Annotated in this window: 44 protein-coding genes and 1 tRNA gene (1 of these 45 running past the window's edge); 24 read left to right on the top strand and 21 right to left on the bottom strand. The window is 64.6% G+C overall.

Features of this window, described 5'->3' with window-relative positions; genetic code table 11:
- Positions 1 to 344: 344 nt before the first annotated feature.
- Genes cmk through aroA form a run of 4 tightly spaced genes read right to left on the bottom strand, consistent with a single transcriptional unit; the run spans position 345 to position 3521 of the window.
- Positions 345 to 986: a (d)CMP kinase gene (gene cmk / locus QUV11_RS02170; protein ID WP_300880324.1), complete on the bottom strand. Its 642-nt coding sequence runs from the start codon at positions 984 to 986 to the stop codon at positions 345 to 347.
- Positions 983 to 1921: a subclass B3 metallo-beta-lactamase gene (gene bla / locus QUV11_RS02175; protein WP_300880325.1), complete on the bottom strand. Its 939-nt coding sequence runs from the start codon at positions 1919 to 1921 to the stop codon at positions 983 to 985. The genes cmk and bla (QUV11_RS02175) overlap by 4 nt, the downstream gene beginning before the upstream one ends.
- Positions 1918 to 2181 (bottom strand): hypothetical protein, encoded by a 264-nt coding sequence (locus QUV11_RS02180; protein WP_300880326.1) that lies wholly within the window; start codon positions 2179 to 2181, stop codon positions 1918 to 1920. Before QUV11_RS02180 ends, bla (QUV11_RS02175) begins: the two co-directional genes overlap by 4 nt.
- Positions 2178 to 3521 (bottom strand): 3-phosphoshikimate 1-carboxyvinyltransferase, encoded by a 1344-nt coding sequence (aroA, locus tag QUV11_RS02185; RefSeq protein WP_300880327.1) that lies wholly within the window; start codon positions 3519 to 3521, stop codon positions 2178 to 2180. Before aroA ends, QUV11_RS02180 begins: the two co-directional genes overlap by 4 nt.
- Before the next feature lie 185 nt (positions 3522 to 3706).
- On the opposite strand from aroA, the gene QUV11_RS02190 reads away from it, so the two are divergent.
- A complete protein-coding gene (locus tag QUV11_RS02190; RefSeq protein WP_300880328.1) occupies positions 3707 to 4021 on the top strand; it encodes a TIGR02300 family protein in 315 nt (104 codons plus the stop codon).
- A gap of 121 nt (positions 4022 to 4142) precedes the next feature.
- A tRNA-Ala gene (locus QUV11_RS02195) sits at positions 4143 to 4218 on the top strand.
- A 382-nt stretch (positions 4219 to 4600) separates the two neighbouring features.
- Here the strand turns inward: QUV11_RS02195 and QUV11_RS02200 are convergent.
- From QUV11_RS02200 to bla (QUV11_RS02210), 3 genes are all read right to left on the bottom strand, one after another.
- Positions 4601 to 5305 carry a CPBP family intramembrane glutamic endopeptidase gene (locus tag QUV11_RS02200; RefSeq protein WP_300880498.1) on the bottom strand — a complete coding sequence of 235 codons (705 nt, stop codon included), beginning with the start codon at positions 5303 to 5305 and terminating at the stop codon, positions 4601 to 4603.
- Between the two features lie 91 nt (positions 5306 to 5396).
- Complete coding sequence (locus QUV11_RS02205) at positions 5397 to 6494, bottom strand: AraC family transcriptional regulator (RefSeq protein ID WP_300880329.1); 1098 nt, start codon at positions 6492 to 6494, stop codon at positions 5397 to 5399.
- A 257-nt stretch (positions 6495 to 6751) separates the two neighbouring features.
- Positions 6752 to 7645, bottom strand: a complete 894-nt coding sequence (gene bla, locus QUV11_RS02210) for a subclass B3 metallo-beta-lactamase (protein WP_300880330.1) — start codon at positions 7643 to 7645, stop codon at positions 6752 to 6754.
- Between the two features lie 133 nt (positions 7646 to 7778).
- Between bla (QUV11_RS02210) and QUV11_RS02215 the strand changes: the two genes are divergently transcribed.
- The 6 genes from QUV11_RS02215 (at position 7779) to QUV11_RS02240 (ending at position 15349) form a co-directional block, all read left to right on the top strand.
- A complete protein-coding gene (locus QUV11_RS02215; protein ID WP_300880331.1) occupies positions 7779 to 8666 on the top strand; it encodes a LysR family transcriptional regulator in 888 nt (295 codons plus the stop codon).
- Between the two features lie 331 nt (positions 8667 to 8997).
- Positions 8998 to 10689, top strand: coding sequence for a serine hydrolase (locus tag QUV11_RS02220; protein ID WP_300880332.1), 1692 nt, complete (start codon positions 8998 to 9000; stop codon positions 10687 to 10689).
- Between the two features lie 440 nt (positions 10690 to 11129).
- Positions 11130 to 12263 carry a fumarylacetoacetate hydrolase family protein gene (locus tag QUV11_RS02225; protein WP_300880333.1) on the top strand — a complete coding sequence of 378 codons (1134 nt, stop codon included), beginning with the start codon at positions 11130 to 11132 and terminating at the stop codon, positions 12261 to 12263.
- Complete coding sequence (locus QUV11_RS02230; protein WP_300880334.1) at positions 12260 to 13036, top strand: SDR family NAD(P)-dependent oxidoreductase; 777 nt, start codon at positions 12260 to 12262, stop codon at positions 13034 to 13036. Before QUV11_RS02225 ends, QUV11_RS02230 begins: the two co-directional genes overlap by 4 nt.
- Positions 13005 to 13898, top strand: a complete 894-nt coding sequence (locus tag QUV11_RS02235; RefSeq protein ID WP_300880335.1) for an SMP-30/gluconolactonase/LRE family protein — start codon at positions 13005 to 13007, stop codon at positions 13896 to 13898. The genes QUV11_RS02230 and QUV11_RS02235 overlap by 32 nt, the downstream gene beginning before the upstream one ends.
- Positions 13899 to 13936: 38 nt before the next feature.
- Entirely contained in the window at positions 13937 to 15349 is a 1413-nt protein-coding gene (locus QUV11_RS02240) for a sugar porter family MFS transporter (protein WP_300880499.1), read from the top strand.
- A gap of 11 nt (positions 15350 to 15360) precedes the next feature.
- Here QUV11_RS02240 and QUV11_RS02245 read toward each other — a convergent pair whose 3' ends face one another.
- Complete coding sequence (locus QUV11_RS02245; RefSeq protein ID WP_300880336.1) at positions 15361 to 16434, bottom strand: LacI family DNA-binding transcriptional regulator; 1074 nt, start codon at positions 16432 to 16434, stop codon at positions 15361 to 15363.
- A gap of 83 nt (positions 16435 to 16517) precedes the next feature.
- Between QUV11_RS02245 and QUV11_RS02250 the strand changes: the two genes are divergently transcribed.
- Entirely contained in the window at positions 16518 to 17324 is an 807-nt protein-coding gene (locus tag QUV11_RS02250) for a ThuA domain-containing protein (protein WP_300880337.1), read from the top strand.
- Positions 17325 to 17328: 4 nt separating this feature from the next.
- Here the strand turns inward: QUV11_RS02250 and QUV11_RS02255 are convergent, their stop codons facing one another.
- The gene (locus QUV11_RS02255) at positions 17329 to 19422 is read right to left on the bottom strand and encodes an alpha-glucuronidase family glycosyl hydrolase (protein ID WP_300880338.1); all 2094 of its coding nucleotides are present in this window, start codon (positions 19420 to 19422) and stop codon (positions 17329 to 17331) included.
- 141 nt (positions 19423 to 19563) lie between these two features.
- Here QUV11_RS02255 and QUV11_RS02260 point away from each other — a divergent pair, with 141 nt between their 5' ends.
- From QUV11_RS02260 to QUV11_RS02290, 7 genes are read left to right on the top strand one after another with little or no spacing between them, the layout of a single operon-like run.
- Complete coding sequence (locus QUV11_RS02260) at positions 19564 to 21972, top strand: glycoside hydrolase family 3 N-terminal domain-containing protein (protein ID WP_300880339.1); 2409 nt, start codon at positions 19564 to 19566, stop codon at positions 21970 to 21972.
- A gap of 8 nt (positions 21973 to 21980) precedes the next feature.
- Positions 21981 to 23192, top strand: coding sequence for a D-mannonate dehydratase ManD (gene manD / locus QUV11_RS02265; protein ID WP_300880340.1), 1212 nt, complete (start codon positions 21981 to 21983; stop codon positions 23190 to 23192).
- A 14-nt stretch (positions 23193 to 23206) separates the two neighbouring features.
- A complete protein-coding gene (locus QUV11_RS02270) occupies positions 23207 to 24520 on the top strand; it encodes an MFS transporter (protein WP_300880500.1) in 1314 nt (437 codons plus the stop codon).
- Complete coding sequence (gene uxaC, locus QUV11_RS02275; RefSeq protein ID WP_300880341.1) at positions 24517 to 25929, top strand: glucuronate isomerase; 1413 nt, start codon at positions 24517 to 24519, stop codon at positions 25927 to 25929. Before QUV11_RS02270 ends, uxaC begins: the two co-directional genes overlap by 4 nt.
- Positions 25926 to 27362 carry a mannitol dehydrogenase family protein gene (locus QUV11_RS02280; RefSeq protein ID WP_300880342.1) on the top strand — a complete coding sequence of 479 codons (1437 nt, stop codon included), beginning with the start codon at positions 25926 to 25928 and terminating at the stop codon, positions 27360 to 27362. The genes uxaC and QUV11_RS02280 overlap by 4 nt, the downstream gene beginning before the upstream one ends.
- Positions 27359 to 29002, top strand: coding sequence for a DUF5597 domain-containing protein (locus QUV11_RS02285; RefSeq protein WP_300880343.1), 1644 nt, complete (start codon positions 27359 to 27361; stop codon positions 29000 to 29002). Before QUV11_RS02280 ends, QUV11_RS02285 begins: the two co-directional genes overlap by 4 nt.
- 42 nt (positions 29003 to 29044) lie before the next feature.
- Positions 29045 to 30292 carry an SGNH/GDSL hydrolase family protein gene (locus tag QUV11_RS02290; RefSeq protein WP_300880344.1) on the top strand — a complete coding sequence of 416 codons (1248 nt, stop codon included), beginning with the start codon at positions 29045 to 29047 and terminating at the stop codon, positions 30290 to 30292.
- 163 nt (positions 30293 to 30455) lie between these two features.
- On the opposite strand, the gene QUV11_RS02295 is transcribed toward QUV11_RS02290, so the two are convergent.
- Together QUV11_RS02295 and QUV11_RS02300 are read right to left on the bottom strand one after the other, a co-directional pair.
- A complete protein-coding gene (locus QUV11_RS02295; protein WP_300880345.1) occupies positions 30456 to 33521 on the bottom strand; it encodes a TonB-dependent receptor in 3066 nt (1021 codons plus the stop codon).
- A 168-nt stretch (positions 33522 to 33689) separates the two neighbouring features.
- Entirely contained in the window at positions 33690 to 34970 is a 1281-nt protein-coding gene (locus tag QUV11_RS02300) for a sugar MFS transporter (RefSeq protein WP_300880346.1), read from the bottom strand.
- Positions 34971 to 35089: 119 nt separating this feature from the next.
- Between QUV11_RS02300 and QUV11_RS02305 the strand changes: the two genes are divergently transcribed.
- Entirely contained in the window at positions 35090 to 36232 is a 1143-nt protein-coding gene (locus tag QUV11_RS02305) for an aldose epimerase family protein (RefSeq protein ID WP_300880347.1), read from the top strand.
- 39 nt (positions 36233 to 36271) lie between these two features.
- The gene (locus tag QUV11_RS02310; protein WP_300880348.1) at positions 36272 to 38068 is read left to right on the top strand and encodes an IlvD/Edd family dehydratase; all 1797 of its coding nucleotides are present in this window, start codon (positions 36272 to 36274) and stop codon (positions 38066 to 38068) included.
- A gap of 22 nt (positions 38069 to 38090) precedes the next feature.
- Here the strand turns inward: QUV11_RS02310 and QUV11_RS02315 are convergent, their stop codons facing one another.
- The 7 genes from QUV11_RS02315 to QUV11_RS02345 form a co-directional block, all read right to left on the bottom strand.
- Positions 38091 to 38801, bottom strand: coding sequence for a FadR/GntR family transcriptional regulator (locus QUV11_RS02315; RefSeq protein ID WP_300880349.1), 711 nt, complete (start codon positions 38799 to 38801; stop codon positions 38091 to 38093).
- 17 nt (positions 38802 to 38818) lie between these two features.
- Positions 38819 to 39739: a Gfo/Idh/MocA family oxidoreductase gene (locus QUV11_RS02320; protein WP_300880350.1), complete on the bottom strand. Its 921-nt coding sequence runs from the start codon at positions 39737 to 39739 to the stop codon at positions 38819 to 38821.
- Complete coding sequence (gene araD1, locus QUV11_RS02325; protein WP_300880351.1) at positions 39736 to 40707, bottom strand: AraD1 family protein; 972 nt, start codon at positions 40705 to 40707, stop codon at positions 39736 to 39738. Before araD1 ends, QUV11_RS02320 begins: the two co-directional genes overlap by 4 nt.
- Positions 40704 to 42284, bottom strand: a complete 1581-nt coding sequence (locus tag QUV11_RS02330; protein WP_300880352.1) for an aldehyde dehydrogenase (NADP(+)) — start codon at positions 42282 to 42284, stop codon at positions 40704 to 40706. The genes araD1 and QUV11_RS02330 overlap by 4 nt, the downstream gene beginning before the upstream one ends.
- A gap of 95 nt (positions 42285 to 42379) precedes the next feature.
- A complete protein-coding gene (gene xylA / locus QUV11_RS02335; protein WP_300880353.1) occupies positions 42380 to 43687 on the bottom strand; it encodes a xylose isomerase in 1308 nt (435 codons plus the stop codon).
- Between the two features lie 40 nt (positions 43688 to 43727).
- Positions 43728 to 45176, bottom strand: coding sequence for a xylulokinase (gene xylB, locus QUV11_RS02340; protein ID WP_300880354.1), 1449 nt, complete (start codon positions 45174 to 45176; stop codon positions 43728 to 43730).
- A 5-nt stretch (positions 45177 to 45181) separates the two neighbouring features.
- Entirely contained in the window at positions 45182 to 46297 is a 1116-nt protein-coding gene (locus QUV11_RS02345; RefSeq protein WP_300880355.1) for a glycoside hydrolase family 43 protein, read from the bottom strand.
- Positions 46298 to 46618: 321 nt separating this feature from the next.
- Here QUV11_RS02345 and QUV11_RS02350 point away from each other — a divergent pair, with 321 nt between their 5' ends.
- The 4 genes from QUV11_RS02350 to QUV11_RS02365 all read left to right on the top strand — a co-directional run bounded on the left by QUV11_RS02350 (position 46619) and on the right by QUV11_RS02365 (position 53174).
- Positions 46619 to 49216, top strand: coding sequence for a glycosyl hydrolase 115 family protein (locus QUV11_RS02350; protein WP_300880356.1), 2598 nt, complete (start codon positions 46619 to 46621; stop codon positions 49214 to 49216).
- A gap of 61 nt (positions 49217 to 49277) precedes the next feature.
- Positions 49278 to 50939 (top strand): glycoside hydrolase family 43 protein, encoded by a 1662-nt coding sequence (locus QUV11_RS02355; protein ID WP_300880357.1) that lies wholly within the window; start codon positions 49278 to 49280, stop codon positions 50937 to 50939.
- A complete protein-coding gene (locus tag QUV11_RS02360) occupies positions 50939 to 52885 on the top strand; it encodes a sialate O-acetylesterase (protein WP_300880358.1) in 1947 nt (648 codons plus the stop codon). The genes QUV11_RS02355 and QUV11_RS02360 overlap by 1 nt, the downstream gene beginning before the upstream one ends.
- A gap of 136 nt (positions 52886 to 53021) precedes the next feature.
- A complete protein-coding gene (locus tag QUV11_RS02365; protein ID WP_300880359.1) occupies positions 53022 to 53174 on the top strand; it encodes a hypothetical protein in 153 nt (50 codons plus the stop codon).
- Positions 53175 to 53354: 180 nt separating this feature from the next.
- On the opposite strand, the gene QUV11_RS02370 is transcribed toward QUV11_RS02365, so the two are convergent.
- The gene (locus QUV11_RS02370) at positions 53355 to 54482 is read right to left on the bottom strand and encodes an alpha/beta hydrolase-fold protein (RefSeq protein WP_300880360.1); all 1128 of its coding nucleotides are present in this window, start codon (positions 54480 to 54482) and stop codon (positions 53355 to 53357) included.
- 24 nt (positions 54483 to 54506) lie between these two features.
- Entirely contained in the window at positions 54507 to 55844 is a 1338-nt protein-coding gene (locus QUV11_RS02375) for a DUF418 domain-containing protein (RefSeq protein ID WP_300880361.1), read from the bottom strand.
- A 385-nt stretch (positions 55845 to 56229) separates the two neighbouring features.
- On the opposite strand from QUV11_RS02375, the gene QUV11_RS02380 reads away from it, so the two are divergent.
- Together QUV11_RS02380 and QUV11_RS02385 are read left to right on the top strand one after the other, a co-directional pair.
- Entirely contained in the window at positions 56230 to 56685 is a 456-nt protein-coding gene (locus QUV11_RS02380) for a hypothetical protein (RefSeq protein ID WP_300880362.1), read from the top strand.
- 71 nt (positions 56686 to 56756) lie between these two features.
- Positions 56757 to 57389, top strand: coding sequence for an NAD(P)H-binding protein (locus tag QUV11_RS02385; protein ID WP_300880363.1), 633 nt, complete (start codon positions 56757 to 56759; stop codon positions 57387 to 57389).
- 1 nt (position 57390) lies between these two features.
- Here QUV11_RS02385 and QUV11_RS02390 read toward each other — a convergent pair whose 3' ends face one another.
- A protein-coding gene (locus QUV11_RS02390; RefSeq protein ID WP_300880364.1) for a M20/M25/M40 family metallo-hydrolase crosses the window boundary here: on the bottom strand, positions 57391 to 57671 show its final stretch. Its footprint extends 1387 nt past the window's final position; the window shows 281 of its 1668 coding nt (coding positions 1388–1668); its start codon lies beyond the right edge, outside the window — the gene reads right to left on this strand; it ends in the stop codon at positions 57391 to 57393.

The raw sequence follows: 57671 nt of genomic DNA on the forward strand, positions 1-57671 counted from the left end.
TGACCGCCTTGTCGTTTTCGATCGCGGTAACCGTGCCCTTGACGACGCGGCCTTCGAATCCGCCATCCGAAGCGGCTCCGCCACCAAGCGATTCGTCGAGAAGTGCTGCGAAATCATCGCGGCTGGGAAATGCCGTTGAGGCCATAAATCCTGTATTCCTTAAAACGTTTTGTCCGGCCAGCCGGTTGTCCCCGGCGGTCTTGGCCTAACCTGCCCCCCGGGCCGAATGCGCCGGAAAGCGCCCAAAAAGCTAGGATTCGGCGGCGGCAGCTGGATATGCGAAAAGCGCGAACCATCGCGCGGGCCGTCATCGGCGCGGGCGATGTTCACGATGATCGAAACATCTAAGACTGGGGCGTTTGTCCGCCTTGCGTCCTGCCGTTCACCAGCTCTATGGCCCTTTGAACGGCCTGCCCTATAGTCAAATCGCTGGTATCTAGCAAGAGCGCGTCGTCGGCGGGCCTAAGCGGTGCAACAGCCCGCTGCGAATCGCGCGCATCGCGTGCAGCGAGATCCGCGATGATCTCTTCCAGCGTCACATCCTCACCGCGTCCGCGCATCTCGGCGCAGCGCCGCCCGGCGCGCGCAGCGACGCTCGCGGTGACGAACAGCTTGGCCTCGGCCTCCGGCGCGATCACCGTACCGATGTCGCGCCCGTCGAGCACAGCGCCTCCCGGCTGACACGCAAAACTGCGCTGCCGCTCGAGCAAGGCTGCCCGCACCTCGGGATGGCGCGAAGCACGGCTGGCAAGCCCGCCCGCGGTCTCCGAACGCAGGTGCTCGTCGAGCAGCAGCGCAGCATCGAACGCGCAGCCCGCCAGCGCTTCGTCGGCATTGTCGGGGTCACCGCCCAAGCGCACCGCATTCACGCCAACGGCCCGGTACAGCAGTCCGGTATCGAGATGCGGCAGCCCGAAATGCGCCGCCAGCGCCTTGGCGATCGTCCCTTTGCCGCTGGCGGTGGGTCCGTCGACGGCAATGATCATCGCTTCGCCGCCTGCTGCTCGGCCAGCGCTTCCTGGAAGCCCTGCTCCATCTCCGTATTGAACCGCTGCAGCTCCAAAGCATCGACGAAGGCATCGCGGTCGCCCGCCAGCTGCCGCGCGCGTTTGGCGTGCAGATCGAAGAAGATGTCATGATTGGCGAGGAAAACGTCGGCCTGCATGCCGCGGACCTTCGCGAAGGTCGCACGATAATTGGCGATCATGCCGGGATAGGCTTCGGGCACCAGAGATTGGCCGCCCAGCGAGGCGCTGCAATGCAGGAATACGCTGCGCGGCAAACCTTTCGAGTCCTTCGCAGCCATCGACCACGAGGTACAGCCGGGCGAATGACCTGGCGTCAGATGCGCAGTCAGCATCGCGCCGCCCAGCGCCACCGTATCGCCATCTCCCACCACGCGGTCGACGCGAACCGGCGGGAACATCGCATCCTGGGTCGGCCCATGATCGATCCGGCCAGCCTCGAGATAGGGTTTGTCCGCCGCACTGGCGATCATCACCGCACCGCTCGCGCGCTGCAGCCCGGCCAGGCCCGCCGCGTGGTCGTAATGCGCGTGGGTGTTGAGCAGATACTTGATGTCGCTGGGGTCGAAGCCCAGCGCGCGGATGTTGTCCAGGATCTGCGGCACCGATTGCGCCAGCGCGCCGTCGATCAGGACATGTCCGTCCGGCGTTGTGATCAGGAAGACGCCCAGCCCATGGGTGCCGACAAAATGGACGTTGTCGATGATCGTGAACGGGGCGAGCCGCTCGTTCCAGCGCATGGCGATCGCGGTTTCGTCGACGACCGGCGCGGATTGCGCGGTTTCGATCTGGGCGTCGCTGGCGAGCCGCGGACCGGGCGCGGCGGTCTGCGTGCAGCCGGACAGCACCAGCGCGGCGGCCAATCCACTCGCCAAGAAGCGAAGTCTCGTATTCATTGGCCTGCAGCTCCCGTCCTGCGCTCACGGATCGCTTTGGCAAGGCCAAACAGCGCGATTACCGCCCATGCGCTCTCGAGGATGAAGGCGGCGAGGTTGAAGTGCACCCACAACGATATCAGCAGCAGGATCGCGCCCACCAGATTGACCGCGTTGAACAGCAATTTGTCGATCTTCTCGACCCTGTTGGCATAGGCAAAGGCGCTGATGAACAGCACGCTGCCCATCACGCCGATGATGTTGGCGAGCAACGGGGTCATGCCGCCCCCGTGCTGGTTGCGAGCAGGTGCAGGAAGTCGGGGAAGCTGGTGGCGATCGGGCGCGTGTCGTCCACCTCCACGCCATCCCTGCTCACCAACCCCGCGATTGCAAAGCTCATTGCGATGCGGTGGTCGAGCAGGGTCGCCACCGGTCCGCCGCCACGCAACGCGCCGCCGCCGCTGCCGGTGATCACCAGCCCATCCTCGCGCTCCTCGACCCCAACGCCGATCGCCTCGAGCCCGCGCGCCATTGTCGCCAGCCGGTCCGATTCCTTGACCCGCAGCTCGTCGAGCCCGCTGGTGGTCGTCGTGCCGCTGGCCATCGCCGCGGCGATAAAGAACACCGGAAACTCGTCGACCATGCTCGGGACGATGGTGGGATCGACGGTGATCCCGGTGAGCGCGCTCGCCCGCACGCGCAGGTCGGCAACCGGCTCGCCGCCGACGGTGCGTTCGTTCAATCGCTCGATCCGCCCGCCCATCTGCTCGAGCACGGTGATGATCCCGGTGCGGGTGACGTTCATTCCGACATTCTCGATGGTGAGGTCAGACCCCGGCACGATCAGCGCGGCGACGATGAAGAACGCGGCAGATGACGGATCGCCCGGCACCTCGATATCCTGCGGCTGCAGGTCGCATGGCCCGGTGACCGCAATGTGCCGCACGCCGTCGGCATCGGTCTCTACCGTCAGATCGGCGCCGAAGCCCTTGAGCATCTTCTCGCTATGGTCGCGCGTCGCCACCGGCTCGATCACCGTGGTGGTCCCCGGCGTGTTGAGCGCGGCCAGCAGGATTGCGGATTTCACCTGCGCCGACGCCACCGGCAACCGGTAGCTGATCGGGATCGCAGGACTGATCCCGCGCACCATCAGCGGGAGCGTGCCGCCGGGGCTGGCGTTGAACTCCGCCCCCATTTCGCCCAGCGGATCGGTGACGCGCGCCATCGGGCGGCGGCTCAAGGACGCATCGCCGGTGAACATCGCGGTGATCGGGTGGCTCGCCACCAGCCCCATCAGCAGCCGGGTCGAGGTACCGCTGTTGCCCATGTCGAGCGCAGTTGCCGGCTGCATCAGCCCGCCGACGCCGACGCCATGCACCGTCCAGATGCCGTCATCACCCCGCACGATATCCGCGCCCATCGCGCGCATCGCAGCGGCCGTGGCGAGCACATCCTCGCCTTCGAGTAGCCCCGATATCCGGCTTTTGCCCACGCACAGCGCCGACAGCATCAGCGCGCGGTGCGAGATCGACTTGTCGCCCGGAACACGGATGGTGCCGGTCAACGGCCCGGATGCGGCAAAGCGGCGCGCTGCCGGAGCCTGGTCTGCAAGGTGGGCCATGGGTGCAACAATTTCAGGTTGGGCAGCCAGCTGCCGGGATCAAATGCGACGCAGCTTTTGACAGCGGCATAAAGCTATGGCAAGGCGCACGCCGATTTTCCTGTTGCGGCGCACCCGCGCTGCCGACTGGAAATATGCAAACTTCTCCTTACATCTTTGATGTTATTGAACCTGAGGCATTATTCATGATCAAGCCTGAATGGGGCGCCAAGCACAGCTGCCCGAAATGCGGCACCCGCTTTTATGACCTGGGCAAGGACGATCCGGTCGCCTGCATCAACTGCGGCAACAGCTGGACCCCCGAGCCGGTGCTCAAGTCCAAGCAGCCGCTGCCCTTCGAAGAAGAAAAGAAGAAAGTCGTCGAGAAGGAGGACGTCGATCTGGCGGACGAGGATCTGGACATCGACGAGGACGGCGATTCGCCCGACAACGATGTCGATCTGGGTGGCGACGACGACCTCGGCGTGGCCGCAGCCGACGACAAGGACGAAGAAAGCTGAGGCTTTCACGTCCAACGACCTAATGGTGGCGGGGGCTGCGATTTGCCCCTTGCCACCGCCGGGCAGCTCGACTAAAGGGCTGTCCTTCTCAGCGCCGGAGTGACTTTTCCCCGGCGCATATGGGGCCTTAGCTCAGCTGGGAGAGCGCTACACTGGCAGTGTAGAGGTCAGCGGTTCGATCCCGCTAGGCTCCACCATTCAAATGAAAAAGCGGCGCAAACGCGCTCTTTTCGACATCTCACCCAGTCCGGTCCCACGCTCTAGTTCCCGTCTTTGGGCGCTTCCGCAAGAAGCAATGCGAGACCGGCTGTGTTTCGAGAAGCCGTTTGTCAGTTTCCAAACACTCTGCGAGACCCGGTCGTTCATTTCGGCATCTATAGGCGCGGAAATAGACCGGCTATTTCAACCCAGACGCAGGCGTTCCCGTCAGCATCCGTGAACGTCTGCTTCTGACAGACGCTGCCGATTAAATGCTCCGAATCGGACATTCAGTTTTGCGCCCCAAATTCGGTCAATAAGGCCAGTGATCGTCTGACCTGAAAACAGACATCGGAGCTGCGCGAAAAGCCGCGCTCGACGCTAAATGAGGAATGAAAAGGAGTTGCCGAAATTGTGAAGCAGAATGGGGAGCAGCAGGCTTCCTGTCCGCAGGCGCAGCCATACGGCAATGAAGGATGGAATGCCGGTGAGTGCCATGATGACGGGATCGAAAGAGAAGCTACCGTCGGAATAGCCGAAGGCATGTGCCATGCCGAACAAAAAGCACGACAGCACCGCGCCCCAGCCCCAGTCGACACCCAGGAGCCGCTGCCTGCCCCGAAACGCCTGATCGAGCGCGAAAAGCAGGATGCCGCGATAGAACGGCTCCTCCTCCACGCCCGGCATCGTCAACTGGAACGCGACATCTTCCGCGCTGGCCTGTCCTGACGGGAAAAGAATGGCGATCATCACGAAGAAGCCGCAATAGGCACTCGCTACCGGCAGCGCTGCCTGCAGGCTGCCGGGTTCCTGGGCCCAAGTGAAGCCGGATCGACGCAGACCAAAAACCGGCACTGCTGCAATGGCGAGCGTGGCGGCAAGCGCGGCAAGCTTGCCCTGCCAGTTCCATTCCCCTCCGATCACGTCGGGCAGCAGGCCGTAGCACCGGGTGAGCAAGGCGTCATTGATCGCGACAAGCAGCGCGGCCGTCAGCAGCCACCGGGGAGAAAAATTTCGGCGATCGGCGATGCCCAGAGCTGTTCCTAGCAGGAGCAGAAGCACGAGTGTTCCTGCCAGGCCGATCATTCCGTTCACGCGCGTGCCTTTCGTTAAGTGTGCGCGCTCTGCCTAGCTGCCGATGGCCTATCTGGCTCATCAGAAAGCGGTTTTTCGCTCCTCAAAACCCGGCTTTCGCAGCGCGCTGGGCCCGTGCGATGGGCTGGTGGGCCGCGGCCCGGTATGCACTCGGCGTGCATCCCCGGATAGCCCGGAAAGAGCGGTTGAAGCTGGCGAGCGATGCAAAGCCGCTATCCAGCGCAATAGTGATAAGTTTGGCCTCGCTATCGCGGTCTTCCAACAGACGACACGCCTCCACGACCCGATGGTGATTCAGAAACGCGCGGAAATGATCATAACCCATTTGCTGATTGACCAGCGTCCGGACGTTGCGCTCCGGCGCTCCCATAAGAACAACGAACTGGGCGAAGGTCAGCTCGGGATCGAGATGCACGCGGTCCTTCCCGATCAGCACGGACAATCGGCGGTGCAGGGCATCATCGTGTTGACGGTTACCAGGCGCGTCCGCCGAGCCCGGCCTCGCCGCGCCAGCGGCAACACCGAACGTCAGCACGTCGGCCCGAACGGTCAGCAATCGGCTTGCAAGCCAAAGGCCGAAGACGAGGATCATGGCGTTCTGTGTCATTGAGAAAGCGAGGGGCCGCCAGTCGAAACCAAACAGCACGTCTGCGGCCAAGTCGATAAGCAACATCCCGCCAAGCAGCACGGCAACCAGGACGCGCGCGTCGTGGCGCTGCTGGATTAGGTCGCCCTGGCGCTCGTCCAGAAGCCGCCAGATAAGATGGCCCACGATAGCAAAGCCCAGCAGCACGAGCCCATGCGACAGCCCGGCGTTGGCGAACGCGTCGCCGAGCGGGCCGCGATCAGTCGCGGCAATGGCAGCCCAGGCCAGCCCCACGACCAGGACACCGCCCCTCAACCGGAAGCGGCTATCGAAGCACGACAGCGAGAACCACCACAGGAAAATGACGGTGAAGCCGCTGACGGCATGGGCGAAATTGCCCAGCAGTCCCATCGGCCGGAATGACGAGAGCGGCGTATTGCCGATGACGAACCCGGCGACGCACAATGCAAGAGGTGCAAACAGATGGCTGGGCAACCCAAGCTGCCGTCGATGGCTGAGCATGAGCCATGCAAGCAGGAGAAAAATGCTTCCAGCGCCCAAACGTATTGCGGTGTCGAATTCAGCGATGGTCATGGTGATCGGATAGCTGCAAATTGCATAGCCGACAGTACAAAAAGCGTATCGCCTACCCTCCACGCGCCGATGGCCATACCAGCGCATCGCCTTGCTTTCACGACCGGCCAAGCCGCTATCGGGCCAATGGTCCAGCGCGCAATTTCCAAAACGGCGTCAAATCGGCCCAACGACGCAATGACGGGCAACATTGTGTTGCCCCGTCGCCCATCTGGCCTGCCGCTGGAAGCGCGCGTAAAGCCAAGAGCAGATCGCGCCTACTTCGCTGTCCCGTTGCGTTCAGCCTCAAGCCGGTTCGCAAGCAGTCCGCGGGACCGCGCGACGTATGTGCGGCATGCGCCTGGTCTGTCGTTGTATCGTCCTTCGCCTGCATTATCGGGGTGCGCGGAGATAAGGATGTCGCATGGCAGTCCATCCATAAGACTGTGGCTCGCCGTGAAGCCTCTGAGGATCGGCTCGCTTGACGGTGCGGTGTAGCGATAGCCGTCGGCGGATGCAGGGTTGAGGCTGGACGCGAAGACAATCGCCTTGCACACCTGAACCTCGCATGCCCGCCAGCTCCAGCTCATGCTGCCCATGGTGTGCCCCGGCGTTGCGTGCGCGGTTATCGCCGTGTGCCCAAGCTGTATCACTTCGCCGTCCTCGACCACCCGGATCTGGGTCACGCGCGGCCAGACGCCGCCATAAGCGAACTGCGGGTCATCTTCCAGCAGCGCTCCAGCCCGCAAGCCGTCAGCACCCCGGGCGCTCGCAATCACCGTCGCGCCGGTGTCACGGGCCAGCGCCGCAAGGCCACCGCTATGGTCATAATGCGGCTCGGTGCTCAGAATAAATTTGATGTCTTTGGGGTCGAACCCCAAGCTGCGGACATTGTCCAGGATGGCTGGCGCCGCTTGCGGCAGCGCGCCGTCAATCAGTACCAGCCCCGCACCCGTATCGATCAGCGCGACGCTCAGACCGGCGAACCCCACGAGATAACTGCCACCGAAAATTTTCTCGGGCGGCAAAGGCGCCAGCCATCTCTGCGCTCTTTTCAGCTCCATCGGTCTTGTCAGAGGGTCGTCTTCTGCATGCGGCGCCGCGTTTAGAGCCGCGCCCACGACCACCGGCGCCCGCGCTTCGTGCGCATTGCACCCTGCCATGCCGCTCATGCCCGCGAGCCAAGCCGCGACTGTCATTAGTTTGATCATCCTTTTTCCTTTCGCCCCCGGAATGCCGATCGGCCGAGCGCGGGACAAAGCATGATTTCTCGACAAAGCCATGAGAACATTTGATGGGTAGGTGATGGACCGCGCCCAACTCCCACTCAACGCCCTGCGTGCCTTCGAGGCGGCGGCACGCCATCTCAATTTCACCCGCGCTGCGATCGAGCTTTGCGTCAGTCAGGGCGCCGTGAGTCATCAGGTCGCGCAGTTGGAACGCCGCCTGGGCGCTCGCCTCTTCCACCGACTGCCGCGTGGACTCGCGCTCACTGACGAAGGTCATGTGCTTGTTCCCGTACTCGCCGAGATGTTTGATCGTGTGGCCGCGACGCTCGACCAGTACGGCGAAGGCCGCTTCCGGGAACCCCTGAAGGTCGGCGTTGTGGGGACCTTTGCAACCGGCTGGTTGCTCCCGAGGCTCGACAGCTTCGCCCGTGCCCATCCGTCGATTGATCTGCGTATCTCGACCAACAACAACCGCGTCGACCTGGTCGCCGAAGCGCTGGATTTTGCGATCCGTTTCGGCGACGGTGCGTGGCACGGCACCCATGCCGAACCTATGCTCAGGGCGCCGATGACTCCGGTCTGCGCTCCAGCCATTGCAGCACGGCTCAAATCTCCCGCCGATCTCGTCCACGAGCAGCTGTTGCGCTCCTACCGCCCTGATGAATGGGCGTTGTGGTTCGACGCCGCCGGCGTACCCGCCCCGAATCTCCGCGGTCCCATCTTCGACAGTTCGGCGCTGATGGGATCCGCCGCCGCCGCCGGTCTCGGCATCGCGCTGGTTCCGACGGCGATGTTCACCCGCGAACTGGCGTCAGAACTGCTTGTCCAACCCTTCCCGTTTGAGGTCGACGTGGGCTCCTACTGGCTCACTCGCCTGATATCGCGTCCCGAAAATTCAGCCATGCGGCACTTTCGCGATTGGCTGATGGAAGAGACGGGCCGTGCCTCCGTCCAATCCTCATAAGGCCCGCTAACCTCCCATCTCCAGTCACGCCGGGCCTAGCACTGGTTGCGACCGGCGAAGCAGCGGGGTCGGCTACCCAACGGCCTGACCGCTCAACACGGATGTGAACTCATTGACACATCAGCTGCCATAAACGCGCTATGCCTCATGGTCGCGCGACGCTACCTAGGCATTCGGAAACAGGATCGACCACGGGGAGACGATCATGACCGGGCATATCAGGGCTGCTGTGTTCGCAGTCTGCGGCCTTACTATGGCTTGTGCGCCTGCGCTGGCTCAGCCTTCACCTTCCGCAGCACCTTCGGGCCCCGTAATCTGGCAAGGTGTATGGGTGGCCGAAAAGCGCTTCGGCCACGCCGTTTCCGGTCCGGTCACCTTGTCACGCACCCCCCACAGCTGGGTTGCCTTGATCGAGGGGGACACCGTGCCGGTTGAGCGCAGCGAAGCGGCCGACGGATCGGTGGAGTGGACTTTCAACTTTTTCGACCAGGGACGGTTTGTCGGCCATCAGGCGAACGCCCGCTCACGGATCCGCGGCCACTGGATTCAGCCGCCGGGGCCCGTCCAGAACCATTCTTATGCCACTCCGCTCGACTTCGCGGCTTTTGATGATGGCGCGGGCTATCGCGGCACCATCGTGCCTTATGTGCAGGAGGTGACGCTCAACATCCCGCTTATTGCCGAGACGGGTGATATCGCTGGGGTCGACCAGCGCTACCGCACCTTCCTGCGCGAACGCGAGCGCAACCTGGGCATGTGGTTCCGCATCGAGACAGTCGATGTTGTCGGAAAAGACCTGCGCTTCCGCAACGCCGATGGCGAACTGCTGGCCACCGGACGGAGCGCCGAACGCGGCGAACGCTTCTCGATGGTGTTTCCGCGCTTCGGCGAAACGCTCGACTTCACACGACGCGGGCGCGATGCTGCGCCGACCTTCTATCCCCGCCGATCCGCGACCCCCGTAACAAAGCTCTACCGGCCGGCCGACGTGGCCGATGGCTGGCAGACCGCAGAGCCGGACAGCACGGGGCTCAATGCCGATCTACTGACCGAACTGGTTGCCTCGATCGCGGCGAGCGATCCGGGGGGCCTGCGCGAGCCCTATATTCACGCGCTGTTGATCGCGCATCGCGGCAGGCTTGTAATGGAGGAGTATTTCCACGGGTATGATCGCAATCAGCCCCATGATTCCCGCTCGGCGGGCAAAACGATCGGCTCTGCCTTGCTGGGCATTGCCTTGCACAAAGGCATTTTCCAGAGCCTCGATACGCCGGTCTATCCGCTGTTCGGGGGCGTTGAGCGCTTCGCCAATCCCGATCCGCGCAAACGCCTGATAACGCTGCGACACCTCGTTTCCATGTCGTCGGGGCTCGACTGCCGAGACGACAATCCTGACAGTCCGGGCAACGAGGATACCATGCAGTCGCAGGACGCCCAGCCCGACTGGTACCGCTATGCGCTGGACCTGCCGATGGTCAGCGCCCCGGGAGACAGCAGCTTTTATTGCACCGCCGGAATCAATCTGATCGGCGGCGCGCTTCAACGAACAACGGGCGTCAGCCTGCTGCGGTTCTTTCAGGAGAATTTCGCCGATCCGCTCGAAATCCCCTATTACCAGATGAACCTCTCGCCCACGCAGGACGCCTATATGGGCGGCGGCATTCGGCTGCGCCCTCGCGACTTCCTCAAGCTGGGACAGGTTTATCTCGATGGCGGCGTGTGGAAGGGCAGACGGCTGGTTTCTCAAGAGTGGGTACGCCAGTCAGCCGCCGCGCATTCCGCGATGAACCAGCCAGGCGATTATGGATATGGCTGGTGGCGGCAGACATTCGACGTCGATGGGCGGTCGATTGATACCTATTTCGCCAGTGGCAACGGCGGTCAGATGCTGTTCGTCGTCCCCGATCTGGACATGACGGTGATGATCCAGGCAGGAAATTACAGCGATGGCCGAACGCGCAACGCGTTCCGCGACCGGATCATGGGCTCGTTCATCCTCCCAGCCGCAATCGCACGCAACTAAGGGCGCTGTGCGACCATAGCTGCACAGACGGTATGGCGGCATCGGATAGCGCCGTCCGCTCCCGACCCAAGGCCGATCATTCAGCTCAGTTACCGCGAACGTCTGCTCCCGACCGAAGCCACCAATCCATCGCCTTGGTAGCAAGGCCCCCGATTTTCGGGCGTTCGGCACGAACTTGTTCGCTTACAAAAGAGGGCCATTTAGGACGCCGGTCAACGATAGCAGGGGCTACAGGTTCGAATCCCTCAAGTTATCTCCCGTCTCGATGCCTTGGCTTCGGCTTTCTTGAACGGGTACAGGTATCGGCAGAGCCCCGAGGGCTGCCATTGGGGCTTACCGATGTTCCCAAAGGCTAGCATCCTGGCATCGCACCTTCCGCGCTTGACAAGACCATCAAAACCGTGATGGTAGCGCTATCAGAAAACAAGAAGGTTTGATACATGGAGGGGGTTTCCCAAGACATTCGGTCGGCATTGCCCGACGACTGGACGACAGGCGTGTTCGTGGGGCGGATGCTCACCGATGCCGGTCCAAGCCCCATCCTCATCGTGCGCGGCGAACTGTACGACATGGCGCAAGCGGCACCCACCTGTGCCGCACTTGTCGAACGCGGTGACTTCAGCGGCGCAGGCGGCGAGCATCTCGGGCCGTATCAGCCAGACAGCATTACCCTGCTCAGCCCGGTCGATCTACAATGCGTCAAGGCGTGCGGCGTCACCTTTGCGGTCTCGGCCATCGAGCGCGTGATCGAAGAACGCGCCCGCGGCGACTGGAGCGCCGCTTCGGCCATTCGCGAGCGCCTCGAATCCCGCGTCGGCGGCTCGATCCGGTCGGTGGTTCCGGGGTCTCCCGAAGCTGCAGCTCTCAAGACCGCGCTCATCGACGACGGATTGTGGTCGCAATATCTCGAGGTCGCGATCGGTCCCGATGCCGAGGTGTTCACCAAGGCGCCGGTGCTGGCATCGATGGGCGGCGACGCCGAGATCGGCATCCGCTCCGATTCGCACTGGAACAACCCCGAACCCGAAATTGCCCTGCTGGTGAACAGCGCGGGCGATGCTGTCGGCGCGATGCTGGGCAACGACGTCAACCTTCGCGATTTCGAAGGCCGCTCTGCGCTGCTGCTGGGCAAGGCCAAGGACAACAATGCCTCGTGCGCGCTCGGGCCGCTGGTGCGGCTGTTCGACGAGACCTTTTCGATCGACGATGTCCGCGAGGCCGATGTCCGCCTGACGATCACCGGCGCCGATGGCTATGAGCTCAAGGGGGAGAGCAACATGCGCGAGATCAGCCGCGATCCGCTCGATCTGGTGCGCCAGACGCTGAGCGAGCATCAGTATCCCGATGGCTTTGCGCTGTTCCTGGGCACCTTGTTTGCACCGGTGCAGGACCGCGACGATGCAGGCCGGGGCTTTACCCACAAGGTCGGTGATATTGTGACGATCGAGAACGACAAGCTTGGCCGCCTGGTCAACCGCGTGGTCACCTCCAGGGATGCTGCGCCCTGGCAGATGGGGATCGGCGCATTGATGACCAATTTGGCGGGCCGCGGCCTGTTGCGAGGTGCGGCATGACCCAGATGGCAGCCATCGACGCGCGCGGCGACACCGCGATCTACCCCAGCCTTGCCGGCAAGCGCGTGCTGATCACCGGTGGTGCCAGCGGAATCGGCGCGGCCTTGGTCGAACGGTTCGCGCAGCAGGGCGCACATATCGCGTTCCTTGATGTCGACGATGCCGCCGGTGAGACGCTGGCAGCGCGCCTGCCCGGAACCCGCTATCATCACTGCGATCTGCGCGATCTCGAGACGCTGAAAGCCTGTATGGCGACGATGCAGGCCGAACTTGGCGGGATCGATGTCCTGATCAACAACGCCGCCAATGACGATCGCCACAGCATCACCGACGTCACCCCGGAGTACTGGGACGATCGGATGGCCACCAACCTGCGCCACCTGTTCTTCGCCGCGCAGGCGGTGGTTCCGGCGATGCGCACGGCAGGCGGCGGTGTGATCATCAACTTCGGATCGATCAGCTGGCATCTGGGACTCGCCGATCTGGTGCTGTACCAGACCGCCAAGGCCGCGATCGAGGGCATGACGCGGGGCCTCGCGCGCGATCTTGGCCGCGACAACATCCGCGTCACGACGATCGTCCCGGGCAACGTCCAGACCCCGCGGCAGCAGAAATGGTACACCCCCGAGGGCGAAGCCGAAATCGTCGCGTCGCAATGCCTGAGCGAACGGATCCAGCCGGTGGACGTCGCCGCGCTCGCGCTGTTCCTCGCCTCGGACGATGCGCGGATGTGCACCGGCCATGAGTATTTCGTCGATGCCGGGTGGCGCTGACATGACCGTCGCCTCGGTCCTCTCGGTCGCCGCAATGCTGGGCGAAGGGCCGGTGTGGACCGATAACAGGCTCTGGTTCGTCGATATCAAGAGCAGGAAGCTGCACTGCTTCGACCCGTCCGATGCGAGCAGCCGCGACTGGAACGCGCCCGACCAAGTCGGCTGGGTGCTGCCTTCCAAGCGCGGCGACATGATCGCCGGGGTGAAGACCGGGTTGCACCGGTTCGATCCGGCGACCGGGCAGTTCGCGCTGCTGCATGATCCCGAGCCGGGCCAACCCGGCAACCGGCTCAACGACGCCGCAACCGACAGCACGGGCCGCCTGTGGCTCGGCAGCATGGACGATGGCGAGGCGCAGAAGACCGGCCGGTTGTATCGTTGCGATGCAGGCGCGTGCCGCGACACCGGACTGCCGCCGGTGGCGATCACCAATGGCCCGGCGATCAGCGCCGATGCACGGACGCTGTATCACACCGATACGCTGGGCAAGACCATCTGGCGGGCCGCAATCGACTCCGACGGCACGCTCGGCACACCCGAGCGCCATATCGTTATCGAAGAGGGTGCAGGCTACCCTGACGGATCGGTGATCGATGCCGAAGGCTGCCTGTGGGTCGCGCTCTACGACGGCTGGGGCGTGCGGCGTTATGACCCATTGGGTGCACTGATGCGCTTCGTGCGCTTTCCCGTGGCCAATGTGACCAAAATCGCATTTGGCGGCGGCGACCTTGGCACTGCTTATGCCACGACCGCGCGCAAAGGGCTTGATCAAGCCGCGCTTGAAGCGCAGCCGCTCGCGGGCAATCTGTTTTCGTTCGACCCCGGCGTTGCCGGCCTGCCGGTGGTACCGGCCAAAATATAACGACAAAAGCATATCAAGGAGCAGGTAGAATGGCGACTGTGGCGCAGCCGAACGAGGGGCAGGTCAACATAGGGTTTATCATCGCTATCGTTGCCGTGGCGACGATCGGCGGGTTCATGTTCGGCTATGATTCGGGTGTGATCAACGGCACCCAGAAGGGGCTCGAGAGCGCGTTCGATCTGGGCAAGTTCGGCATCGGCGTCAATGTCGGTGCGATTCTGGTCGGTTCTGCGATCGGCGCGTTCGGCGCAGGCCGGATGGCGGACCGCATCGGACGCCGCGGTGTCATGATACTGTCTGCGGTGCTTTTCCTGGTCAGCGCTTTGATGGCGGGCGCGGCGTCCTCGTCGATCATCTTCATCATCGCACGGATCATCGGCGGCCTCGGCGTCGGCGCGGCCAGCGTCATCTCACCGGTCTATATCTCCGAAGTGACCCCCGCCAATATCCGCGGCCGGCTGTCGAGCGTGCAGCAGGTGATGATCATCACCGGCCTCACCGGTGCGTTCGTCGCCAACTTTGCGCTGGCCCGCTATGCCGGTGGATCGACTGCGGAATTCTGGATGGGCTATCCCGCCTGGCGCTGGATGTTCTGGCTGCAGGCGATCCCCGCGGCGATCTATGGCCTTGCGCTGCTGGTGATCCCCGAAAGCCCGCGCTATCTGGTCGCGCGCGGCCGTGAGGCAGATGCGCATGTGGTGCTGTCGCGGCTGTTCGGCACCGCAGAGGCCGACCGCAAGGTCGTCGAGATCCGCAACAGCCTTGCAGTCGATCATCACCGCGCGCGGCTTTCTGATCTCATCGACAAGACATCGGGCAAGGTTCGCCCGATTGTCTGGACCGGGATCGGCCTTGCGATCTTCCAGCAGTTCGTCGGCATCAACGTCGTCTTCTATTACGGCGCAGCCTTGTGGGAAGCGGTTGGCTTTTCCGAAGACTATGCACTGCAGACCAACATCCTGTCGGGCGTGCTGTCGATCGGCGCGTGCCTTGCGACCATCCTGCTGGTCGACCGGGTCGGCCGCAAGCCGTTGCTGCTGCTGGGTTCGGCAGGCATGGCGGTCACATTGTCGGTCGTCGCCTATGCGTTCTCGACCGCGGTCACCGGCGCCGACGGCGGCGTGTCGCTGCCCGGCAACAATGGCGTGATCGCGCTGATCGCGGCGAACCTCTATGTGATCTTCTTCAACCTCAGCTGGGGTCCGATCATGTGGGTGATGCTGGGCGAAATGTTCCCCAACCAGATCCGCGGCTCGGGTCTTGCCGTCGCCGGGTTTGCGCAATGGATCGCCAATGCCGCGATTTCGGTGAGCTTCCCGACGCTGGCCGCTTCACCCGGACTTGCCTTCACCTATATGGGCTATGCCTTCTTCGCGGCGGTTTCGTTCTTCTTCGTCAGCAAGATGGTGGTCGAGACCCGCGGAGTCGAGCTGGAAGATATGAAGGGCTGATGCCCATCCGGTCAGCGCGGCTTGCGCGTCGTCGGGCGACGGCGCGGGGCCGCGTCGGACTGCCTGCGGATCAGCTCGTAGTCGGCGAGCACGTGCTCGCAATCCGCGCTGGCCCCCTTGCCGCCCCGGATGGTGCGGACCAGCAGCTCGACCGCCTGGCGCGACATCTCGATCACCGGCTGGCGGATCGTGGTCAGTTCGGGCCAGATTGTGGTAGCAAGCGCGGTGTCATCGAACCCGCACACCGTCAGGTCGCCCGGCACGTCCAGCCCCTTGCGATGCGCGATGGCCACCGTCGCGGCGGCCATGTCATCGTTCGCGGCAAAGATCGCAGTCGGTGGATCGGCGCGCTCGAGCAGCTGTTCTGCGGCATCGAGGCCCGAGCGATAGGTGAACAGGCCGTCGGCGACCAGATCCGCAGCAACGCTCAATCCCGCCTCCTTCAGCGCCGCGCGATAGCCCTCCAGCCGCTCTGCGCTCGCGGTCTGGTTGGGGTTTCCGGTGATGAAGCCGATGCGCGCATGGCCCAGTTGGACCAGATGCCGGGTCATGTCATACGCCGCCTGCCGGTCGTCGATGCTCACCGAGAGCGCCCAGTCGGGCGCGCGGCCTGTCGCCACCGCCACCACCGGGATGCCGCGCTCCTTGAGCGCCGACAGGATCGGCAGCGAATCGCTGAGCGGCGGCGGCAACACCACGCCATCGATGCGGCCACGCAGCAAGTGATCGATCGCTGCCGCCTCGCCGCCATCCTCGTCGCATTTCTCGACCACCAGATGGACGTTGCTGCGGCTGGCCTGGTCGAGGCTGCCGACCAGAAACTCGCTGAGATAGGCGAACGAGGGGTTCGAGTGGAGCAGGCCGATGCGGAGATCGTCGCCACCGGCCAGCGTCCGCGCTGCGGCGTTGGGGGCATAATTCAGCGCGGCGATCGCCTCCTCCACCCGCCGCCGGGTTTCGTCGCGCACATTGGTTTCGGCGTTGATCACCCGGCTGACGGTCATCGGCGAAACACCTGCATGCGCCGCCACATCGCTGATCGTCGGAACATTGCGCTGACGCCGGGTGCCGCGAGGTTCTTTCATGCGCATTCTTTCGGAAACGAAGGGACTTTCGGGCCAAAGCCCAGGCTGCGCCCAATAAACTGAGATGAACGGAAAGGCGAGATATGATCGAAATCCTGATAGCCATGGCCCTGCAACAGGCGCCCTATGTCAAGAACCCCAAATACTGGCCGACGCCGGTGATGGACGAGGCCGCCCCGCCGGTGCCGCCGCTCAAGCGCGGCGCGGTGCTGGTGCTGTCCAAGACCAACGGATTTCGCGATGACGAGCAGATCGTCGCGGCGACCAGGGCGGTGCAGGAGATCGCCAAGGACGGCGGGCGCGACGTCTTCGCCACCGAGAACGCCGCGATCATGAACCCGCGCGATCTGGCCAAATTCCGCGTTGTCGTCCTCAATTCGAACAGCGGCAACATTTTCACCGACGACCAGCGCAAAGCGTTCCGGCAATGGGTGGAAACAGGCGGCGGCGTCGTGCTGCTGCATGGCGCGGGCGGCGACCACACTTATGACTGGGCGTGGTACCGCGATGCGCTGCTGGGCGTGCATTTCAACGGGCACACCTCGAAGCCCGACCAGTTCCAGCAGGGCGACATCCACGTCACCCAGCCCAGCCACAGGGTGATGCGCGGAATCCCGGTCAAATGGACCCGCACCGAAGAGTGGTACACGTTCGACCGGGTGCCGACCGGCGAGGGCACGCGCATTCTGGCGACACTCGACGAGGCCAGCTATCGCCCCGTGCCCGAGCAGCGCATGGGCGCGGTGCACCCGATCGTCTGGACCCGCTGCGTCGCAAAGGGCCGGTCGGTGTTCTCCGCACTCGGCCATCAGGCGCAAAGCTATGCCGAGCCGCTGCATCGCACGCTGATCGGCAACGCGATCGACTGGGCGGCCGGCAAAAGCTGCTGAGCCGTTACTGCGGGTTGCCGGGGGGGTACGCGAAGCGCACCTGCTTGTAGTGCTCGAGGCTGTGCTGCGGCGCCGCCGATCCCGCCGGCAGCTTCAGTCCGTTGAGCGACATCCAATAGGCCAGGCTTGCATCGCGCCACCACAGCGCCTCGCGCTGCTGCACGCCCAGAAAGACATCGGTCTTGGTCCAGCGCTCGGCATCGATCTTGGGCTTGAGCGTCGCCCATTGCGCGCGCATCGCGGCGACCTCGGCCACGCCGCGATCATAGCGCCGCACCAGCTCTTCCCACAAAGTGTTACCGCCGGGCATCTTGTAGTCCCAAGGCAGATGATGGAACCACAAAAGCTCCTCGGGCGGGGTGGTCTTCGGGTCGGCGTAACGCTTGGCGATCGAAGGCGCGTATTGCGCGACCGCGTTGCTGCCGGTGCGGGTGCGATCGAAGCCGATGCCGTTTTTGTCAGCGCGGTGGTAATAGACCGGGTTCCATTCGGGACGCCCAAGATCGGACACCCAGGGCCCCGGCCCGTAATGGTGACCCGAGGCGAACAGGTGTGCGAGCCCCAGCGGGCCGGTATAATCGACCACCGCCTCGCGTGAGCGCATCATCATCTTGACCACGGTATCGATGATCACGGGATCGTTGCCATAGGTCTGCGCCGCCCATTCGCGGGCAATCTCTTCCGAAGACAGAGTCGGATCCCAGGCCAGACGCCCGAAAACATACCAGTTGGCCTGATTGAACGTGCCCCCCGACCAGTCGCGATCCCGCCCGATATTGGCGACACCGGCCATGCCGCTGAGCGTGTGACGATCGGCCTTGCCGGTCACCACCGACGCCACGGTCTCGCCGCGGCGCACGCCCGTTTGCGCGTCGAGCACCTCCTCGAACATCGGACCGAGATAGGCCAGATGAGTCGCGAAACCGAGATACTCCTTGGTAATCTGGAACTCGGCGATCAGCGGGGTCTTGGGCATCGCGCCGAACAGCGGATGGAAAGGCTCGCGCGGCTGGAAGTCGATTGCACCGTTCTTGACCTGCACCAGGACATTGTCCGCGAAGGTGCCGTCAAGCGGCTTGAACTCGGTATAGGCCTGCTTGGCGCGGTCGTCGGGATCGGTATCGGCATAGACGAACGCGCGCCACATCACGATGCCGCCATGCGGCTTGACCGCGGCGGCGAGCATGTTGGCGCCATCGCCGTGGCTGGCACCGTAGTCGCGCGGCCCGGGCTGGCCCTCGCTGTTGGCCTTGACCAGAAAGCCGCCGAAATCGGGAATCGCGCGGTAGATTTCATCGGCCTTGGCTTTCCACCACGCCGCGACCGCAGGATCACGCGGATCGGCGGTCTTGAGCCCGCCGAGCTCAATCGGCGCGGAGAAACGCGCGGACAGATAGACCTTGATGCCATAGGGGCGGAACACATCCGCCAGCGCCGCCGCCTTGGCGATATAGGGCGCGGTCAGGCTGTCGGACTTGGCGTTGACGTTGTTGAGCACGGTGCCGTTGATGCCCAGCGATGCGTTGGCGCGGGCATAATCCGCATAGCGCGGATCCTTGAAGTCGGGCAGCACCCACCAGTCCCACAGCGATTGTCCCGAATAGCCGCGTTCGACCACGCCATCGAGATTGTCCCAATGGTTGAGGATGCGCAGCTTGGTCTCGGGTGCGGACGCGAGCTCGATCTTGGCCGGATCGCCGCCGCTGTTCAGGTGGCGCAGCAGCGCGAAGGCGCCGTAGAGGATCGCGGTATCGGTAGCCCCCGTGACCAGCGTCACCGCCTTGCCGCCGATCGTCGCGGACTGCACGCGATAGCCTTCCGTACCCAGCGCACGCGTATCGATGGGCAATCCCGCCAGCGCGGGATCGCTGGCGCGCGCGAGCATGACCGGCCGGTCGAGCGTGGGAAGATTGCGGCGCAATTCGTCGGCAGCGATCTGCAGCGTGGGCGAATCGCCTGCGAGTTCGACCGTGGCAGATGCCGCCTCGCCCCGGGGTTCGCCCAGCCACAAATGGTATCCGTCATTGGCGAAAGCGGGCGTCGAAAGCGCCAGCGCTGCGCAGGCCCAAAGCGGGCTCCGGCGGTTGAACAGCTTCATCTCTTCTCTCCCTTATCGCCGCGCGTGTCGCGCTGACGGGTTGCAACGGCATTGACAAGCCTTTGTTCTGCCGTGCATGGTAGCGGTATCACGGCGACAACATCAATAAAAATGTTGCACCTTTCGGGACGGGAGAGACAGATGACGCGGCCAATGGCAAACGGGGGCAAAGTCAGCCGCCGCGACGTTTTTTTCTGGAGCGCATCGGTCTCGCTGCTGGCGATGATGCCTGCAGCCGCCCGCGCCGCGACCCCGATCTATCGCGACCCCGCTGCCCCGATCGACCTGCGCGTCGATGACCTGCTGTCGCGGATGACGCTCGATGAAAAGGTCGCGCAGCTGATCACGTTGTCGCGCACCAAGCGCGATGTCATGGATGACGCGCTGGCGTTCGATCCCGGCAAGGCGTCGGCCGCCTACCCGCACGGCATCGGCCAGATCGCAAGGCCTTCCGACCGCGGCGGGGCTGCCACCGCCAACAACAATCCCGCCAACGACGTTCCGGTCGCCTCGACCGGCCGCTGGCGCGCGCCTGCCGACACCATCGGCTTCGTCAACGCCGCCCAGAAGTGGGCGAAGTCGACGCGGCTGGGCATTCCGGTGCTGTTTCACGAGGAATGCTTGCACGGCTATATGGCGCCGACCGCGACCAGCTTTCCGCAAGCGATCGCGCTGGCGGGCACCTTCGATCGCGATCTGATGGAGAAGGTCAGCGCGGTGATCGGCCGCGAGATGCGCGCGCATGGCGGGATTCTGGCGCTGTCACCGGTGGTTGATATCGCCCGGGACCCGCGCTGGGGCCGGATCGAGGAAACCTTTGGCGAGGACCCGTATCTGTGCGGCGAAATGGGCATTGCTGCGGTGCTGGGGCTGCAGGGGCGCAGCAAGATTCTCGCCCCCGGCAAGGTGTTCGCGACGCTCAAGCACATGACCGGGCACGGCCAGCCCGAAAGCGGCGAAAACGTCGCCCCTGCCCCGCTCGCCGAACGCGAACTGCGCGAGCGCTTCTTCCCGCCGTTCCGCAAGATCGTGAAAGAGACCGGCATCGCCGCGGTGATGCCCTCGTACAACGAGATCGACGGGGTGCCGAGCCACGCCAACCGCTGGCTGCTGGGCGACGTGCTGCGCGGCGAATGGGGCTTTGATGGCGCGATCGTCAGCGATTATGCGGCGATCGGCGAGCTTGCCTCGCTGCACCATGTCGCCCCCGATATGGCAGCAGCAGCACGGCTGGCGCTGATTGCGGGCGTGGACAGCGATCTGCCCGATGGCGAGGCGTTCCGCTCGCTGGGCGATCAGGTGCGCGCAGGAAAAGTGCCGATGGCACTGGTCGATCTGGCCTGCCGCCGGATGCTGACCCTCAAGTTCCGCGCCGGGCTGTTCGAGGCTGCGCCGGTCGACGCGCGCGCAGCAGCCAGGCTCACCGCAAACGCCGAAGCCCTGGCCCTCGCGCGCACCTCCGCCGAAAAGGCGATCACGCTGCTGACCAACGATGGCACGCTGCCGCTCAAGCCCGGCGCGCACAAGCGCGTCGCGGTGATCGGCCCCAACGCCGCGATCGCGCGGCTGGGCGGCTATTCGTCGCTGCCGACCAACCCCGTCTCATTGCTCGAAGGCGTCAAGGCCCGGCTCAAGGATCAGGCGGAGGTGGTGTTTGCGCAGGGCGTGTTCATCACCCAGAGCGAGGACCGCTCGGCGAACGAGATCCTGCTCGCCGATCCTGCCAAGAACCGGCAGCTGATCGCCGAGGCCGCCGAGGTCGCCAAGACGTGCGATGTCATCCTGCTGGCGATCGGCGACACCGAGCAGACCAGCCGCGAGGGCTTTGCCAAGAACCATCTGGGCGACCGCACGAGCCTCGATCTGGTCGGAGAGCAGAACGACCTGTTCGAGGCGATGAAGGCGACCGGCAAGCCCGTCGTCGTCGTCGCGATCAACGGGCGTCCGCCCTCCTGGCCGACCGTAGCCGAGCAAGCGAACGCATTGCTCGAATGCTGGTATATGGGCCAGCAGGGCGGCCATGCGATGGCGGCGGCCTTGTTCGGCGATGTAAACCCCGGCGGCAAGCTGCCGGTGACGGTCGCGCGGCATGTCGGCCAGCTCCCGGTGTTCTACGACGCCAAGCCCTCGGCGCGGCGCGGCTATCTGTTCGACACCACCGATCCCTTGTTCCCGTTCGGCCATGGGTTGAGCTACACCCGGTTCGAGCTGAGTGCGCCGCGGCTGTCAGCGGGCCAGATCGGCCCGGGCGCCGGGGTTACGGTGTCGGTCGATGTCGCCAATGTCGGCGACCGCGCGGGCGACGAGATCGTCCAGCTCTACATCCGCGACCAGGTCGCCTCGGTCACCCAGCCGATCAAGGTGCTCAAGGGCTTCCAGCGCGTCTCCCTCAACCCCGGCGAGCGCAAGACCGTTTCGATCGAGCTCGATCCCGACACCTTCACGATCTGGAACGACCAGATGAACGAGGTCGTCGAGCCCGGGCTGTTCGACATCATGACCGGTGCCGACAGCGCCAACCTTCAAACCGTTACCCTCGAAATCGCCTAAGGATCATTATGCCCAAAATCGTCGATGCCCGCGTCATCATCACCTGCCCGGGTCGCAACTTCGTTACGCTCAAGATCATCTGTGACGACGGCACCACAGGCGTCGGCGATGCGACGCTCAACGGCCGCGAACTGTCGGTCGCAAGCTACCTCACCGACCATGTCATCCCCTGTCTGATCGGCCGCGATGCGCACCGCATCGAGGATATCTGGCAGTATCTCTACAAGGGGGCCTATTGGCGCCGCGGGCCGGTGACGATGAGCGCGATCGCTGCAGTCGACACCGCCTTGTGGGACATCAAGGGCAAGATCGCGGGGCTTCCGGTCTATCAATTGCTCGGCGGCGCGAGCCGCGAGAGCGTGATGGTTTATGGCCATGCCAACGGCACCACGATCGAGGACACGATCGCGGTCGCGCTCGACTACCAGCGCCAGGGCTACAAGGCGATCCGGCTGCAGTGCGGCGTTCCCGGAATGGCATCGACCTACGGCGTCAGCAAGGACCGCTATTTCTACGAGCCCGCCGATGCGGACCTGCCCACCGAGAACGTCTGGAACACAAGCAAGTATCTGCGCGTGGTGCCCGAGCTGTTCAAGGCAGCGCGCGAGGCTTTGGGCTGGGACGTGCACCTGCTCCACGACATCCACCACCGGCTGACCCCGATCGAGGCGGGACGGCTGGGCAAGGATCTGGAACCGTATCGTCCGTTCTGGCTCGAGGATGCGACCCCTGCCGAGAACCAGGAAGCGTTCAAGCTGATCCGCCAGCACACCACCGCGCCGCTCGCGGTCGGCGAAATCTTCAACTCGATCCATGACTGCCGCGAGCTGATCCAGAACCAGTTGATCGACTATATCCGCGCGACCGTAGTGCATGCCGGCGGGATCACCCATCTGCGCCGCATCGCCTCGCTGGCGGACCTGTACCAGGTGCGCACCGGCTGCCATGGCGCGACCGATCTGTCGCCGGTGTGCATGGCCGCCGCGCTCCACTTCGACCTGTCGGTGCCCAATTTCGGCGTGCAGGAATATATGCGCCACACGCCCGAGACCGACGCGGTCTTCCCGCACGCCTACACCTTCGCCGATGGCGCGATGCACCCCGGTGACGAACCGGGTCTTGGCGTCGATATCGACGAGGAACTTGCCGCCGGTTACGAATACAGCCGCGCCTTCCTGCCGGTGAACCGGCTCGAAGACGGCACGATGTACAACTGGTGACCCCGGTGAACGACATCGCCGATGCGGCAGCAGCAGCCCCCGACACCGCCGCGCGCGAGGTCCCCAAACCGCGCGGCCGCATCCGCTGGGTCATCTGCGCGCTGCTGTTCGCCGCGGTGGTGCTGTCCTATGTCGACCGGCTGGTGCTGGGCGTGCTCAAGCCGCAGCTCGAGACGCTCTATGGCTGGACCAACTCGGGCTATGGCGACATCTCGGGCTATTTCCAGGTCTGCTATGGCATCGGCTTTCTGGCGTTCGGCTGGCTGATCGACCGGATCGGCCCGCGCGCGGGCTATCTGCTGGCGATGGGGCTGTGGACCGTCGGCCATTTCGCGCAGGTTTTTGTCACCAGCACCACCGGGTTCGTCATCGCGCGCATTCCGCTGGCGCTGGGCGAGGCAGGCACGTTCCCCTCGGCGCTCGCCGCGGTGTCGCAATGGTTTCCGAAGAAGGAACGCGCGCTCGCGATCGGCATCTTCAACGCCGGTGCCAATGTCGGCGCGATCATCACGCCGTTGCTGGTCTCGTTCATCGTCGTCGGGCTCGCGTTCGACTGGCGCTGGGCGTTCATCGTCACCGGGGTGTTCAACGTCGTCTGGCTGTTCTTCTGGTGGAAGTTCTATCGCAACCCCGCGCAGCACCCCAAGGTCACCACCGAAGAGCGCGCCTGGATCGAGGCGGAACCCTCCGAGGACAGCGGGCGCACCGGCTTTCTCAACGTGCTGCGCCACCGCGAGGCCTGGGCCTATATGGCGGGGCGCTTCCTGATCGATCCGGTGTGGTGGACCTTCCTGTTCTGGCTGCCCGACTTCTTCAACAAGCAGTACGGCTATGACCTCAAGAACTTCGGCCCGCCTTTGGTCGCGATCTATATCCTCGCCGATGTCGGCGCGATCGCCGGCGGCTGGTACAGCTCGCATCTGCTCAAAAAGGGCGTTGCGACCGGACGCGCTCGCAAGCAGGCGATGTTCGTCTGCGCGCTGTTCGCGCTGCCGGTGATGTTCGCGATCGAGGCCGACAACATCTGGGTCGCGGTGTTCTGCATTGGCCTCGCCTGCGCGGCGCACCAGGGCTTTTCGACCAACCTGTTCGCATTGCCGGGCGACCAGTTCCCCAGGTTCGCGCAAGGCACGCTGATCGGCTTGGGCGGGTTCGCGGGCGCATGCGGCGGCTTTATCGCATCCAAATCGCTCGGCGTGCTGCTCGACCGGGTCGGTAGCTACGAGCCGTTCTTTATCGCCTGCGGGATGGCGTATCTGGTGGCGCTTGGCGTATTCCACCTGCTCAACCCCAAATACAAGCAAGTGAAAGTAGCCAGCAGCCGATGACCCGCCCGCTCACCCTCCACCCCGATCGCCTGTTTCCCGCTGACCCCGCCACCCGCGCGATCGCCCGATCGCTTTATGCCGGGGTCAAGGATCTCCCGATCCTGAGCCCGCACGGCCATACCGACCCCGAATGGTTCGCCACCGACGCGCCGTTCACCGATCCGGCCAGCCTGCTGATCGTGCCCGATCACTATGTGTTCCGGATGCTCTATTCGCAGGGCGTGCCGCTCGATGCGCTGGGCATTCCGACGATCGACGGCAGCGCCACCGAGCAGGATCCGCGCGCGATCTGGCAGCTGTTCGCGCAGAATTATCACCTCTTGCGCGGCACGCCTTCGCGGATGTGGCTCGACTGGGTGTTTGCTGAGGTGTTCGGGCTCGACGTGATCCTCGAACCCGCCACCGCGCAGCTCTATTACGACACCATCGACGCCGCGCTCAAGACCGAGGCGTTCCGCCCCCGCGCGCTGTTCGAGCGCTTTGGGATCGAGGTGATCGCCACCACCGAAAGCCCGCTTGATCCGCTCGATCATCACCGCACGATCCGGCAGAGCGGCTGGTCGGGCCGGGTCGTCACCGCCTATCGCCCCGATCCCGTGGTCGATCCCGAAGCCGAAGGTTTCGCCCCCAACGTCCAGGCATTCTGCGCGTCGGCGGGCGAGGATGTGGGCAGCTGGCAGGGCTATCTTGCCGCGCACCGCTTCCACCGTGCCCGTTTCCGCGAGGCGGGCGCGACCTCGACCGATCATGGCCACCCTTCGGCCGCCACCGCCAATCTGGCACCCGATGAAGCCGCTGCGCTCTATGCCCGGGTGATGGCGGGCGCCGATGCCGCCACGGCCGAGCTGTTCCGCGCGCAGATGCTCACCGAAATGGCGCGGATGAGCCTCGACGATGGCATGGTGATGCAGCTCCACCCCGGCGTGCACCGCAGCCACAACCCCACGGTGCTCGCCCGGTTCGGGCGCGACAAGGGCGCGGACATCCCGCTGCCCGGCGAGTTCGTCCGCGCGCTTGCACCGCTGCTCGAGGCGTTCGGCAACGATCCCCGGCTGACGCTGATCCTGTTCACGCTCGACGAGGATGTCTATTCGCGCGAACTTGCGCCGCTGGCAGGGCATTATCCGGCGCTCAAGCTCGGCCCGCCCTGGTGGTTCCACGACAGCCCCGAAGGCATGCGCCGCTTCCGCGAGCGCACCACCGAAACCGCCGGCTTCTACAACACCGTCGGCTTCAACGACGATACGCGGGCTTTCCTCTCGATCCCCGCACGCCACGACGTCGCCCGCCGGATGGACTGCGCGTGGCTGGCGCAACTGGTCGCCGAGCATCGCCTGCCCGAAGACGAAGCGCACGAGGTCGCGCGTGCGCTGGCCTATGATCTTGCCAAGGCGGCGTACCGGCTGTGAGGCTGTCTTCGCATACGCTCGGCCAGTTGCCGTCCGATGTCGCGCTGCCCGCTTATGACCGGACGGCGGTAAAGCGCGGCGTCGTGCATCTGGGAATCGGCGCATTCCACCGCGCGCATCAGGCGGCGGTTTTCAATGCCGCGCTGGCGTCCGGTGATCCGCGCTGGGGGGTAACCGGTGTCTCGCTGCGCTCCGCCGGCGTACGCGATCAGCTCGAGCTGCAGGATGGTCTGTATACGCTGCTGGTGCGCAGTGGAGCAGGCTCGCAGGCACGCGTGATCGGGTCGGTGCTCGACGTCCTGGTCGCGCCCGAAGACCCCCGACGCGTGGTCGATGCGATCGCTGCGGCCGACACCCATCTGGTGACGCTGACGATCACCGAAAAGGGTTACAAGCTCGATCGCGCGACCGGCGGTCTGCTCGCCGACGATGCCGATATCGCGCACGATATGGCCTCGCTCGAGGCGCCGCGCACCGCGCCGGGGCTGATCGTCGCCGGGCTCAAGTTGCGCCGCACCGTGGGCCTGCCCGCGCTCACCATCATGTCGTGCGACAACCTGCCGCACAACGGCGCGTTGCTGCGCGATGCGGTGATCGCAATGGCGCGCGCGCATGATGCAGGACTTGCCGACTGGATCGCAGCCGAGGCGGCATTCCCCTCGACCATGGTCGACCGCATCGTGCCTGCGACCACTGACGACGACATCGCCGCACGCCGCGAACTGACCGGCATCGAGGACCTGGCGATGGTCAAGACCGAGCCGTTCACGCAATGGGTGATCGAGGACTGGTTCTGCGGCCCGCGCCCCGATTTTGCAGCGCTCGGCGTCCAGCTGACCGACAAGGTCGCGCCGTGGGAAGATGCCAAGCTGCGCCTGCTCAACGGCGCGCATTCGGCGATCGCCTATCTCGGCGGGCTAGGGGGCGACGAGTTCGTCCACCAGTTCGTCGCCCGCGACGCTGGCCGCGCGATGATCGAAACGCTGTGGGACGAGGCGCAGACCACGCTCGATCCGCCCGCAGGGCTCGACATTCCCGCCTATCGCGCAGCATTGCTCGAGCGTTTCGCCAACCCCGCGCTGCAGCACCGCACCCGCCAGATCGCGATGGACGGCTCGCAAAAGCTGCCGCAACGGCTGATCGCGCCGCTCGCCGAGCGCGCTGCGGCTGGCCAGCAAAGCCCCGCGCTGGTGCTGGCGGTCGCAGCCTGGATGCGCTGGCAGGCGGGCCGGACCGACGATGGCACCGCGTTCGAGATCGACGACCCCGCCGCCGCGCGGTTGGCCGATGCATCGGGCGTGGACGGCTATCTGGCGGTGCTGGGCGCCGAGCTCGATGCGCGGACCTACGCCGCCATCGCCGCGCAGCTTACCCGACTTGAACAATCGGGCGCGCTCGCTGCGCTCGAACACACCCACGGAGACCACCCATGATCCGCAAGCTTGCCCTGTATTCGGCCGCTGCTGCCACCTGCTGCCTGTCCGCGCCGTTGCTCGCCGATGCACCGAGCCTGCGCAAGCAGGGCGATGCGACGCAGCTGATCGTCAACGGCAAGCCGCACCTCATCATCGGCGGCGAGCTCAGCAATTCGGCGGCTTCGAGCGCGGAATACATGGCCCCGCACTGGGCACGGCTAAGAGCGATGAACGTCGATACCGTGCTGGCGCCGGTGGCATGGGAGCTGATCGAGCCGTTCGAAGGCCGCTATGACTGGTCGTCGTTCGATGCCATGCTCAAGGCGGCGCGGGCGAACGACCTCAAGCTGGTGATCCTGTGGTTCGGCGCGTGGAAGAACAGCATGTCCACCTACGTCCCCAGCTGGGTGAAGCGCGATCAGGCCCGCTTCCCGCGCGCCGCCACCGCCAACGGACAGGGTGTCGAGATCCTGTCGACCTTCGGCGATGAGACGCTCAAGGCCGACAGCCGCGCCTTTGCCGCGCTGATGGCGCATATCAAGGCGGTCGACGACGTTGAGAACACCGTGGTCATGACCCAGGTCGAAAACGAGATCGGCATGCTTCCGGTGGCGCGCGATTACAGCCCCGCCGCGTCGGCAGCCTTTGCCCAGCCGGTGCCTGCCGCGCTGGTCGAGTATCTGGTGCGCAACCGCGACAGCCTGGTCCCCGAGATGAAGGCGATGTGGCTCGATCGCGGTGCCAAGACCCAAGGCAGCTGGGAAGAGCTGTTCGGCCCGGGCGATGCCGGGGCCGAGGTGTTCACAGCCTGGCACTATGCGCGCTTTGCCGAGGAACTGACCCAGGCCGGCAAGGCCAGCTACAACATGCCGATGTACGTCAACGTCGCGCTCAACCGCCCCGGCCGGGCGCCCGGCGAATATCCCAGCGGCGGCCCCCTGCCCCATCTGATCGATGTGTGGAAAGCGGGCGCGCCGACGATCGATTTCCTCGCACCCGATATCTATTTCCCCAACTTCACGCAGATCGTCGCGCGCTACCACCGCGCCGACAACCCGCTGTTCATCCCCGAGGCGCACAACGCGGACAACCCGCCCGTCCCGGCCAACGCGTTCTATTCCATCGCCGAGCACGACGCGATCGGGTTCAGCCCGTTTTCGATCGATTCGATCGACGAGGATCCCGGCGCGATCAAAAGCGCTTATGGCGTGCTGCAGCAGCTCAAGCCGTACATCCTGCAAGCCCAGGGCACCGACAGGATCGCCGGGTTCAAGCCGCATCAGGCCTATGATGAATCGCTCGATTATGCGCCGCAGCAGCGCGTGATCGGCGATTACCGTTTCACGGTGTCGTTCACCATGGACATCCAGAAGCCGGTGATGACCCCCGAGACCGCGGGCTATGGCGGGATGATCATCCAGATCGGACCCGAGGAGTATCTCGTCGCCGGACAGGGGATCACCGTCACGTTCAAACCGGTGGCGGGCGACCAGCCGCTTGCCGGAATCGATGTCGCGCATGAAGGGGTCTTCGATGCTGCGGGCCAGTGGAAACCCGGCCGCCTGCTCAACGGCGACCAGACGCACCAGGGCAGGCATATTCGCCTGTTCCCGGACAATTGGCAGATTCAGCGGGTCAAGCTCTACCGCTACCGGTAGGTTTTCAGCGCCGTCAGTCGGCGCGGTCAGAAGGACGTTTCCATGCGATCAGCAGTATCGGTTTTCGCGCTTGCCCTGGCGATGGCTCCGGTGGCGTCTCAGGCACAGTCGGAACCCGGCGCTGCACCCGACGCAACCGCGCAAACCTGTCCCTGGAAGGCTGCGTGGGCATCCTCGCAAATGCTGCCCGATACCGCCAACGCGCTGCCTGACGGCGCGCTCGACGATGCGACGTTGCGGCAGATCGTCCGTCCGTCGATCAGTGGCGCCCAGCTTCGGGTGCGGCTGTCCAACGTCTTCGGCAAGACGCCGCTGCGCATCGGCGGTGTCACCGTGGCGCGCTCGGCCGACAATGCGAGCGCGAGCATCGTGCCCGCCTCGCTGCGTCGCCTGTCGTTTGCAGACAAGCCAAGTGCGGTGATCCCGCCGGGCGGCGAATGGCTGAGCGATCCGATCGCTTGGGACGCGGCGGCGTTCGAAGATCTCGCGATCAGCATCCATGTGCTCGCCGAGCCCGAGGGGCAGACCTCGCATCCCGGGTCGCGCGCGACGTCCTATGTCGTTGCCGGTGATCGCACGGGCGACCCGGCACTTCCCCAGGCCACCGGCGTCGACCACTGGTATCTGCTGTCGGGCATCGAGGTAACGAGTTGCACCGCGCGCGATGGCGTCGTGGTGCTGGGGGATTCGATCACGGACGGGCGCGGATCGACCACCAACGGCAACGATCGCTGGACCGACTTTCTGGCACAGCGACTGGCTGGACGCGCTGCGGTGATCAACCAAGGCATCGGCGGCAACCGGGTGCTGCTCGATGGGCTGGGGCCGAATGCGATCGCGCGGCTCGACCGCGACGTGCTGTCGCAGCCCGGCGTGGGCCACCTGATCCTGCTCGAGGGGATCAACGATATCGGCACGCTCGCGCGCGAGACGCCCGCGTCTGCCGAGGCGCATGCGTTCCTGGTGGCGCAGGTTACCGGCGCCTATGCGCAGATCATCGCGCGCGCACATGCCCTCGGCATCAAGGTCCATGGCGCGACAATCCTGCCGTTCATGAGCAACGAATATTACCACCCCGATGCGGCGTCCGAAGCCGATCGGCAGGCGATCAACGCCTGGATCCGCACCTCCGGAGCCTTCGACAGCGTGATCGATCTGGATAAGGTGATGCGCGATCCGTCTCGCCCCGCCTATCTGAACCCGGCTTACGACACCGGCGATGGCCTGCACCCCAACCCGGCGGGCTTCCGCGCCATGGCCGAGGCGGTTCCGCTCTCACTCTTCGACTAGGTCGTTACCCTCAGCTGCCGCCATTCCGCACGCCAGCACACTTCGTGCGGGGCCGCAGGCTTGCGCTCGCTGCGACCCGCGCCCGCGCTCCCGCCACAAAAAAAGGACCGGTCGATTGCTCGACCGGTCCAACTGGGAGGGAAGTCTCCTGCAGGCGAAGCGGTCAGAAACGACCTCGGATGCCGACAAGAATGGTGCGACCCGGATTGTATTCGTTGAACGTCGCGTTGGGGAACTGGAAGAAGCTGCTCTGCGCTTCCTTGGTGATGTTGATCGCGTTGATCACCAGGGTCGGCAGGTAGTCGTTCCCAAAGATCTCCGCCAGATCGACGTTGCCCGAGAAATCGAGCTGGCTGTAGCTGCGCCCGAAGATCGCGGCGTTGGGGATGCCGTTCTGGTTGGGGTTCGATGCCTGCGACCCTTCGTTGTAGACATAGGTCAGACGCGCCGAGATGCCGTTCTTGTCGTAATAGCCGGTCGCGGTGTAGGTGGTCGGCGCGACGCCGATCGCGACGGCAGGGGCACCCGTGCCCTCGCCCTTCTGGTCAATCAGCGTCAGGTTGCCCTGAAAGCCGAAACCGGTCACCCCGATATACTGGGTGATGAAGTCCAGCGGCTGGGTGATCTGGAATTCGAGGCCGTTGACCTTCAGCTTGCCGTTGGCGTTGACCTGCTGCTGCACAACCACGGCAACATCGCGCAGTGCCTGGCCCGGCTGAGCGCGGGCGGCCAGCGATTCACGCTGTGCCTGGGTCAGCGAGTCCACATTGATTCCGAACTGCTCAAAGAACGAGAACGGCACATTGGTCAGGCCGTTGACGGTAAAGCCGGTGATCGATTTGCGGAAGGCCGCAAAGGCGATCACACCTTCCCCGCCGGTGTAAAGTTCGAAGCCCAGATCGATATTGTCCGAGATGAACGGGTCGAGCGCATTGTTGCCCACCGTGCCGATATCGGCCGAGGGCTGGACAAAGCTGGCCCCCGGAAGCAGCGCGTTGGGATCGGGCCGGGTCAGTGTCCGCGAGATCGAGGCGCGCGCCACCGCCTTGCCGCCAAAGTCGTATGCGGCACTCAGCGACGGCAGGAAGTTCGAATAGCGGGTGTTCGAAGTCGGGAAGACGACCGTGTTGGGGAAGCGGCCACCATCGGCGACCGGCGGTGCACCTGCGGGATTGTTGCGCGGGTCGGGAATGGAGACGCGTCCACCGACGATCTGTTCGGTCCGGACATAGCGCACGCCGCCATTCAGGCGCAGCGTGTTGTCGCCCATCTCGAAGATGCCGTTGCCCTCGATGAAGGTACCGGTCACCTTTTCGCGGATCAGACCGCCATTGGCACCACTGCTGCCCGATCCAGTCTCGGTCGCGCCTGCCAGCAGAGCGTCGTAGTTGGTGTCGCGCCGCACCTTGTCCCAATCGACGGTGACATAGCCATTGTCGCCGGGAAGCAGATAGCTCGGCACCGCCGCGGTCGGGATCAGCGATCCCGCATAGGTGATCGGTGCGCCGCCTGCGGTGAAATTGGTGCCATAGCCGGGGAAGGTCGGGAAACCAGCAGGCGTCGCGGTACCTGGCTGGTTGAGCCCGGTGCACGGCGTTGTCGCGCTGTTGGGTGCCAGCAAGGTTATGTTGGGGCCGTTGCCGCAAATCGCGTTCTGCCACAAAGCGGTGTTGTCGAAAGGCGTGATACGGCGCTTGGTATCATCATAGGCCGCGCCGACGCGCACGCTGAACCGGGTTTCATCGCCGAACAACAGGCTGCCGCGAATGCCCTTGGTTTCGGTGGCGCGCTCTTCACCGTTCAGATTGACACGGCCGCCGCCCTCCCAGCCGAAATTGTTCGGGTTATTGAGGTCAGCGCTCGATTCGATCAGCGGAATTCCGCCATCGTTCTGGAAGTTCACGGTCAGACCGCTGTTCGGCGGCGTGATCACCAGGAATGTCGGGCTTTCGCGGCGAAAATTGCTCTTGGTGTAATTCGCTTGCAAATCGCCCCGGATCCAGTCGTTCAGCTTGAACTCGATCCCGGGGTTGATGCCATAATAATCCTGCGTGTCCTTGTAGGGGCGATATTCCAGGAAGAACTGCGAGTTGGCATAAGTGCCGCCAGTGACGGTGCAGCCGGCCGAGCAATCGGCTTTATCGTAAGTGGTGTTGATCGGGATCACCGCGCCGTTGCGGCCGACCCAGTTCATCGCCGTGCGGGTAAACTCGGTGTCGCGCTGCGCATACATGCCATCGACATAGAAATTGAAATTCTCGCTCGGCCGCCATTCGAGCGACACCAGCCCGTTATAGCGCTGGCGGAAGCCGTTCTCGCTGCGCGGACGGCCCAGGCGCGGCAGCAACCCGTTGTCGATCTGATCGATCGTCGCGCCAGGGTTGTTGCGCAACAGGAACGCCTCGTCGATCACGGCACCCGGAGTGAGGCCATTGCCGGCGAGCGAAGGGACGGTGGCGGGAATGGTGAAGTTGCCGCCACCGGTGGCATTGCGCGTACCGGTCGTACGCTGTGTTGCGGTGAGATTGGGGTTGGTGAAACCGATCGTTTCATAGCCCTCTACGTTGAAGTTGTTGCGAACAGCTGCGCCACCGACAAGAATGCCGAAATCGCCGAAGGTCGCGCTGGCGACGAGATGACCACGATAGCCCCATTTGTCCGCGCCGCTGACCTTGGAGCCCTGCAGGCCATAGCTGATATAGGGCTTGGGGTTGTCGAACGGACGCGCCGCGCGCAGGTTGACGGTACCTGCAGCGCCGCCTTCGAGCAGGCTCGCGGTCGGCGACTTGCTGACGGTGAGCTGGGTGAACAGTTCGGTCGGGATCAGATCGAGATCGACCTCGCGGTTGGTGCTCTGTGCGTCAAACCGCACCGATGCGATCGCAACCGGGGTGCCGTTGAGCAGCACGCGGGTGAAGTTGGTGCCCAGACCGCGGATCGCGACCGACGAACCTTCGCCGGTGACTTCGCGGCCGATGGTGATACCCGGAATACGGTTCAGCGATTCGGCGATGTTGGTGTCGGGGAACTTGCCGATGTCTTCGGCAAAGATCGTGTCGGTGAAGCCGATCGAGTTGCGCTTGGCGATCGTCTGGCTTTCCAGCGATGCGCGGAAGCCCGTGACCACGATCTCGCTGGCGCCTTCGCTATCGGCAACCGCAGTGTCACTGGAGGGAGAAGGGACGGCAGGCTCGTCTGCAGGAACCGGCACCCCTTGGGCGAAGGCCACGCCGGGAATCACGAGCGCTGATAGGGCCGCTGCGCTCAAAAGCCCGCGACGCACTGAATCGATCCGAGATACCATGTAATCCTCCCCTTGTTCGGCCATGGCTTCGTGCCACGGTCCACGCTATGGTAGCGCTATCAACACTATGGGTAATACTCTGAGTTATTGCTGTCAATAGGCTGTCGCATCTTCTGGCAGACGGCTGCCCCAAAGCGCGTAAAACAGGATGAAAAGCTCGCACGCGGCAGTTAGCAGGAAAGACGCCTGCAAACCGTAAAGGTCGGCAAGCCAACCCTGCACGACGACCAGCGCTCCCCCTGCTATCGCCATGATCAGCAGGCCGGACCCCTCTTCGGTGAGCGGCCCAAGTCCTCTGATTCCGAGCGTGAAAATCGTTGGGAACATGATCGAATGGAACAGGCCGACGAGGATCAACGCCCACATCGCCGCAGGCCCGGTGGTGAACACGGTCACCAGCATCACCACAAAGGCACCGATCGAAAATACCGCCAACACCGATTCGGCCGCGAATCGCTGCATCAGTGCAGACCCTGCAAACCGGCCGATCATCATGCCGCCCCATAGCAGCGTCAGGTACCTGCCTGCCTGCTCCTGCGTCAGGTCGGCGATATCTGGCTGGCTGACGAAATTGACGAACAGGTTGGCGACCCCGATCTCGGCGATGAGGTAGATGAAGATTGCAGGAATGCCCCACACCAGATTGCGGTGCTTCCACAATGAGAGCGACTGGCGCATTTCGCGCGAAATCCGGCTTGTTGCCGCCTCGATCGCGGGCAAGGGATAGCGCGCGATGATCACGGCCAGCACCAGCAGCACCAGGGCAACAAGGCCGTAAGGCAGGATCACCGATTGCGCGTCGGCCAGCCGCTCGGCTTGGGTCAGCACGACACCGGCCTCCGCCGTTCCCCCCTTGGATCGCCCCAGGATCAGATAGGCGCCGAACAATGGTGCGAACATCGTTCCGGCAGAGTTCATCGCCTGGACCAGGTTGAGCCGCGACGAGGCGGTTCTTGCCGGACCGATCACCGCCACATAGGGGTTTGCCGCCACCTGCAGCAGCGTGATGCCGCTGGCGATGACGAACAGCATCACCATCGTGATGCCATAAGACGGGAGGCTTGCCGCGAGCATCATTCCCGTCGCCCCTGCCGCCATGATCAGCAGGCCGGTGACCAGCGCTTTCTGGTAGCCGATTCGCTCGATAAGCTTGGCTGAGGGGATCGATGCGAAGAAATAGGCGATGAACCACACCGATTCGATCAGCGTGGTCTGGGTGTAGCTGAGGTCGAACACACTGCGCAGATGCGGCAACAGCGTGTTGTTGATGACGGTGATGAAGCCCCACATGAAGAACAGACTGGCCAGCAGCACCAGCGCGGAATTGTAGCCCGCGCCGCGGGTTTGCGCCACCTGCGCTCCGTTCGGTTCCATATAATTCCTCCCCGTAGTGACCCGGCATCTTGTGCGGATTTAATTGTCTGAGTATATATCGGACAGCAACGCGTCAATCAGTGGCGCTTCGGACGCGGTTTCGGGCAAGGGGTGGATGAATGGCGACGGCGACTTTGACGCGAACCAGCCTGCTGTTCGCAGCCTTGCTGCCCTGGACCCCGGCGCTGGCGGCGACCGCCGAGCGGACGCCTGCAGGAACCTTGGCAGACGGCACGGTGATCGAGGCCGTGACATTGACCGGCGCCAACCGCGTCTCGGCGAGAATCATCAGCTTTGGTGCGACCCTGCAATCGCTGACCGCGCCCGACCGCAACGGTGAACTGGCCGACGTGCTGCTCGGCTTTGACGATGCGGCGGATTATGTCGCCAAGCCCAACTATTTTGGCGTGACCGTGGGCCGCTTTGCCAACCGCATCGACCAGGGGCGGTTCGTGCTCGATGGCAAGACTTACCAGGTCTCGCAGAACAACAAGGGCAACTCGCTGCACGGGGGAGAGGTCGGCTTCGACAGGCGGCTGTGGCGGATTATCGCGCTTACCCAGGGCAAGCGCGCCTCGGTCACGCTGGCGCTGACCAGCGCGGACGGCGATCAGGGCTACCCCGGCGAGGTCGAGGCGCAGGTCACCTACACGCTCGACGATGCCGGGCAGCTGACGATCAGCTTCGATGCCACCACCGACCGGCCCACCGTGATCAACATGACCAACCACGCGATCTTCAATCTGGCGGGCGAAGGTGCGCCGGGCGGCGCACTGGGCCACCTGCTCACGATCCCGGCATCGGCGATCACCCCGGTCAGCGCCACGCTGATCCCGACCGGGGCGCTGCGCCCGGTTGCAGGCACCGCGTTCGATTTCCGCACGCCGCAGACGCTCGACAGCCGCATCCGCGACGGGCGCGACGAGCAGATCGCGTTCGGCCGCGGCTACGACCATAATTTCGCGCTCGACAAGGGGCTGACCGGCACACCGCAACCCGCGGCGCGGCTCGAGGACCCGGTATCCGGCCGGGTGCTCGAAGTGCTGACCACCGAGCCTGGCGTCCAGCTGTACACCGGCAATTTTCTCGATGGCACCGTGCCCGGCAAGGGCGGCCGTCTTTACCGGATGGGGGATGGCATCGCGCTCGAGCCGCAGAAATTCCCCGACGCGCCCAACCACCCCAAGTTCGCCTCGGCGCGCGTCGATCCGGGCACGCCCTATCGTCACGTCATGATCTACCGCCTTTCCGTCGCGCGCTGACGCCGCGCTGCCTTCCCTGTTACTGGAGCTTTGCAAACGATGTCCGACGCCAACCTGCCGAAACTGCGCAGCCGCGCATGGTTCGACAACCCCGACAATATCGACATGACCGCGCTGTATCTTGAGCGCTATCTCAACTTCGGGCTCAGCCTCGAGGAGCTGCAGTCGGGCAAGCCGATCATCGGCATCGCGCAGACCGGAAGCGATCTGAGCCCGTGCAACCGCCACCATCTGGTGCTCGCCGAGCGCGTTCGCGAAGGCGTGCGCGAGGCAGGCGGCATCGTCATCGAATTCCCCGTCCATCCGATCCAGGAGACCGGCAAGCGCCCGACCGCCGGGCTTGACCGGAACCTTGCCTATCTTGGGCTGGTCGAGATCCTCTACGGCTACCCGCTCGATGGCGTGGTGCTGACCATCGGCTGCGACAAGACCACACCTGCGGCATTGATGGCTGCGGCCACCGTCAACATTCCCGCGATCGCGCTGTCGGTCGGACCGATGCTCAACGGCTGGCACAAAGGCGAGCGCACCGGCTCTGGCACCATCGTGTGGAAGGCGCGCGAGATGCTCGCGGCGGGCGAGATCGACGATGCGCAGTTCATCAAGCTGGTAGCATCCTCGGCGCCATCGACCGGCTATTGCAACACCATGGGCACCGCCACGACGATGAACTCGTTGTGCGAGGCGCTGGGCATGTCGCTGCCGGGCTCAGCAGCGATCCCCGCCCCCTATCGCGACCGCCAGGAAGTCGCCTGGCGCACCGGCAAGCGGATCGTCGAGATGGTGGCAGAGGACCTCAAGCCGTCGGATATCCTTACCAAGCAGGCGTTCCACAACGCCATCCGCGTCAACAGCGCGATCGGCGGCTCGACCAATGCGCCGATCCATCTCAGCGCGATCGCGCGCCATATCGGGGTCGATCTGCCGATCAAGGACTGGGAAACCGAAGGCCACAAGGTGCCGCTGCTGGTCAACCTGCAGCCCGCGGGCGAGTATCTGGGCGAGGATTTCTATCGTGCCGGCGGCGTGCCTGCGGTGATAGATCAGTTGATCGGCCAAGGCCTGATCCACGAGGGTGCCGCGACGGTCAACGGCAAGACGATCGGCGAAAACTGCAAGGGGGTCGGCATCGAGGACGAAAAGGTCATCCGCCCGTTCGGCCAGCCATTGGTCAACGACGCAGGGTTCATCGTGCTGTCGGGCAACCTGTTCGACGCGGCGGTGATGAAGACCAGCGTGATATCGCCCGAATTCCGCGACCGCTATCTGTCCAACCCGGCCGACCCCGACACGTTTGAAGGCCCCGCGGTGGTGTTCGACGGACCGGAGGATTATCACGACCGCATCGATGATCCGGCCACCGGAATTACCCCGGAGTCGCTGCTGTTCATGCGCGGCGCGGGACCGATCGGCTATCCCGGTGCTGCCGAGGTGGTCAACATGCGCCCACCGTCCTATCTGATCACCGAAGGCGTCCACGCGCTGCCGTGCATCGGCGATGGCCGCCAGTCGGGCACGTCGGGATCGCCCTCGATCCTCAACGCCAGCCCCGAAGCGGCGGCGATGGGTGGGCTCGCGCTGATCAGGACCGGTGACCGGGTGCGGATCGATCTGCGCAACGCCACCGCCAATGTGCTGATCAGCGACGAAGAGCTTGCCCAGCGTCGCGCCGAGCTCGAGGCGGCGGGGGGGTTCCAGTACCCCGCATCGCAGACCCCCTGGCAGGAAATCCAGCGCTCGGTCGTCGGCCAGATGAGCACCGGCGCCATCCTGGAAGGGGCGGAGAAATACCAGCGGATCGCCCAGACAATGGGGCTGCCGCGCGACAACCACTGAGCCGCAGGGAGCGCTGTGACAATCAGGTGCGGGCCGGCAGATCCATGTCGGCCAGCGCCAGATGCAGTAGATGCGCCATCGCATCATGCGCGGCCTGGTCATCGCGCGCCACGATCGCTTCGTGCACCAGAATGTGGTCGGGCAGCGGATCGCGCGGCAGCGCGCGGGTCCGCTGCTTGTACTTGGTGGTCCAGCTGACCGCTGCGCCGACCGAGCTTGCCAGCGCCGCCAGCGCCTCGTTGCCCGCCGCAGCCAGGATCGCGCGGTGGAAACGCTGGTCTGCGGCGCGCCCTTCGCTGTCCGCCAGGCCCAGCCGCCCCATGTCGTCGAGCGCGGCCTTCATGTCATCGAGTTGCGCCTGCGTGCGGCGGCGGGCGGCAAAGGCGGCGGCGGCAGGCTCGATCACGCCGCGCAGTTCGAACAGGTCGAGGATGAATTCGGGGTCGGGCTCGCCTTCGAAGGTCCAGGCGAGAACATCGGGGTCGAGCAGGTTCCAGCGGTGCCGCGCGGTGACCCGCGTGCCTGCCTTCGGGCGGCTTTCGACCAGCCCCTTGGCCGAGAGGATGCGGATTGCCTCGCGATAGGCGGTGCGCGAAATGCCCAACTGTTCGCTGGCCTCGATTTCTCCGCCAAAGACGTCGCCGGGCTTGCGCACACCACCGACGATCTCGACGCCGATATCATGGGCGATCGTTCCGTGGATGCGAGGCGATGTACTGCGCGCGTCATCCATGGTCCGCTTGCCTCCCCTCAGTGGTAAAACGCATCCGTATACGAACGGTGCCCGGTAAGGAAGGCGTCGGCAACCAGCCTGAGCGGGCTGACATCGACATCGCAGCGCCTGTCGCGAATCAAGGCAGCGAAATGATCATAAAGCGCGCGATATTCGCCCTCGCCCGGCAGCGGTTGTGGCACGCCATCGAAGGACAGGCTGTTGCCACCCTCGGCCAGCAACAGATCGCCGACATCGGTGTCGATCCGGATGGTCCAGCTTTGCTTGCCGGTCTGCCGCCAGTCGAACTCTGCCTTGATAGGCGCGCCGTCCGACGTCCGCATGGCAAGCGTCGCGGCGACCGGTGCCTCGCGGTTTGCGGGAGTTTCGAGCTTCGCATCCTCCAGCCTGACCGGATCGGGCAGCAGCCGGGTGAGGATGGACAGAGCGTTGATGCCGGGATCGAACACCCCCAGCCCGCCGGGCTGCCAGATCCAGTCCTGCCCGGGGTGCCATTGCCGGACATCCTCCTTCCAGTCGATCTCAATGCTGGAAATCTGCTTGTCCACTAGCCAGGCGCGCGCAGGCTCGACCCCCGCAGCAAAGCGCGAATGCCAGCTGGCGAACAGCGTCACCCCGGCCCGCGCGGCAGCCTGCATCAAGTCCTCAATCTCGGACAAGGTCGCGCAGGGGGGCTTTTCCAGGAACACGTGCCGCCCGGCAGCAATCGCGGTCCGCGCGGCGGCGTGGCGGACTTGCGGAGGCTGGCACAGCGATACCGCCTGAACATCAGGCTCCCCCGCCAGCATCGCGGCCAGATCCAGATAGGACGCAACGCCGTCAGCGCGGGCGTTGCGGCTGGCGGTGGCAGCCAGCGTGAAGTCGGCGCTCGCGGTGATCGCCGGCACATGCTGGTCGGTTGCAATCTTGCCCAGACCGACAATGCCGATGCGGATCACAACGCGGCGACTTTGAACGGCGCGTCCATGGCCTGGGCCAAAGTGTTGCTGACCGGAAGCGTAAACGGTGGCGCTGCAATCTCGAACCGGTCGCCAAGCTGGGTCATGAATCCGTCTGCGAACGACAGGGTAGCGGTCCCGAAGAAATGGACATGGACGTCGCCAGAACGACGGAAGCCGGCATATTTGAAATGATGGTGTTCGAGGTTGGCGATGCTGTGCGACATGTTTGCCTCGCCCGAGACGAAGGGCTTCTGCCACGCGATCTCGCCAGCGCGCCAGATCGTGCTGGTGCCGCGAATGTCGGCGGGCAGATCGCCCAGCAGCAGTTCGGGGCCCAGTGCCGCCGCGCGCAGCTTGGAATGCGCCAGCCACAGATAGTTGCCGCGTTCGGTGACGTGATCGGAAAACTCGTTGCCCAGCGCATATCCGATCCGTGTCGGCGTCCCGTCGGGCGCGATCAGATAGATCCCGGCGATCTCGGGCTCCTCGCCGCCATCGAGCGCGAACGACGGCATTTCCAGAGCATCGCCTGGCGACACGAGAATCGACCCGTCGCCCTTGTAGAACCATTCGGGTTGCACGCCAGGTTGGCCATCGGCGGGCTTGCCGCCCTCGACCCCCATCATGAACATCTTCATCGAGTCGGTGGGGTCGGGATTGTCCTTGACCGCGCGGTGCATCGCATCGCGCCCCTCGGCCGAACCCAGATGGGTCAGGCCCGTTCCGCTCACCAGCAGATGTGCCTCATCGGGATGATCGATCGGGCACAGCAAGCGGACGGTGGCCAGATCGACCGGCGCGCCGAGGCGATCGGCGGCATAGTGCGCCAGCGTCGTGCCTGCCGCCAGCGCCGCGTGCGCCAGTGCCAGCGTGGTTTCGGCGCCGACCACGCGGTGCGCCTGGCCGCCCGACAGAGCCGCCACACCGCGCGCGCCGTCGCTGAACTGGACCAGGCTTTGGATCATTGCGGCGACGCTTCGCGCACGCCGTCGATCCGCCGCGCGACGCCCCAGCTATTGTCGTCCGACAGCGCGGAGGGCAGCAGTCCTACAGGCAGGTTCTGGAACGCCACCGGCCGCAGGAACCGCTGCATCGCCAGCGTGCCGACCGATGTCGTGCGGCCATCGCTGGTCGCGGGGAACGGCCCGCCATGGACCATCGCATGCGCGACTTCGACCCCCGTCGGCCAGCCATTGGCGAGGATGCGACCGACGCGGTCAGCGAGCACCGGCAACAGCCGCTGCGCGTCGGCAATGTCGCCGTCGTCGAGCTGCAGCGTGGCGGTCAGCTGTCCTTCGAGATGCGCGATGACGTCGATCAGCTGGTCCATGTCGCTGCAGCGCACGATCACCGACGACGAGCCGAACACCTCGTGGCCGAGCGCGGCATCGGCGAGGAACTGCTCGGCATCGGTCTGGAACAGTGCGCCTACCGCCTGGTTGGCACCGGTCTGCGGCAGGCCGCGCGCGATCGTGGTGACCGCGTCATGACCGGCCAGCGCCGCGACGCCCTGTTCGAAGCTTTGGTGGATCGAGGGCGACAGCATCGTCGCGGGCGCGCTGCTCGACAGAGCGGTGCCTGCCGCAGCGGCGAACGCGTCGAGATCGGGTCCGCCGATCGCCAGCACGAGGCCCGGATTGGTGCAGAACTGGCCCGCGCCCATGGTCAGCGACTGGACATAGCCCTCGGCGAGCGCCTGGCCGCGCGCGGCGAGCGCTGCGGGCATCAGGATGACCGGGTTGATGCTCGACATCTCGGCATAGACCGGGATCGGCTCCTTGCGCGCGGCGGCGATCTTCATCAGCGCGAGCCCGCCGCCGCGCGATCCGGTGAAGCCCACCGCCTTGATCCGCGGATCGCTGACCAAAGCCGCGCCCAATGCGTTGGTTTCGCCGGGAAGGTAGGAAAAGGTGCCTGCGGGCAAATTGCAGGCCGCAACCGCGCGCTGGATCGCGCGCGCAACCAGCTCGCCAGTGCCGGGGTGCGCGGGATGGCCCTTGACCACCACCGGGCAGCCTGCCGCCAGAGCAGACGCCGTGTCGCCGCCCGCGACCGAGAAGGCGAGCGGGAAGTTGGACGCGCCGAACACCGCGACCGGGCCGACCGCGATGTTCATCCGGCGCAGGTCGGGCCGGGGCAAAGGTGCGCGATCGGGCATCGCTGGATCGATCGTGACATCCAGCCAGTCGCCCTGGCGAACGACCTTGGCGAACAGCCGAAGCTGGCCAGTGGTGCGCCCACGCTCGCCCTCGATCCGTCCGCGCGGCAGACCGCTCTCCTGCACCGCACGCGCGATCAGGTCGTCGCCGATCGCTTCGATCTCGTTGGCGATCGCCTCGAGGAACGCAGCACGGCTCTCGGGATCGGTGGCGGCATAGACCGGCGCCGCAGCCGCAGCGAGCGCGCAAGCTTCGGCGACCTCTGCCTCGCCTGCGGATGAAAAATCGGGGGTCAGCGCGGTACCCGTCGAAGGATCGGAGCTCTGGAAGCGGCTCGCCGACTGACGCACCTCGTTGCCCACAAGCATTGCACCATCGATCATCGCTCTATCTCCAGATTTTTGAATAACTCAGACATATTTAGCCCCTCGCGCGGCTGTTCTCAAGCGCGCGAGGGGCTTTATTTGTGCGCGGTGGCTCAGATGAAGCGGTTGATCAGGTTTTCGATCCGCTCCTGGCGGCCCGAGCGCGGCTTGGGGTCGAGGTTGCTGCTGACCGCCAGATCGGCGATCCCGGCCAGATCGAGCCCGGCGATCTTCTGGCCGAATTCGCCATCCCATCCTGCGTAACGCTCGGTCTTGAGAGCGTCGATCCTGCCGTCCTCGATCAGCGCGGCGGCGCTGAGCAGCCCGCGCGCCACCGTGTCGATCCCGCCGATATGGCCGTAGAACAGATCGACCGCGTCCATCGACTGGCGGCGCACCTTGGCATCGAAATTGAAGCCGCCATCGGTGAAACCGCCCGCGCGCAGAATCTCAACCATCGCCAGCGTGAGCTCTTCTGCCGAATTGGGGAACTGGTCGGTATCCCAGCCATTCTGGTGATCGCCGCGGTTGGCGTCGATCGACCCGAAGATGCCCAATGCGCTGGCCATCGCGATCTCGTGCTCGAAGGTGTGGCCACCCAATGTCGCGTGGTTGGCCTCGATGTTGACCTTGACCTCGTTCTCGAGCCCGTAGCGCTTGAGGAAGCCGTAAACCGTCGCAGTGTCGAAATCATATTGGTGCTTGGTCGGCTCGTGCGGCTTGGGTTCGATCAGGATCGTGCCGGCAAATCCGATCTTGTGCTTGTGCTCGACCACCAGGCTGAGGAACCGGCCCAGATTGTCGAGTTCGCGGCCCAGATCGGTGTTGAGCAAAGTCTCATAGCCTTCGCGGCCGCCCCACAGCACATAGTTGCTGCCGCCGAGCCGGTGCGTCGCCTCGAGCGCATCGCGCACCTGCATCGCGCCGAACGCGAACACCTCAGGATCGGGATTGGTCGCACCGCCGGCGGCAAAGCGCGGGTTGCCGAACAGATTGGCGGTGCCCCACAGCAGCTTGCGGCCCGAGCTTGCCTGCAGCCGCCCGAGCTCATCGACGGCCTCAGCGAAGTTGCTGCGGTGTTCGGCGACATTGTGCGCATCGGCCATCACATCGACATCGTGGAAACAGTAGTACGGGATATCGAGCTTGGTGAAGAAGTCGAACGCCGCCGCGCGCTTGGCGGTGGCGGCAGCAGCGTCATTGGCACCGCGGTGCCACGGCCGGTCGAACGTGCCCGCGCCGAACACATCCGAGCCCGGCCAGCAGAAGGTGTGCCAGAAGCACGCGGCAAAGCGCAGATGGTCTTCCATCCTTTTGCCCAGCACGACCCGGTCCTTGTCGTAATAACGATAGGCCAATTCGTTGTCGGTATCGGTGCCTTCGAAGCGGATCGTGGGGATGTCGGCGAAATAGTCGGTCATGGCAGGTCCAGTCGGTGGTTGAAGCAGGGATGAGCGAAGATCATGAAGTGCGCGGCGTGATCCGCGGATACGCGGCGGTGAACTTTGCGCGTTTGGGAGCGAGCCGTTCGGCGATGCCGGCGTCGGGCCGGATGGTGTGTGCGACCGGCGGCGCGGTGCAGATATCGGCTGCCGATCCGCCCTCGACTGCAAGCTGTGCAAGTCGCGCCGCGCCCAGCGCGGGCCCGACCTCGCCGCCCTTGAGATAGACCAGATCAACCCCGAGTACGGCGGAGAGCGTTTCGCCCCAATAACGCGATCGCGCCCCGCCGCCGATCACCGACAGCCGCTCGACCTCGGTACCGGCATCGCGCAGCGCATCGAGCCCGTCGGCCAGCGCAAAGGCGACACCTTCGAGCACCGCCTGCGCAAGGCGTTCGGGCGATGTGTCGTGGTCGAACCCCAGAAAGCCGCCGCGCACCTCGGCATCGTTGTGCGGGGTGCGCTCGCCCGAGAGATACGGCAGGAAGATTTCGGGGCCGCTGGCAGGGCCGGTGCTTTCGGCGCGCGCGAACAGATCGGCTGCCCCCGCAGCGCCGGTCAGCTTTGCCACCCAGTCGATGCACGAGGCGGCCGACAGGTGCACCGACATCTGGTGCCACAGACCCGGCAGGCAATGGCAGAAGGCATGGACCGCGCGTTCCGGATTGGGACGAAATTCGTCGGTCGCGACGAAGATCACGCCCGAGGTGCCGAGCGACAGCAACGCGTCGCCATTGCGCACCACGCCGACGCCCGCCGCGCCCGCCGCATTGTCGCTGCCGCCGCCCGCCACCGGGACCATGCCCATGCCCCAAAGCTCGGCGACATCGGCGCGTAGCACGCCGGACACCTCCGTACCCTCGACCAGCCGGGGCATATGCGTGATATCGAGCCCGGTCGCCGCGAGCAGCGCATCGCTCCACGTCCGCGCGGCGACATCAAGCCACAATGTGCCCGCAGCATCGGACATGTCGGATGCCTTCTCGCCGGTCATCTGCAACCGGATGTAGTCCTTGGGCAGCAAGACGGTGCACGTCTTGGCAAAGATGTCGGGCTCGTGCATCGCCACCCAGCGCAGCTTTGGCGCGGTGAACCCCGGCATCGCGATGTTGCCCGATATGCTGCGCAGCTGCGGCTCGCGCTGTTCGAGCTCGGCGCATTGCGCGGCCGATCGCCCGTCGTTCCACAGGATCGCGGGGCGCAGCGGCCGGTCGTCGGCGCCGAGCAAGGTCGCGCCATGCATCTGTCCGGCAAGGCCAATGCCGCGCACCGAACGGCGCACCGCCGGATCGATCGCGGTGACCGCCGCGGTCGTCGCCTGCCACCAGGCATCGGGATCCTGCTCGGACCACAACGGCTGCGGCCGCTGGACGCTGAGCGCGGCGGTGCCTTGCGCCACCACCGCACCATGCTCGTTGAGCACCACCGCCTTGACCCCAGATGTGCCGATATCGATGCCGAGGAACATCGGGCTTATTTCAGCATCGGGTTGATGGTCTTGATCGTGCCGTCCGCGTTGTAGAACAGCTCGGTCACCTTGACGTTGCGCAGTCGCGTGGTGCCCGAAAGCTGGGTGTCGTGATAGAACAGCCACCAGCGGCCATCCCATTCGGCGATCGAGTGATGCGAGGTCCAGCCCTCGGTGGGCTCCAGAATCCGGCCCTGATAGGTGAACGGACCATAAGGCGAATCCCCGGTGGCATAGACGAGGTAATGCGTGTCGCCGGTCGAGTAGCTGAAATAGTATTTGCCGTTGTACTTGTGCATCCACGCCGCCTCGAAGAAGCGCCGGTCGGTGTCGCCGCCAAGGATCGGCTTGCCCGATTTGTCGAGGATCTGGACATCGCGCGGCGTTTCGGCAAATTCCATCATGTCGTCCGACATCGCCGCCATCTTGGGCGCGAGCGCGGGCTTGTCGGGGGCCTCGAGATCGGTCTTCGAACCTTCGGGATCATAGGTTCCGGTGGTGTTGCGCTGCAACTGGCCACCCCAGATGCCGCCGAAATACATATACGACTTGCCATCATCGTCGGTGAACACCGCAGGGTCGATCGAGAAGCTGCCCTTGATCGGCTGCGGCGCGGCCTTGAACGGGCCGACCGGGGACTTGGATGTCGCAACTCCGATGCGGAACGCACCCTGTTTGTCCTTGGCAGGGAAATACAGATAATAAGTGCCGTTCTTGCGCGCGGCATCGGGCGCCCACATCTGGCGGTCGGCCCAGGGCACGTCCTTGACGTCGAGCGCGACCGGGTGCGCGGTCACCTTGCCGCCGATGCTGTCCATGCTGAGCACGCGGTAGTCGCGCATCTCGAAATGCGCGCCCAGATCGTCTTCGGGCGTGGGTCCATCGATGTCGTGGCTAGGATAGATATAAATCTTGCCGTCCCAGACATGCGCCGAAGGGTCTGCGGTGTAGAATTCGGTGACCAAAGGCTGCGACAGATAGCGCGCAGGATCGGCCTTGGCGGTGTCGGTGGCGGCGGCGGGTTGCGCGGCTGTGTCTTGCGTTTCCGGCGAGCTGCATGCGGCAGTGGCGACCAGCGCGACCAAGGCAGCACTCGTCATAAGGGTCTTGAAAGGGATCATTGCGCCTGCTCCTAAAGTATCGACATGCCGGTCTGCCAGGAACAGCCAGCTTGTAGATAGCGCTATCATTTTTTGCGGCAGAAGCAAGACCGCAGCGGTTTGCAATGTCCGATAGCGCCCAGGCAATTCCAGCAGACCCTCAGAATCCTGCGGTTTTCGGCGCACATTCCGTTGGATTGGCGGCACGTTATCGTGGCGTGCGAAGGTTCGCTCGAAATCTCGCGGCAAAAATGTCGCCGCATCGCGCTTGCCAGCTGCCAAGCGCGTGCCTAGACCTATGGCTGATAGCGCTATCAATAGGCGCTGCGGAGGAGGATGGTCGTGAAGCGCAAGATCCCTGCAATGCTGCTTGCTGCAGCCGCGACACTGGTCCCGGCAGCGCCCGCCTTTGCTTGTACCACAGAGGTTTCGGTATGCGATTCGACCGCGCCGGGCAGCTTTGCGCTGATCGCCGCGGGCCGGCCTGTCGCGGTGATCGTCGATGGCGATGCCGACAGCGCGGTGCGTATGGCCTCGGACGCCTTTGCCGCTGATCTCGAACGCGTCGGCGGCATCGCGCCGCGACGTGCCACCGATGTGGTGGGCGCGGGCGACCATCTGGTCGTCGCCGGGGTCATCGGCCAGAGCCGCCTGATCGATTCGCTGGTGCGCGACGGCAAGCTCGATGTCGCGGCGATCAACGGCCAGTGGGAAGGCCACGTCCAGGGCGTCGTCGACAACCCCTGGCCGGGCGTGCGCAGCGCGCTGGTGATCGCAGGGACTGACCGACGCGGCGCGGTGTTCGGGCTGTACGATCTGTCGGAAAAGATCGGGGTTTCGCCTTGGTACTGGTGGGCCGATGTCCCGGTCGAGCGCAAGGCCGCGCTGTTCGTCACCGCCGGCGCGCGCGCCGATCGCCCCAAGGTGCGCTATCGCGGCTTCTTCATCAACGACGAGAACCCCGCCTTCCAGAGCTGGACCCAGAAAAGCTTCGGCGGCCCCAATTCCAAGGCATATGCCCATGTCTTCGAGCTGCTGCTGCGGCTCAAGGGCAATTATCTGTGGCCCGCGATGTGGGCACCCAAGGCGTTCAACGACGACGATCCGCAGAACATGGTGCTCGCCGATGCGATGGGGGTGGTGATGGGGACGTCGCACCACGAACCGCTGACCCGCGCGCAGGACGAATGGCATCGCAACACCGAGGCCGGGGTCACCGGCGGCAAATGGGACTATCAGACCAACGCAGAGAACCTGCGCGCCTTCTGGCGCGGCGGGATCGAGCGGATGATGTCGAAGGGCGATGGCAAGGGCTATGAAAGCCTGCTGACCATCGGGATGCGCGGCGATGGCGATGAGGCAATGGCCGAGGGCACCGCCACCGGGCTGCTCGAGACGATCGTGCGCGACCAGCGCGCGATCATCGCCGATGTCACCGGCAAGCCCGCCGAGCAGACGCCGCAGGTCTGGGCGCTCTACAAGGAAGTGCAGGATTATTACGACGCGGGGATGCGCGTCCCCGACGATGTCACCCTGCTGTTCGCCGACGACAACTGGGGCCAGATCCGCCGGCTCCCCGATGCGAACGCCAAGCGCAAGGGCGGCTATGGCGTCTATTATCATTTCGATTATGTCGGCGGCCCGCGCAACTACAAGTGGCTCAACACCGTCCAGATCGCCAAGACCTGGCAGCAGATGGACCTCGCCTGGCAGAAGGGCGCGCGCGATATCTGGGTGGTCAATGTCGGCGACATCAAGCCGGTCGAATATCCGCTCGATTTCTTCATGGCGCAAGCCTGGAACCCCGAGGCGATGACCCCGCAAGCGCTTGCTGCCTTTCCCGAGCGCTGGGCCGAGGCGACCTTCGGCGCTGGACAGGCGAAGGACATTGCGGCTCTGGTCACCGACTACAGCCGCCTCGCCGCGCTTCGCAAACCCGAGCTGGTCGATGCGACGAGTTTCGCGCTGGGCGAGGTTACCATAGACACGCTCGATGGCGGCGAGTTCGGCGCGATGATTGCGCAATGGGATCAGCTCGAGGCCGAAATGCTGCGCAGCAAAGCCAAGGTGCCCGCAGCGCAGCGCGATGCGTGCTTCCAGCTGGTCGAGCACCCGATCCTCGCGCTCGGCACCCTGTACCGGATGTATTACGCGCTCGCCTGGAACCGCAAGCTCGGAGCAACAGGCGACGCCCGCGCCAATGCTTTTGCCGATCGGGCCGAGGCCGCCTATCGCCGCGATGCCGAGATCACGGCAGCCTATCATGCGCTGGGTGGCGGCAAGTGGGACGGCATGATGTCGCAGATCCACATCGGCTATAAGATCTGGCAGCAGCCCGATACCCAGGTGATGCCCGAGGTGATGCGCGTCGCGGGCAACGCTCCGCCGGTGCGCTTTGTCGATCCCACGACCTCCGGCGCTGTGATCGCGATCGAAGCCGATGATTTCATCCACTCGGCAGACGGCAAGGGTCTGCGCTGGACTGCGGTTGACGATCTCGGCCGCACCGGTGCGTCAGTGGTCGCGCTGCCGCAGGGCCGTCCGGCGACGACGCAGGCCGATGGCGTGCGGCTCGACTATGCCGCCAGCGTAACCGGCACCGGTCCGCTCGAGATCCAGCTGCATCTCGCCCCGACGCTCGACGTATCGGGCAACAAGGTGCAGCGGATCGGCGTCTCGATCGACGACGGCCCGATGCGCGAACTCGCTGTCCGGCTCGAGCCCGACACCGGCGGCGGCGATCGCGACGAGCAGCGCAACTGGACCCGCGCGGTCAAGGACAACGCCGCATTGGTGTCCGCGCGCTTCGATAACGTGGCACCGGGAGAGCACACGATCAGCATCTGGCGGCTCGACGACAATGTGGTGCTGCAGCGGATCGTGCTGGCGCGCGGCGCGGTGCCCGCAAGCTATATGGGCCCGGTGCCGACAGCGCAGTAGCGTTGCGGCCGGGTGGGATAAGAGCGAAGAGCCCGCGACGGGCCGAACGAGGAGAGTGACGATGAAGGTGGAATTCGCACGATTTCTGGGCGCGAGCGCGCTGATGCTCGGTTCGCTTTTGGCGACGGCTGCCGTCGCCGGTCCGGCGCGGTTCGAGGAGTTTCGCTATGAAGGCCGCGCGCAGGAGCAGGTCACCCTCAAACCCGGCGAATATCGCAACCCGATCCTGTCGGGCTATTATCCCGATCCCTCGATCACGCGGGTGGGCGAGGATTATTACCTCGTCACCTCGACCTTCACCCATTTCCCGGGGCTCCCGGTGTTCCATTCGCGCGACCTCGTCACCTGGAAGCAGATCGGCAACGCGATCGACCGGCCCGGCCAGCTCGATTTCACCGGATTGCCGGTATCGCAGGCGGTGTTCGCGCCCGACATCTCGTATCACGACGGCACGTTCTATATCGTCAACACCTGCGTGAAGTGCGGCGACAATTTCTTCATCACCGCCAAGGATCCGGCAGGCCCGTGGTCCGACCCCGTTTGGCTGCCGTTCGAGGGGATCGATCCTTCGATCTACTGGGAGGGCGACAAGGCCTATATCATCAACAACCGCGCACCCGACGAGCCGCCGCGCTATGACGGCCACCGCGCGATCTGGATCCAGGAGTTCGACTGGCGGACCGGCAAGATGGTCGGCGAGAGCACCCAATTGGTCAACGGCGGCATCGATATCACCACCAAGCCGGTGTGGATCGAAGGCCCGCACATCATCAAGAAGGATGGCTTCTACTATCTGATCGCAGCCGAAGGCGGCACCGGCGACAACCACAGCGAAGTCGTGCTGCGCTCCAAGGAACTGCGTGGCCCCTATGTGCCCTATGCCGGCAACCCGATCCTCAGCCAGCGCACGCTGAAGCGCGACCGCGCCAACCCGGTGACATCGGCAGGCCATGCCAAGTTCGTCCAGACCCCCGATGGCGACTGGTGGGCGACCTTCCTCGCCACCCGGCCCTATGGCGACGATCTGTACAATATCGGCCGCGAGACCTTCCTGCTGCCGGTCACCTGGCGCGATGGCTGGCCGCGTATCCTGCCCGACGGCGAACGCATTCCCTTTGCCGCCAAGCGCCCGAACCTTCCGGCGGACCGCCCCGCGACACCGCCGCTGTCGGGTGATTTTGCGTACACCGACAGCTTCGATGGTCCCTCGCTGGCGATGCAGTGGATCGGGGTGCGCACCCCAAAGGCTGCGTTCCACCGGCTCGAAGGCGGGGCGCTGGTGATGGAAGGTGCCGCCGCAATGGGCGACCAGCAGGGCGTTCCCGCGTTCTGGGGTCGGCGCCAGCAGCATCATGTCGCCACTGTTTCGACGGTCGTCCACTACGAACCCGACAGCGAGGGCGACCGCGCCGGTCTGGCCGCGATGCAGAGCGATCAGTCGTTCCTGTTCTTTGGCCTCACCAAGGTCGATGGCCAGCAGGTGATCGCGCTCTACACCCGCGACCGCGCGCAGACCGACACGCTTGTGGCCTCCGCACCTGTCGCCGAGAACGGACCGGTCACGCTGACGATCCGCGCCGATGGCGGCAACATGGCGTTCTACTGCGCGATCGGCGGCAGGACGCGGACGCTCAAGCGCGATCTCGATGCACGCTTCCTCAGCACCAAACAGGCGCGCGGGTTCACCGGCACCGTCATCGGACCTTATGTGTGGAGCAACTGATGGCAGCGCGGATCGTCCGATATGGTTTGGCATGGCTCGGCTGCACGCTCGCCGTTCCGGTCGCGGCGCAACCCGTGCTCGATCCGCTGTTCGGCGACGGCGCGGTGCTGCAGCGCGAACAGCCGATCGATATCCGTGGCCGCGCCAGTCCCGGCGAGACCGTCAGCGCGACGCTGGGTGAAGCGACGGAAAGCGCCACGGCGGATCGTGACGGGCGGTTCGAGCTTGCCTTCGCTGCGATGGCCGCCGGTGGCCCGTATCGGCTGACGGTCACCGCCGCGAGCGGAACCGCAAGCGCGGACGACCTGCTGATCGGCGATGTCTTTCTGTGTTCGGGCCAGTCGAACATGGAACTGGCGGTCGCCCGCGCACAGGATGCCGGCAACCAGATCGCCGCATCCAATGACCCATTGCTGCGGCTGTTCACGATCGAACGGGCGACAGCCCTTCAACCCTTGCGCGATCTGGACAAGGTGTCGGGCTGGCTGCGGTCTTCACCGGACTCTGCGCCCGGCTTTTCGGCGGCCTGCTTCTATATGGCGCAGGACCTGCGCCGCAGCGCCGATGTGCCGATCGGCGCGATCCACAGCAGCTGGGGTGGCAGCCGGATCAGCGCCTGGATGGGGGACGATGCGCTCAAGGCATCGGGTCAGCGCGGGGCGGCAGACCTGCGCGCGCTCTATGCCCGCGATTCCTCAGCGGCCTCGGTGGAGGCAGGCTATATCTGGCAGGATTGGTGGCGCAAGGCCAGCAGCGACGCTCCGGGGCGCGAGCCCTGGCAGCCCGATGCCGCGCTGGACTGGCAGCCGGTCCCGCGAATCGGCTATTGGGAAGACTGGGGTGTTGCGGAACTTGCAGCGTTCAACGGCATGGTCTGGTTCCGCCGCGAGGTCTTCCTGACGTCCGCGCAGGCGCGGCAGGCCGCGACGCTGGCGATCGGCCCGGTCGATGATGCCGACCAGACCTGGCTCAACGGCAAGCCCGTAGGCAGCGGCGGCAACCCCGGAAAGCCGCGTGTCTATGCGCTTGCCGGCGGCGCGCTGCGCGCAGGCCGCAATGTCATCACCGTCAATGCCAACGACAGCTATGGCAAGGGCGGAATGCCCGGCCCTGCCTCAATCATGCAGCTTGCGCTGGCCGATGGCACGGTCATCCCGATCGGCGATGGCTGGGAATATGCGGTCGAGGCGCGGACGCTGCCGCGGCCACCCCGCGCACCGTGGGAAGATACCGCAGGCGCGGGCACGATCTACAACGCGATGATCGCGCCCCTGGGACGGATCGGCCTCAAGGGCGTGGCCTGGTATCAGGGCGAATCCGATGTCGAGCTACCCGGTTATGCCGACCGGATGGCGGCGATGATGGCCGGCTGGCGGCAGCAGTTCGGGGTGGCCGAGCTGCCCTTCGCGATCGTCCAGCTCGCCAACTACGGCGCGCACGCAACCAGCCCGACCGAGAGCGGCTGGGCCGCGCTGCGCGAGGAGCAAAGACAGGCGGTCATCGCCGACAACAGACGCGCGGCGCTGGCGCTCGCCATCGATCTGGGCGATCCGGTCGATATCCACCCCGGACAGAAGCGCGAGGTCGGGCGACGCCTGGCGCGCGCGATGCGTGCAATCGCTTATGGTGCTGGCGACCCACCCTCCGGCCCCGCCATCGCAGCGGCCGAGCGCACCACCAATGGCGGCGCGTTGCTGACCTTCAACGACGTGACGGGCAAGCTGGCGTCGCGCAGCAGTGGTATCGCAATCGGTTTCGAGCTTTGCGGACCACAACCGGGATCGTGCCGGTTTGCACCGGGCCGCGTCTCGGGGGCCACGGTCACCCTGCCGGGGGATGGCCAGCCGGTCGCCCGCGTGCGCTACGCCTGGGCAGACAGCCCGGCGATCAACCTCTTCGATGCCGCAGGACTCCCGGCCGGACCTTTCGAGATCCCGCTGCCGTGACCGGTACCTTGCATAGCGCTGCCATGGGTTACCCAAGCGGGCGATATCGGCTGTCGACCCAGAGCCGGTCGTTTACGACCACCAACTTGAACGACTGGTTCCGCCCGAAGCCGCCATGCCGCTTTCGAGATCGCGCATGGCTGGCAACACTTACCCGCGTGACCTGCTGGTGGTCGGTGCCAAGCCAAAGGCCGTCGCTGTCGTGCTGGCGAACAAGAACGCCCGGATCACCTGGGCAATTATTGCAGCCGGCGACGCTCTTCGGGAAGGAGAGTTCGCGACAGCTTAAGCGAGCGCCCCCCAAGGCGCTGCTCCAGTGGGACGGGCAGACTGAACTGACGCAACTAGCCGGTTGAAACCGTCGGAGCAGGAAAACCCGTTCGACCCGGGCGCGTCGTGAGGGTGGAACGACAGATTTCGTTGGCTCTGCCGTTCTGCAATCGGATTAAAGGGACCGAACAGCAGAAAATCACTTCGTTGTCGGCTCAACGGCTCGCCCAAAATCGCTTGGCTCCATGTTGCCAGCAGTGATGTTCGAACCGGGCTTCATGAGCACGCACATACCGTAAAGTTCCCGTTCTCGGCTGTTTTTCTCCTCGAACGTGACCGGTGTTGCGATCGCGCGTGTGCACTTTCCTGCCTTGAGGTTTGCGCTGGCGGCCGCGGCATATTCACGCTTCTCGAACCCGTTATACAGGAGCGTCAGCGGGCTGCCGCTGCGCGCCGGCGTCAAGTAAAGCGTCCGCATCGCGTCGAGCCAGCTGATGAGCGCCATCGTTCGATGTTCTTCGCTATCTGACCGGTCCACAAACGCCCATCTCAAGCCTTCAGGTGCTTGCGTCTCGAGCGTGCCGACAAGCTTGCTCAGCCAGTCGCCCATCCGATTTCCGATACCTTCATCGCCCATGGTCAAATAGAGGCGACGATCGGACGCGGCATGATGCTCGAGTTGCTGATCCGCTTCGTCTACAATCCTGCCGTCATCCCACCAGACGCTGGGGGTCAGCGCGATATAATCGTCAAACATCTCCGGTCGCTCAAGAAAGGTGTCGAGCACGAACAGGCCGCCAAGCGAAGCTGCCCCAACGATTTTGCGATCGGTACGGTACCGCTTTGTGGCCCAGGGAACCACGTCGCGAGCCAGATATTCGCGGAACTTGGTTGCGCCGCCGGGCACCATCCGTTCACCGTAATTCTCCTTCAGACGCTGGAGCGGTAGCCGGGTCATCTCCGGGGTCAGCTGCCTGTACCGATCCTCAGTTTGCACGCCAACAAGGATGAACGGCTCGAAGCTCGTCGAAAACTCAGCCTCGGCCGCGATTCCCGCAAGCAGTTCAAAATCCTGCTCCGGCCCGCCATCGACTGAAAAAAGCACAGGATAGCGTTTGTCCGGGTTGTCGGCATAGCCGCGCGGCAGCCGCACCGTCAGCACCTGCTCATCGCCATAGACGCTCGACATGATGCGATGAACCGATCCCACAACGATTGGCTCGCCCTGGGGATCGCCGAGCTGGGCGTGTGCGGCCGTCTCATGGCCTAAAGCTTGCTGCGGCTGACCTGCCATCAAACCGATAAATAGTATTGCCAAACGCAGCATGGCCAACGGTTCCTTCGTCAGGTGTTATGCAGGAGGTGAGCGCGCTAGGCTTTCGGCTGCAAAGCGCTTTCGAGCCGGTCTGAAGGTCCCGTAGGCGCATGCCCGAAGCAGCCATTCCATCGGCCCCATCTCGTGAAACTTGAGCCAGATCATGCTGAACAAAGCCGTGACAATCGAGATGCTGAGGGCTGTCATCAGCAACTCCGCGGCGCCGAACTTTCCAAGATAGCCAAGGGCGTAGAACAGGATCGAGGTCAGGATCGACTGGAGCGTGTACACGGTAAGAGCAAGCCGGCCCATGGCGCGAAACGGCGGTGTCCAGGCGCGCCAGCCTCCCCGCCACACCAATGCAAGCAGGCTGACATAAGCCAATGTCAATCCGAGGCGAGCGGGCTGGTACCATGCCGACCTCAAGAGCGACATGGCCGGATTGAGCTGGTGAATGTCGAGTTCGAAGCCGGTCCGCGCCTGCCACCACATGTCCACCAGCCGCAGTCCTAGGCCAAGGCCGCCGCCAACGAACATCAGCCAAAGGTACAAGCGCGTGGATGCCATCCCCGTAAGGACGCCGGAACGGTAGAGTGCCATGCCAACCAGCATGAAGGCGAAGCTCTCTGCGACGCCAATCCAGCTGTAGATCTCAAGATGGCGAAATGACCATCCGGCAGCACTCCAACCGAGCAGCGTTGCGAGCGATGTTCGCTGCTCCACCTCCGCCGCAAGGGCCTGTGGTGCGGGATAGTTCGACGCTACGGCTCCAGCGGCAGCCTCAATGCCAGCGTTCTGTTGTGGAGTGAGGGCTCGCCCCTCCGCACGCGCCAGTTCGCCCGCCAGTGCAGCCTGATAGGTCTCGATGTAGCCGCTGGTGCTGCACGCGCGATGCCCGCTGAGGCAGGCGATGATGATGAGCGCCGAAATCCACAATGTCCGAGGCCGGGCGGTGCGGAAGGCGAGCAAGGGAAACGCTGCCATCCCCAGCGTCCACAGAATCTCTCCCGGCCACATCAAGACCGCGAACTGGATCACGCCCAGCGCCAGCAGCGCTATGGACCGGCGGATCCAGACATCGACCGGCGCGACCTGCGGGTGCTCGCCCTCGCTTTTGCGCAGCATCAACACCATGCCTGCGCCAAAGAGAACCATGAAGAGCCCGCGCATCGGCCCTTCCAGAAAAACCCGCTGCAAAACCCATGCGGTCCAGTCAGCATTCAATTGTGCCGGAAAGCTGCGCCCCTGGGTGCTACCCACGGTGCCCATCACAAAGATGTTGACGGCCAGGATCCCGCAAAGCGCAACGCCGCGGATTACGTCCAGAAGGGCGATCCTTTGGTCTGCCGAGGTCGCTGCAACTGGCCGGTCCACCATAGGCCTCCTGTCGTTATCGGAGCGCGCCAGTCATAGATGGACGGACTGCACCTACGAATAACTACCTCTTCGGTGTAAGTGCTCTTGCAATGTGCGTCTATGCTCTTTGAGGGATTTTCAGGACGGATGCCAACCTCGCCCGTGACGTCCCGAAACAGCCTACAAATAATCAAAGTTAACATGGAACTATACACTCGCAGCGTCGTTTGCATGTTAAGTTTCCGGACATCGGGTCGATCTGCTCAAGCGATCAACAAAAACCCCGAACCGAAGCTCAGCCTCATCAAACTCGTCCAACAGGCCCACATCATTTGGACCGGACGCCCCAGCTATATTGCTGCATGGGTGGCACCCCTATAGTGTCATTTCCCGGATTACTTAAATGAAGATAACAATTAAGGGCTTGTACCTTGCGGCACTGCTGTGTCTGCCCGTGACCGCCGCTCCTGCTCAGGAAATCGTCAACGCTGGCGATCTGACGCTGGCGGGGTACCGTGCAAGCTGCGGCCCTGTTCAGACCGTTTTGATGAAAATGTACGATATTGCAGAAGCACGTGACGGCCGCATTTTCCTCAATCTTCGCCTGCTCGAGCGTCCCCGCGCGCAGCAGATGTTCTGGTATACCCATGAGTGCGCCCATCACATCTTTGGCGCCGGCGAAGCGCGCGCCGATTGCTGGTCCGTCCAGCAGGGCCGCGTCCAGGGCTGGCTCACACTGGCCGAATTCGATGCGCTATCCAAGGGCATGTACGTGCATCCGGGCGATGCAACTCACGCCGCCGGTCCGGCACGTGTCGCAGCGATGCGCGCGTGCTATACGCGCACGACCATCACCTGATTACCGCTCGCGCAGGCTGGCAAACCGCGCTGCGATAACGGACCGCAATATTACAAAGGTCGGGACCGCAGATGCCCAGATTGTTGATCGCCGGCGCGACGGGGCTTACCGGCCGGATCGTCCTGCAGCGCGCATTATCCGACCCGCGCGTTGCCCTCGTCATCGCCCCTACCCGGAACGCGCTAACGCCGCACCCCAAGCTAATCAACCCGATCGTGGACTTCGATGCCCTGCCGGTCGATGCCGACTGGTGGAGCGTCGACGCCGTGATCTGCGCGCTCGGCACGACGCGGGCCAAGGCGGGGTCGGATGCGGCATTCGTCCGCGTGGATCATGATTATCCGCTGGCCGTCGCAAAGGCTGCGCGGGCGCACGGCGCGCAAACGTTCGCGTTGATATCTGCCATCGGCGCCAATGCGGGTTCGCGGCTGCTGTACAACCGCACCAAGGGCGAGGTGGAGGCCAGCATCGCTGCGCTGGATTATCCCAGCTACACCATCGTGCGCCCCGGTCTGATCGGCGGCGAGCGAGAGGAGTTCAGGCTCGCAGAGCGCGTGTCCGAGGCGACCCTGCGCGTGCTCGGCCCGGTTCTGCCGCGCGGATGGCGGATCAGCCCGGCGGAGAATATCGCCCGCGCCCTGATCGAAGCTGCAGTCGCTGCTGCGCCGGGGCGGCACGTGATCTCCGCAGACCGCCTCGCCTGAGTTACTGCTTGGGCAGGCCCGCCTTGTCGCGGATGCTCTTGAACTCCGATCCCGCCTTCCACTGCGGCCAGCGCGATGAATTCGCCAGCTCCGTGCCGATCGTTCCGATCAGCGCGATATCCTGCACAGCGCCGTCGAGGTTCCACTCGGGGCTCCAGGCGTCGCACGCCTGATGATAGCACTGGCCGGTATAGGCATCGATCCACGCCTGCCCCGCAGCAACCCCGCCCTGCTTGATGTCCGCCGCGCCCGCAATCCCCATCAGCAGCATCACCGGGACGC

This window comes from Blastomonas sp. (assembly GCF_030373265.1).
Classification (GTDB): domain Bacteria; phylum Pseudomonadota; class Alphaproteobacteria; order Sphingomonadales; family Sphingomonadaceae; genus Blastomonas.

Bases quoted from the DNA above. Each gene is read 5' to 3' on its own strand.
- QUV11_RS02315 (WP_300880349.1), bottom strand. From the start codon at position 38,801: ATGGATGACGCGCGCAGTACATCGCCTCGCATCCACGGAACGATCGCC.
- QUV11_RS02255 (WP_300880338.1), bottom strand. From the start codon at position 19,422: ATGAAGCTGTTCAACCGCCGGAGCCCGCTTTGGGCCTGCGCAGCGCTG.
- QUV11_RS02310 (WP_300880348.1), top strand. From the start codon at position 36,272: ATGTCCGACGCCAACCTGCCGAAACTGCGCAGCCGCGCATGGTTCGAC.
- QUV11_RS02360 (WP_300880358.1), top strand. From the start codon at position 50,939: ATGGCAGCGCGGATCGTCCGATATGGTTTGGCATGGCTCGGCTGCACG.
- aroA (WP_300880327.1), bottom strand. From the start codon at position 3,521: ATGGCCCACCTTGCAGACCAGGCTCCGGCAGCGCGCCGCTTTGCCGCA.
- xylB (WP_300880354.1), bottom strand. From the start codon at position 45,176: ATGTTCCTCGGCATCGATATCGGCACATCTGGGGTCAAGGCGGTGGTG.
- QUV11_RS02365 (WP_300880359.1), top strand. From the start codon at position 53,022: ATGGCTGGCAACACTTACCCGCGTGACCTGCTGGTGGTCGGTGCCAAG.
- bla (WP_300880325.1), bottom strand. From the start codon at position 1,921: ATGAATACGAGACTTCGCTTCTTGGCGAGTGGATTGGCCGCCGCGCTG.
- QUV11_RS02260 (WP_300880339.1), top strand. From the start codon at position 19,564: ATGACGCGGCCAATGGCAAACGGGGGCAAAGTCAGCCGCCGCGACGTT.
- QUV11_RS02300 (WP_300880346.1), bottom strand. From the start codon at position 34,970: ATGGAACCGAACGGAGCGCAGGTGGCGCAAACCCGCGGCGCGGGCTAC.
- QUV11_RS02330 (WP_300880352.1), bottom strand. From the start codon at position 42,284: ATGATCGATGGTGCAATGCTTGTGGGCAACGAGGTGCGTCAGTCGGCG.
- QUV11_RS02345 (WP_300880355.1), bottom strand. From the start codon at position 46,297: ATGATCCCTTTCAAGACCCTTATGACGAGTGCTGCCTTGGTCGCGCTG.
- QUV11_RS02215 (WP_300880331.1), top strand. From the start codon at position 7,779: ATGGACCGCGCCCAACTCCCACTCAACGCCCTGCGTGCCTTCGAGGCG.
- QUV11_RS02225 (WP_300880333.1), top strand. From the start codon at position 11,130: ATGGAGGGGGTTTCCCAAGACATTCGGTCGGCATTGCCCGACGACTGG.
- cmk (WP_300880324.1), bottom strand. From the start codon at position 986: ATGATCATTGCCGTCGACGGACCCACCGCCAGCGGCAAAGGGACGATC.
- QUV11_RS02285 (WP_300880343.1), top strand. From the start codon at position 27,359: ATGATCCGCAAGCTTGCCCTGTATTCGGCCGCTGCTGCCACCTGCTGC.
- QUV11_RS02235 (WP_300880335.1), top strand. From the start codon at position 13,005: ATGAGTATTTCGTCGATGCCGGGTGGCGCTGACATGACCGTCGCCTCG.
- QUV11_RS02385 (WP_300880363.1), top strand. From the start codon at position 56,757: ATGCCCAGATTGTTGATCGCCGGCGCGACGGGGCTTACCGGCCGGATC.
- QUV11_RS02370 (WP_300880360.1), bottom strand. From the start codon at position 54,482: ATGCTGCGTTTGGCAATACTATTTATCGGTTTGATGGCAGGTCAGCCG.
- QUV11_RS02180 (WP_300880326.1), bottom strand. From the start codon at position 2,181: ATGACCCCGTTGCTCGCCAACATCATCGGCGTGATGGGCAGCGTGCTG.
- xylA (WP_300880353.1), bottom strand. From the start codon at position 43,687: ATGACCGACTATTTCGCCGACATCCCCACGATCCGCTTCGAAGGCACC.
- QUV11_RS02355 (WP_300880357.1), top strand. From the start codon at position 49,278: ATGAAGGTGGAATTCGCACGATTTCTGGGCGCGAGCGCGCTGATGCTC.
- QUV11_RS02250 (WP_300880337.1), top strand. From the start codon at position 16,518: ATGATCGAAATCCTGATAGCCATGGCCCTGCAACAGGCGCCCTATGTC.
- araD1 (WP_300880351.1), bottom strand. From the start codon at position 40,707: ATGATCCAAAGCCTGGTCCAGTTCAGCGACGGCGCGCGCGGTGTGGCG.
- QUV11_RS02305 (WP_300880347.1), top strand. From the start codon at position 35,090: ATGGCGACGGCGACTTTGACGCGAACCAGCCTGCTGTTCGCAGCCTTG.
- QUV11_RS02290 (WP_300880344.1), top strand. From the start codon at position 29,045: ATGCGATCAGCAGTATCGGTTTTCGCGCTTGCCCTGGCGATGGCTCCG.
- QUV11_RS02230 (WP_300880334.1), top strand. From the start codon at position 12,260: ATGACCCAGATGGCAGCCATCGACGCGCGCGGCGACACCGCGATCTAC.
- QUV11_RS02245 (WP_300880336.1), bottom strand. From the start codon at position 16,434: ATGAAAGAACCTCGCGGCACCCGGCGTCAGCGCAATGTTCCGACGATC.
- QUV11_RS02205 (WP_300880329.1), bottom strand. From the start codon at position 6,494: ATGACCATCGCTGAATTCGACACCGCAATACGTTTGGGCGCTGGAAGC.
- QUV11_RS02190 (WP_300880328.1), top strand. From the start codon at position 3,707: ATGATCAAGCCTGAATGGGGCGCCAAGCACAGCTGCCCGAAATGCGGC.
- manD (WP_300880340.1), top strand. From the start codon at position 21,981: ATGCCCAAAATCGTCGATGCCCGCGTCATCATCACCTGCCCGGGTCGC.
- QUV11_RS02380 (WP_300880362.1), top strand. From the start codon at position 56,230: ATGAAGATAACAATTAAGGGCTTGTACCTTGCGGCACTGCTGTGTCTG.
- bla (WP_300880330.1), bottom strand. From the start codon at position 7,645: ATGAGCGGCATGGCAGGGTGCAATGCGCACGAAGCGCGGGCGCCGGTG.
- uxaC (WP_300880341.1), top strand. From the start codon at position 24,517: ATGACCCGCCCGCTCACCCTCCACCCCGATCGCCTGTTTCCCGCTGAC.
- QUV11_RS02200 (WP_300880498.1), bottom strand. From the start codon at position 5,305: ATGATCGGCCTGGCAGGAACACTCGTGCTTCTGCTCCTGCTAGGAACA.